A 57,671-nucleotide genomic window follows, 5' to 3' on the forward strand; every position below is an offset into this window, starting at 1 on the left:
TTTTGCCATTTTATATTGAAACTTTCCATTTACTTTAAGATCATTTTTTACATCTTGAGTATACCAATCGTCTATTGCAATATTCCATTTTTTGATATGCTCTGGTATTGTCCAAAAACCCCAAACTTTATCTATCGATGCGCATATCTTATTTTGGACTGTTATCATTGCGTTTTTATTAAAATTGTACTTTGTTCTATATAAAATTACAAATTATTTAAAGCAAATGTAGATTTTTACAATAAGCTTTAAGATACATTAAAAGTCATTTTTAGGGGCATTTAAGACAAATTCCTTATTTTTGTATTGAATCATTTTCTCAAAAAACAAAAATATCATGAGTAAGAAAGTAGGTTTAATTGTGCCCCACGACTATAAGTTATTAAGTATAGCCGCTATTTTAGAAGTCTTTGAAACGGCTAATAAAATCTCTAAAGAAGATGACAAACCTTTTCTAATTATGGTTTTTCAATCTGCCGAACAAATCAATGAGAATCGTTTATTTGGATATGAGGTGAACTTTATCGAAGATTCTACAGAAATTCTTGATCTCATTTTAATTCCTGCTTTTACAACTGATAATATGAGTGAGATGATTGTAAAGAATAAAAACTTTATTCCGTGGCTAAAAATGCAACATCAATCCGGTGCCGAATTGGCAAGTTTTTGTACTGGTGCTTTTTTGTTTGCGGCTTCGGGATTATTAAACGAAAAATTGGCAACAACACACGTCGATGCTTGCAGTGCTTTTACAAAAGCTTTTCCGATGGTGAAATTAAAACCTGAAGAAACTTTAACCGCCGACGGAAGTTTATATACGAGCGGAGGTTCTACTTCAACTTTTCATTTGTTGATTCTTTTGGTTCAGAAATATTGCGGAAATGAAATTGCCGTTCAAATTGCGAAAATTTTCTCGATTGATTTAAACCGATACAAGCAGAGTTATTTTAGCACTTTTAGACCTAATCATCTGCACAACGACACTTTGGTTGCGATGTTACAGCAAAAAATTGAAAATCAATACAGCACTATCGAAAAACTAGAAGAAATTACGAAAGATATTCCAACTAGTGCACGAAACATGACACGCAGGTTTAAACAGGTTACGGGAATTCCGCCAATCGAATATTTACAGAATATTAGAGTAGAAAGTTCTAAAAAATATCTGGAACAAACTCAACTTTCGATTTCTGAAATTATCGAAAAAACAGGTTATAACGATCCAAAAGCTTTTAGAAAAGTATTTTATAAAATGGTTGGAATGAAGCCTATTGAATATCGCGAGAAGTTTAGGGTACAGTAGTTTTTTTGAGCAGTAAATTATGTTTTAATAATCCACATCAGAACTTTTTTGTTTTGTTTTAATATTTCATCAATTTCTTTCATGCTTTCGTTTGAAACGGCTGGACATCCCCAACCTTCTGGTGTTCCATTTGGATATACTTCATTATCTGAAATTGCATCCCAGGAATGTAGAACTATAGCACGACTTCGGGCATTGGAGTTCGATTTATCTTTTCCCTGCAAAATATAATTGACTTTAATTCCCCATTGGCTCACACCTCGATCTAACACAACAAATTTTCCAATAGAGGAACAATGCGAATCAAATTCGTTACTTATTGGCGCTTTATCTTTTGACATTGTTGCGCCCCATCTATTATCGCCACAACCATGACTTACTATATATGATTTTGAAATTTTATTCTGTTTAAAGTCATAAATAAAAAATCTTTTTAAACCTGAGTGAACACCTAAATCTATTAGAATAAATTTATTTTGATTGAGATTATTTCTTTGGCTATATTGCTTGGCTTCTTTATAATAATTGCTGTAATTAATTTCGGCACGAGATTTTTCTTCTAAAATTATTTCGCTTTTTTGTTTAGTTACGGGAATAGCTTTCTTATTTTCTTTCGTACAAGAAAATCCAAAAACAAAGAATAAAGACACACAGCGCAAATAGTTCTTAATTACCATGTCCGTCTCGATGAATAAATTGATTATTAAAAAAAGCATTAAACATTTTAAATTCGCCTAAATATGAATCTTGAAAACTAATATCTTCAAATTTATGATTCAATATTTCTTTTGGAAATTTGGAATATAATAGTTTCTTTTCGACCATATCTTCTATCTCTAAAACCAAATCTTTAATTTTTCTCGGATCAACATTTTCTTTTTCCAATTCTTCAATTTTAGATCTAGGAATAATCATTTGCTCTTTATGAATTATAATATCAATTACATAATAAGGCACCAAGACACTCAAATATAATGTAACAGAACACAATTCTCCTCCTTCAACAATACTCAAAAGAAATGTATAACATCGATCTTGCCAATCTAATCTCGAAAAATCTTGAAAATCCCTGAAGACTAAATCTTTATCAAACTCTGCCTTTATAGCATTTCGTAATTTCTGATTTTCATCAGAACTAAAAAGATCTATTACTTGCTCTAATCTTTTATACTCGACAGTTTCTAAATATTGCTCCTTTTGATTCCAAGGACATATATTTTTAGGATAGTATAGGTATGCTAAATTTTTTAAAACTTCTGTTATCATTTGTTATCGTAAAATTAAAACTCTGAATATTCCCAGTCTACTTCGTATTTTATTAGTTCATTATTATTTATTTTTTCTAATACATAAACCTTAAAATAAGACTGGCAACCTGCTGGAGGGTAAACCAACGTAACCTTTTTTTGCTTTTCTATTTCGCCTTTTTTCTTTTTAAAAAATTCACAAGCCTTATTTTGCAAGTTTTCTGCGTTTTCGAGTTTAAGCTTTTTTAAAATAGCAGTAGAACAAGTATCTTTTTTGTATTTTTTTATATCAAAAATGAACCTTTGTCTTTTTATGTAAAAGTAAATTTTACTTTCATCTTCTTTTTTTTCAGCCTCATTATCTTTATCTATTTCAAATAATATATATTTTATAGGTTTTAAATATTTTTCTCCTCCTTTATAAAGAGAAAAATAATCGTTGGATTTTGTCTGCGCACTTATAAAATTCACCATTAGACAAACCAAAAAACAAATACGCTTTTTCATAATTAATTAGAAATCTAAAATCTTTGTTTTATTAAATCTGTAATTCATTTTCATAGCAGATAAATTATCTCTAATAGTAGATCTTAAATATATAAGAAAAAAAGCATAAAAAAAACCTACTTAAAATTAAGTAGGTTTTATAAAAAATCGTTCTAGTAAAAACAATTAAGAAGCAATTTCCATTCGCTTCAATAAGTTTTTACTTAAAGTATGTTCTGCATAATCTTTATCGATTGTCAAAACTTTATCGTCTGAACTTGGTAATTCGTACATCGCGTCTGTCAAGATAGCTTCACATAACGAACGTAATCCACGAGCTCCTAATTTATATTCTAAAGCTTTATCAACAATAAAATCTAATGCCTCATCTGTGATATTAAATTCAACATCATCCATTAAAAATAATTTTTGATATTGTTTGATTAACGCATTTTTAGGTTGTGTCAAGATAGCACGTAGTGTTTCTCTATCAAGAGGATCCATATGCGTTAAAACTGGCAAACGACCAATAATCTCAGGAATTAATCCAAAATCTTTAATATCTTTTGGAATAATATATTGCAATAAATTGTCTTTGTCGATGTTGTCAACATTTTTAGATGTCGAATATCCAACTGCCTGACGGTTTAAACGTTTAGAAATAATACGCTCTACTCCATCAAAAGCTCCACCTGCAATAAACAAGATGTTTTGTGTATTTACTTCAACAAATTTCTGGTCCGGATGTTTACGCCCTCCTTTTGGCGGCACATTTACAACTGTTCCTTCTAATAATTTTAATAATGCTTGTTGTACTCCTTCACCAGAAACATCACGTGTTATTGATGGATTATCGCTCTTACGGGCAATTTTATCTATTTCATCAATAAAAACGATTCCTCTTTCGGCTTTGGTTACGTCATAATCAGCAGCTTGTAGTAAACGTGTCAAAATACTTTCAACATCTTCTCCCACATAACCTGCTTCTGTAAGTACAGTTGCATCAACAATAGCCAAAGGAACGTCTAACATTTTAGCAATAGTTTTTGCTACCAATGTTTTTCCTGTTCCGGTTTGACCAACCATGATAATGTTACTTTTTTCAATCTCTACTTCGTCGTCTAATTGCTGTTGCATTAAACGTTTGTAGTGATTATATACTGCAACCGACATTACTTTTTTAGTCTGATCCTGACCAATAACATACTGATCTAAGAAAGCTCTAATTTCTTTTGGTTTCTTTAAAATTAAGTCACCAACAAGTTTAGCACTTCCACTTGATTTTAACTCTTCTAATACAATTCCGTGTGCTTGTTCAATACACTTATCACAGATATGTGCATTAATACCTGCAATCAATAAATTAGTTTCTGGCTTTTTTCTTCCACAAAACGAACATTCTAATACTACTTTTGCCATTCTTTATTTAAGTTACTAAGCTGCAAAGATACTAAGTTTCTAAGCTTTTTAATTAAAACTTTAAAACTTAACTCCTTACAGCTTAATATTTTTATTTAAAATTTAAAATTTAAATCGCAAAGAACACTTAGCGTCTTAGCAACTTAGAAGCTTAAAATATTAGCTTCTTCTCAAAACTTCATCAATCATTCCGTATTCTTTAGCTTCGTCAGCAATCATCCAATAATCGCGCTCGCTATCTTTGTGTACTTTATCAAAAGTTTGTCCTGAATGTTGAGAGATGATGTTATATAATTCATCTTTCAATTTCAACATTTCACGTAAATTGATTTCCATATCTGTTGCAACACCTTGTGCTCCTCCTGATGGTTGGTGAATCATTACTCTTGAATGTGGCAAAGCCGAACGTTTTCCTGCTGCTCCTGCACACAATAAAACTGCTCCCATTGAAGCTGCCATACCTGTACAAATTGTAGCTACATCTGGTTTGATGTATTGCATTGTATCATAAATTCCTAATCCTGCGTAAACGCTTCCTCCAGGAGAATTTAAATAGATTTGAATATCTTTTGATGCATCTGCACTTTCTAAAAACAATAATTGTGCTTGAACGATATTAGCGATTTGGTCATCGATACCTGTTCCTAAAAAGATAATTCTGTCCATCATTAATCTTGAAAACACATCTAATTGAGAAATATTCAACTGACGCTCTTCGATAATGTATGGAGTCATATTGGTTGGATTCATTGCAGCTACGATTTTGTCATAGTACATTGCGTTTACTCCTTGGTGCTTAGTAGCAAATTTTTTAAATTCTTTACCGTAGTTCATATTTTTAGTTTAAAGTTTGAAAATCTAAAGTCGGAAAGTGACTTAAACGAATAAAACAAAGTTCATACCTTTTTACAAAGGATGCCAATTTGTCTTCTTTTTTATTTTTAAAGTTTCGTATTTGAAATTTAAGAAATAATTATTTAAAATTAAAAGCTTACAAAATAAAAAAGAGCGTCAAAAATCTCTTTTTGACGCTCAAATATAACTTTTTTTATCTTTCAGTTTTTGTAATAAAATCTTAAATTTTAAAATATAACTATTGAAGTATACTCTTTAACTTTTGACTTTACAACTTTTGACTTTTAGACTTAATTTACTCTCCGTAAGAAGCAGCAATAAATTCGTCGTAAGTTACTTCTTTAGTTGTTGGATTTGCTTTTTCTTTAAACACTTCTAACAATTTTTCAGCAACTACTTGCTCAGAAAGTCTTTTCACTTCTTCTTGGTTAGATAAAACTCTAGCCACGATTCCTTGAACTTCTTCGTCTGTTGGATTAGTTTGTCCAAATTGAGCCATTTGTTGTTTGATTGCTTTTGTTGTAAAAGCTTTCAAGTCTTCAAATGTAATTTGGATATTACTTTGTGCCATTGCTTTTCCTTCGATTAATTGAAAACGTAAACCTTTTTCAGATCTTGCGTATTCAACTTCAGCTTCTTCTGCAGAAAGTTTTTTCTCTCCAACAGTTTGCAACCATTTTTTAAGGAATTCAGCAGGTAAATCAAATTTTGTGCTTTCGATCAAGAAATCCTGAACGTCTAACAATAATTTTTGATCTGCTTGCTGTGCGAATTGAGCTTCAGCATCTTCTTTAATTTTAGCTTTTAAATCTTCTAATGAAGCTACTTTTCCTTCACCAAAAAGTTTATCAAATAAATCTTGGTTCAATTCAGCTAATTCAGCTCCGTTGATTGCCTCGATTGTAAAGTTAACTTCTACGTCTAAACCGTGAACATCATCATGACCTACTTTTAAGTAATCCATTAATTGGTGATCATCTTCGAATAAACCTTTTGTACTTACTGTAACAACATCTCCAACTTTTTTACCGATGAATTTATCCGCAGCCGCTTTGTTGAATGTAGATACAGAAATTGTAGTTATATTGTTGATTCCTTTTTCTTCGTTAGAGAAAGTTCCAGTTAAATCTGAATCTGCAGACACAACATCTTGTGGAATTGCTTTTCCGAATTGTTTTTGGATGCGTTCTACTTGTCCGTCGATTAATTTATCATCGGCAGTAACGATATATTTTACGATATTATTTTTTGCTTCTAAATCAATTTCGAAGTTTGGAACTAAACCAATTTCGTATTCGAAAGTTAGTTCTTCAGCATCCCAATCAAAGTTTTCGTTTTCTTTAGCAAGAGGAGTTCCTAAAAGATTTAATCTTTCAGATTGAACAAAACGCTCTAATGCCAAATCAACTACTTTTTTAACTTCTTCTTGCTTAATTGATTTTCCGTATTGTTTTTCAACAAGGTCTTTAGGAACTTGTCCTTTTCTAAAACCTTTTACGGTAGCCAATGGCATTTTTTCGTTTATTCTTTTTGCTACTTGACCTTTATAATCCATGTGAACAACGTTTAAAACAATCGTTTCGTTCACAGCATCTGTTGCTACTCTTTTAATATCCATCTTCTTCTTTAATTTACATAATAAAATTGGGTTGCAAAATTATAAAATTTTTGCAACCCAACCAAGTTTTTAATCTATTGTATTTGAAGACATTTAAAACATCTTTTTTATTTCTATTTATTTATCGTCTCCCACAATTTTATATGTAATAGACTGAAGTATAGACAATATAACACTAAATAATAATGCTGTCCAAAATGAATCGACTGCAAAGCCACCAACAATGTTAGTACACAATAAAATAATGATGGCATTAATAACCAACAAAAACAAGCCTAAAGTGATAACTGTTACCGGTAATGTTAAGATTACTAATATTGGTTTTATAAAAAGATTTAGCAATCCTAAAACAATTGCAACAATTATAGCTGTCGTAAAACTAGCCACATGTACACCTGTTAGGAAATTAGCAATTAACAAAACCAGCGCTGCTGTAACAAGAAGTCTAAGTAATAATTTCATATCTTTTTTGATTTATAAAGTTATAATAAAAGTAATGAATTTTATATTCATCAGCTATTGCAGTTATATTTTTTTACCACAGACTAGAAGGACTTCAAAGATTCTTTATTACTAATTTTTAAATCTGTAGAATTCTTTTAATCTATGCCTATAAAATTTAATTACTCTTTTAAAAACTCTGTTGTTAATTCGAAAAACATTTTAGGGTTTTCGGCATGAAGCCAATGCCCGGCATTTGGTATTGTTTCAAATTTAGCTTTTGGAAAATGTTGACGAATTGCATCAAAATCAGAATCTAAAATATATCCTGATGCTCCACCTCTAATAAACAGGGTTTCTTTTTCAAAAACTAAACCATCAGGCAAAGCTTTCCCAATAGCATCGAGATTATTATTAAAAACTTCAAGGTTGAACCTAAAAGCTAATTGCCCTGGTTCTTGCCAATATAAATTTTTCAACAAAAACTGTCTTGTTCCAAAATCAGAAACATATTGCGATACAATTGCCTCAACATCATTTCGGCTTGGTTTTACAGAAAAATCAACTGCATTTAAACCTGCCAAAATATCCTGGTGATGTTGTTTGTAAAATTTAGGACCAATATCTGCCACTATTAATTTATCTACAATTTCCGGGTGAGTTGTTGCAAAAAGCATCGCGACCTTTCCTCCCATCGAATGTCCAAGAATATCAATTTTATTTAACTGATTTGCCTGACAGTATTCGAACACATCTTGCACCATAGCTTCGTAAGACCATTCATCTGAATGAAAACTGCGCCCATGATTACGTAAATCTAAAATATGAACTTGAAATCCGGCTTCTACGTACTGTCCTGCCAAGGTTTTCCAGTTATCAGACATTCCTAGAAATCCATGCATGATGATAAATGGCTTTCCTTCGCCTTCGATTTTTGAATAAAGCATATTATTTAAGTTTATTTAAATACATATTTACGACATTATCTAAACCAAGATAAAGTGCTTCTGCGATCAAAGCATGACCAATAGAAACTTCTAACAAACCTGGAATATTTTGCTTAAAAAACTGAATATTTTCTAAACTCAAATCGTGTCCTGCATTAATTCCTAAATCTAATTTGTTTGCTAATTTTGCTGCTTCAACATATGGATCAATACCGTTTTTGTTTCCCAAACCATATTGATGCGCAAAAGCTTCTGTATACAATTCAATTCTATCCGTTCCCGTTTTTTTAGCCCCTTCAATGATTTCTAAAACCGGATCAACAAAAATAGAAGTTCTAATTCCGTTGCGTTGAAATTCCTGTATAACTTCTGTCAGATAAGATTGATTCGCGATCGTATCCCAACCTGCTGACGATGTAATAGCTCCAATTGCATCTGGAACTAAAGTAACCTGAGTTGGCTTACATTCTAAAACCAAATCAATGAAATTATGTTGCGGATTTCCTTCAATATTATATTCGGTGTGAACAATTGCTTTTAAATCGCGTGCATCCTGATAACGGATATGACGCTCATCTGGACGTGGATGTATTGTGATTCCCTGACCTCCAAAATCCTGAATATCTGCAGCCACTTTTAGCAAATCCGGAACATTTCCGCCACGTGCATTTCGAAGGGTTGCAATTTTATTGATATTTACACTTAACTTTGTCATATAAATAGATAATTAATTCTAGTAACACTATATTTGTTACGACAAAAATACAAAGTAAAACGTAGCAGTTTTTGCTATTTTTTGATTATTTTGCAATGAAATATCTTCAATTGATTTATGACAGAAATTACAAACTATATCACCAATGATTTCAGACCGATTGATAGTCAGGAAACGATAGCATCGGTTCAGGACTTTTTTGCTGATTTGAATTTTTCACATTTTCCGGTTGTGGAAAACGAAATCTTCATTGGAAGTATTGCTTCTGACGATGTTGAAACTTTTGACGCCGATAAAAAAGCAATTGACTACAAATATACTTTAGAACGCTTTTTTGCCAGAAAATCTATGTTGTGGCTAGATGTTTTAGAAGTTTTTGCAAAAAGCCATACTAATGTAATTCCGGTTCTTGACGAAAACAATATCTATATTGGATATTATGAGATGGAAGACATCATGAAGTTTTTTCAGGAAACTCCTTTTTTAAAAGAGCAAGGGGGAATTATTATCGTTCAAAAAGGACTTTTAGACTATTCTATGGGTCAGGTAACGCAAATTGTTGAGAGCAATAATGGTAAAATTCTAGGTTGCTTTATATCTGAAGCCGATTTGGAAAACGTTCAAATTACAATTAAAATTGGCGTGGGACCAATGAATGAAATTATTCAGACTTTTAGACGCTACAATTACGAAATCATATCTGAACATCAAGAAGACGCTTACATTAATAGCCTAAAAGAACGTTCAGATTATTTAGACAAGTACCTTAATATATAATACGTTTGTTAAACCGGTTAATTGTTTAATCGTTTTGACGAAAAAAATTAACGATTAAACAGTTAAACAAAAAATCGATTAAACACCAGATGAAAGTAGCCATTTACGGACAGTATTATCAAAACAGTACAGAGCCCATTATCAAAGACATTTTTATTTTTTTCAATACTAACAATGTCGAAATGGTAATTGAAGAGAACTTTCTGAAAATGCTTCACGAAAAGCAACTTGTCAAAAAGGAATACAAAACCTTTTCTTCAAGCACTTCTCTAGATGATAGTTTTGACATGCTAATTAGTATTGGTGGCGACGGAACGATTTTAAGAGCTGCGACCTTAGTTCGTAATTCCGGCGTACCCATATTAGGTATAAATGCAGGAAGATTAGGTTTCTTGGCAACTGTTCCAAAAGAAAGTATTGATAATTTTTTACAATTTACTATTGATAAAAATTACACAATATCCGAAAGAACTCTACTAAGCTTGACTTGCGAACCAAAAAATGATGCAATTGAAGACAGTTTAAATTTCGCCATGAATGAAGTTACAGTAAGCAGAAAAGATACTACTTCGATGATTACTGTAGAAACTTATCTAAACAATGAATATTTAAATTCATACTGGGCAGATGGTTTAATAATTTCTACACCTACAGGTTCTACAGGATATTCGCTAAGTTGCGGTGGACCAATTTTAACTCCAAATGTCGAAAGTTTAGTTATTACACCTATTGCTCCGCACAATTTAAATGCAAGACCGCTTGTAATACCTGACAATACCGAAATTAAACTTCGAGTTACAGGAAGAGAAGATCAATATTTAGTTTCCTTAGATTCCAGAATTACTTCAATCAAAAATGAATCAATTCTAAAGATCAAAAAAACTGATTTCAAAATAAGAATGGTCGAAATTCCAGGCGAAACTTTCTTAAAAACACTGAGAAACAAATTACTTTGGGGTGAAGACAAGAGAAATTAAGCTATTTTCTGACTCATCACTATACGATAATACTATATTTTCCCGTTCTGCATGTAGCGAATCGCCATTAAATATGCCTAAATCATACTGTAAATTGAAAAAAAAGCACATTTAACTAAAGGAACGTTGATTCGTATCGATAATTATTATATTTGCACGCAATTTTGAATTAAATGAAGAAAATTTTTAATTTATTGTTATGTTTTTTCCCCTTTATCACACTAAATGCTCAAATCAATGAGCTTGGTGTTTTTCTTGGTGGAAGTAACTTTGTTGGTGATGTAGGAAGCACTACTTATATTGCACCGGAAAAACTAGCTTTTGGCGTTTTGTATAAGTGGAATAAAAGCCCGCGTCACGCTTATCGTTTTTCGTACACACAGTCAACAGTTGTTGGAAACGATCTAGACTCAGACGAATCAGGAAGAAACAAAAGAGGTTACCGTTTTGAAAACAATATAAAAGAATTCTCAGCAGGATTAGAATTCAATTTTTTTGATTTTAATTTGCATGATTATCATCGAAAAATAACTCCTTATATATTTTCAGGCGTAAATTTTATCCTTTATGATCAATTGTACCGTTTTAAAACAACGCCAAACGTAGTAAATTCACAAAATTCAAATTCGTTTGCTATACCTATTATATTAGGAATAAAATCAAATATAGCACCGCATCTCGTTCTTGGTGTCGAAGTTGGAGCACGATACACCTTTACAGATGATATCGACTCAAGCAACCCAAATACAAAAAACACAAACATTTTCCAGTTTGGAAATTTAAATAATAATGACTGGTATGTCTTCTCGGGTGTTACTTTAACGTATACCTTTGGACAAAAACCTTGCTATTGCGCATATTAACAACAATGAATTTAATAGACTCTATAGATCACACAAACTTACCCAAACATCTGGCCATTATTATGGACGGGAATGGTCGTTGGGCAAAACAACAAGGTTTTTTGAGAGCATTTGGCCATGAAAACGGAACAAAATCTGTAAAAAAAACAATTACAACTTGTGCCAAACTTGGCATTGAGTATTTAACATTATATGCTTTTTCTACTGAAAACTGGAACCGTCCTAAACTAGAGGTTGAAGCATTAATGAGAATTTTAATCAATTCCTTAAAAAAAGAACTTGGTACTTTACAAGAAAACAATATCAGACTTAATGCTATTGGTAACCTTGAAAAATTACCAAAATCAGCTCAAAAAGAGCTATTGGATGTGATTGATAAAACAAAAAATAATACACGTCTTACTCTAACCCTGGCTTTAAGTTACGGATCAAGAGAAGAATTGGTAAATGCCGTGAGAATCATCAGTGATAAAGTTAAAAATAATATAATTTCAATAGACGCTATTGACGATTCAATTATAAATGAGCATCTTTACACGCAAAATTTACCTGACGTAGATTTATTAATAAGAACAAGTGGAGAACATAGAATAAGTAATTTTTTGCTATGGCAGATCGCCTATGCAGAATTATATTTTACTAATGTCTTATGGCCAGACTTTAAAGACCAAGATTTATATGAGGCTATTATTAGTTATCAAAAAAGAGAACGTAGATTTGGAAAAACCAGTGAACAAATTAAATAATTTTTTAGTGTTACAAAAAAGAATACAAATAGTCTTTACCCTAATCCTTTTGGGTAGTTTTTCACAAATAAAAGCACAAGAAAGAGTTCCTTTTGATCAAGGAAAAAAATATATTCTTGCTAAAGTTTCTGTTGTTGGTAAAATAAGCTTCAATGAACAAACTGTTGTTACTTTCTCTGGCCTTCAAAAAGGGCAAGAAATAACAGTTCCCGGTGAAGAAATTAGTAGTGCAATTAAAAAATTAGGAAAGCTTGGTCTTTTTGATGAGATTTCTTTTTACGTAAATAAAGTCGAAAACGACAGTATCTTTTTGGACCTAAACATTGTTGAACTTCCTAAGTTAAACGAAGTAAAGTTTGTTGGTATTAAGAAAAGTAAAGTCGAAGGATTAATTAAGGACAACAATTTGACCAAAAATAAAATTGTCAACGAAAACTTAATTACCACGACTAAAAACTACATCGAAAACAAATACAAAAAAGATGGTTTTTATAACACCAAAGTTACTATTACAAACACTCCTGACACCATAAATGGTCATCAGGTAAATATGCTTGTTCGGGTAGATAAAGGAGACAAAGTAAAAATTAGCAGCATTGACTTCATTGGTAACAAACAACTTACTTCAAGTCAACTTAGAGGCGCAATGAAAGACACTAAACAAAAAAATGTCCTTCGTGTTTTAAAATCTTCAAAATTTATACCTGAAAAATATAAGACTGACTTAGAAAAAGTTGTTGCTGCTTATAAAGAAAAAGGATATCGTGATGCTCGTATTATTTATGACTCTGTTACTTACAACAAGGACAAAAATATGCTTGCTATTAAAATCAAAATGGAAGAAGGAAACAAATATTATTTTGGTAATATTAAGTTCTTAGGAAATACTGTTTACTCTGATCAATTATTAAATCGTTATTTAGGAATTAAAAAAGGCGAAACTTATAACGGAGTTTTACTTGAAAAACGAATTGCAGACAAATCAAAACCAGATGCTGAAGACATTACCAACTTATACCAAAACAATGGTTATTTGTTTTCTAATGTTAATGCTGTAGAGGTAAAAACAGTTAACGATACTATCGATTTTGAAATTAGAGTTACGGAAGGTCCAATTGCTTATTTCAACAAAATATCTGTTGTAGGAAACGATAAAACAAACGATCACGTTATTTATCGCGAACTTAGAACTAAGCCGGGTGAAAAATATAGTAAAGAACAATTAGTTAGAACTATTCGTGAAATTGGACAATTAGGATTCTTTGATCCTGAGGCTATTGATCCAAAATTCAAAAATGTTGACGCTGGTGCAGGAACAGTTGATATTGAGTATCATGTTGTAGAAAAAGGATCTAGCCAGGTTGAGCTTCAAGGAGGTTATGGTGGTGGTGGTTTCATTGGAACTTTAGGACTATCTTTTAATAATTTCTCTGCAAGAAAATTATTTGATAAAGAAGCATACAAGCCTTTACCAATGGGAGACGGTCAAAAAGTAGCACTTCGTTTACAAGGAAGTACATATTTCCAGACTTATAGTTTATCATTCTCAGAGCCATGGTTTGGAGGAAAAAAACCTGTACAATTTAGTTCATCTATCTCATACAGTAAGCAATTCTTAAACAATTACGCTACTAATACTGTAGACAAAAGTAAAAGCTTTAACATCTTAACATTACAAGTTGGTTTAGCAAAAAGACTTACCGTGCCGGATGATTATTTTGTATTATCACAATCTATTAGTTACCAACATTATGATTTAAATAACTACAACACTGGTTTATTTACTTTTGGTAACGGTGCATCAAGAAACTTAGCATACACTATTGGATTATCAAGAAGTAATAAAGGGGTTAACCCAATATTCCCAACATACGGTTCAGAGTTTAGTATTTCTGCAAAAGTAACTCCTCCTTACTCTTTATTTAATGGAGTTGATTACGGAGATTTACAGAATCAAAAAGAATACAAATCTCGATATACAGGAGTAGCAACTTCTGGTGTAGACGGACAACCGCTTAATCCTGGTGATTATGTAAAAACTGCAACAATAAACGGTCAAACAGGAACAGTAAGTGTTGGATCTGATTTTGCAAATGCAGATACTGACCAAGGAAAAGTGGATCAAAAGAAATACAACTGGTTAGAATACTATAAAGTAAAATTCAAAGCAGATTGGTATACTAAAATTTATGGTAAACTAGTATTAAGAACATTAACAGAGTTTGGTTTCTTAGGAGCTTACGATCAGTCTAGAGGTGTTGTGCCATTTGAGCGTTTCTATTTAGGAGGAGACGGTATGGCAAATTACTCGATGGATGGTAGAGAAACGATCCAATTAAGAGGTTATAAAAATAACGCCTTAACTCCTGTAAACGCAAATGGAGACCCAATTGGAGCAACTATTTATAATAAATTCTCTATGGAACTACGTTATCCAATTACATTAAAATCTTCTGCATCGATTTATGCATTAGCATTTTTAGAGGCTGGATCATCTTACCCTACGTTTAAAGATTATAACCCATTTGATTTGAGCCGTTCTGCAGGTGTTGGTTTACGTGTATTCATGCCAGCATTTGGATTATTAGGTATTGATTGGGGTTACGGTTTCGATCCACAGCCTGGAGAAACTAAAGCACACGGTAAAGAAATTCACTTTATTATTGGACAACAGTTTTAGTAGAAATTTTAGTACATTTGCTTGAAATTTTGAAATTAACTAATGTTATGAGAAAACAAATTTTATTTATATTTTTAGCCCTGATCGTAGCAAGTACCATTGATGCTCAAACGAGAACAACAAGGATTGGCTACATTGACATGGAATATATTTTGGAAAATGTTTCTGATTACAAAGAAGCGAAAGCTCAATTAGAGTTAAAAGCTCAAAAGTGGAAACAAGATATAGAAGCAAAAAAACTTGACATTAATAAACTTAAGGAAGGGCTTAAAGCCGAAAGAGCTTTACTTACTAAAGAACTTATTGATGAAAGAGAAACTGAAATTAAATTTCTAGAAGACGAAATGCTGGATTATCAGCAAAAACAATTTGGAGCTGATGGAAATTTAATTCATCAAAAAGCAGCATTGGCCAAGCCTATCCAAGACCAGGTTTTTACTGCGGTTCAAGATATTGCCGAAGCAAAAAATTATGATTTTGTTTTTGACAAATCATCAGATTTAACAATGCTTTTTAGTAATAAAAAATTTGATATTAGCGATCAAGTTATTCGTATTCTAAACAGAACTGATAAACGTGAGCAATTAACTAAAAAACAGTTAAAAGATCAGGAGATTAAAGAAAGTAAAGAAAACGCGATTGATGAAAATCCGGCATTACAAGACCGTCAAAAAGTACTAGACGAGAAAAAGGCTGCCAGAGAAAAATTAATTGAAGACAGACGATTAGAGCAAGAAGCTAAGAAAAAAGAATACGACGACAGAAGAAAAGCAATTGCAGCCGAAAGAGAAGCTAAAAAAAATGGCACGGTTTCTGAACCTGCTAAAACAGACGCAACAGCAAAACCTGCTACAACAGGAACAGATGCAACTGCCAAGCCTGCTGCTGCCACAGGAACAGAAACAACAACTGAACCAGCTGTTGATAAAGCTGCAGAAAGACAAAAACTTTACGAGCAGCGCAAAAAAGAGTTAGAAGATAGAAGAAAGAAAATTTTAGAAGAAAGAGAAGCGGCTAAAAAAGCGAAAGAGGCCGAAACACAAAAAACAAATACGACCAATAATTAATTAATATTTTTAAAAATGATGAAACAAATCAAAACTTTACTAATTGCTGCAATACTAATTTTAGGAGCAAGTAACACAATGAACGCACAAGCTAAGGTAGCTCATGTTGATGTTAGCGAGATTATGTCGAAAATGCCTGCAATGCTAGATGCACAAAATCAACTACAAAAATTAAGTGGTACATATGATGCAGAATACAAAAAAATGGTTGACGAATATCAAGTAAAAATCAAAAAGTACGAAGCTGAAGCTACAACTGTATCTGAAGCAATCAACACTGATCGTTCTAAAGAAGTACAAGACATGCAAAAGAGAATTGTTGACTACAGAGACAATGCTCAAAAAGAATTGCAACAAAAAGAAACTGACATCGTTAAACCATTAATGGAAAAAGTAAGAGCTTCTATCCAAAAAGTTGGAAAAGCTAAAGGTTTCCAATATGTGTTAGATGGTTCTACTCTTTTATTAGCTGATGGTCCAAACATTACTGCTGATGTAAAAAAAGATTTAGGATTCTAAAAACGAATTTCTTTCAATCAAAACTGTCCAAACTTTTAGAAAGTTTGGACAGTTTTTTTTTACAATAAAATAAGATTAAAAATCCTTAATATTTGTAGATTTCCTTTAAATTGGAATATAAATTTATTTCAAAAAACACTAAATTTGTATTATGACGAACAACAATCCTATAGGCGTTTTTGATTCCGGTATTGGAGGAACTTCCATCTGGAGCGCCATTCACGATCTACTTCCTAACGAAAAAACTATTTATTTGGCAGATAGTAAAAACGCTCCTTACGGTCAAAGAACAAAAGAAGAGATTGTTGTTTTAAGTAAAAAAAATGTAGATTTTTTACTCGAACAAAACTGCAAACTTATTGTTGTCGCTTGTAATACAGCAACAACAAATGCTATTCGAGAACTTCGTGCAGATTATGACATTCCTTTTATTGGAATTGAACCGGCTATTAAACCAGCAGCAAACAATTCGAAGACGCAAGTTATTGGCATCTTAGCAACAAAAGGAACCTTAAATAGTGAGCTGTTTAATAAAACAGCAGAGATGTTTCAGAACACCAAAATAATTGAACAAGTAGGTTATGGACTTGTTCAATTAATTGAAGATGGGAATTTAAATTCGCCTGAGATGACTCAATTACTTGAGTCTTATTTACAGCCAATGATTGAAGCCAATATTGACTATCTTGTTTTAGGTTGCAGTCATTACCCTTATTTGATTCCGCAGATTAAAAAAATCCTTCCGGAACACATTCAGATTATTGATTCTGGTGAGGCAGTTGCCAGACAAACTCAAAACATCTTACGCGAAAAAGTGGGTTTTACAGACCATTCAAAAAGTGATCCTGTATTTTATGTCAATTCAAATCCAGAAGTCTTAAAATCAATTTTAGATTACAAATACCCTGTGATCGAAAAGGACTTTTAAAGTCTTATTCTATTTTTCGTTTAACAAACCAAATTCCGTCCAAAGATAAATTGAGTGATATTTTATGATAATTTTCTTTAATTAAATTATCCGAAATCCTTCCTTTTTGTCCGTACGAATAGGAAATATTTAAAGACGAATATGTGTTTTCAATTGGTAAAGAAAGTCCAAAAGAAATTGCGGCATTATTAACTCTTTTACCATCAACTTCCAGGTAACCAGTATCAAAGTTCACACCGGTCGCATATTGAACTCTATCCCAGTATTTACGAATATTCTTTTTGGGACTATAAGTAAATCCTAGGGCAAATCGATCTTGATTTACAAAATCACCATACAATTCAGATTGTTTAGTATTACTCCACAGACTTCTTTCATAATCCAAAGTCATATTTAAGTTATTCTTGAAACGTTTACTTATACCTATACCCATTTCTAATGGCATGTAATAATCGTCTGTATCTGATGCTACATTAGACTCTACAGTTGTCACAACCTCATCTGCGACTGTTTGAACTGTCTGAACTTTTGAAGCTTTAATTTGCGTTGGCACTTTAAATGTTGTTGCAACAGTTAGTGTAGAATCAATTTTGTATTGCGCCCCCAAAGTTGCACGTACGCCACTATAATTTGTTTTTTTCTGAATACTCGTAATCGAATTCAAAATTAAAAAACTTCTATTATCATTCGTATTTCCAAACAACACAGATGCTGTTGCTCCTAGAGACAATTTCTTTCCGAATCGATATCCATACGATAAATCAAAATTATTCAAACCACCAGAACCTGTTGCGGTTATATAGTAGTAATCCAGACTGTTTTCGATAGGTAATTTTAGGTTAGAAATTTTAAAGGTCGAACTCGAGTACGGTCGCAATGAAGCACTAAATCCAGAGTTTTTACTAACCGGAAATGCAAAAGCAATATGTGAGAATTGAAAATTGTTACGGCTTTCGCTTCTGGAACCACTTTGATAGGTTGTCATTATGGCTTTTCCACCAATATCGAACATAAAGTGATTTTGAGGCAGAAAACCAAGCGAAGCCGGATTCAAATTATTGATAAATGTATTGGACGGCAAAGCCATTCCAGAAGAACCAATTGATGGAATTTCACCAAAATCAGAATCATATAAACTCCCTACTCCATACAATGAATATGGCGAACTTGAAATACTTTGAGAGAATGAAGTTATCGACATTAATATGAAGCAACTTAAGTAGACTATTTTACTTTTCATTTAGTAAGAGATGTAATAAATTTTAAGCAGAATTTTATTGTTCAAATGTTTTTGATCTCCCAAAACAATTCGATTTACAGTTTTAGAAATTCCGGGTAAGGTGAGAATAAGTGATGATCTTGTATCAGATTGTTTCAGCATTTCTTTTTGCAGAAAATTACCTATTGGAATTAAGTATCCGATATTCTCATTGAATTCATCACTTTTTTTATTCAGTATACCAAAGACTGATGTTCCGGCAGAATTTACTAACGAAGCGCTAATTCTATTTAAATTATCACCAACATAAATCTTTAAGGAATCGGCCAAAGGATATTGTTCTGAATAAGAATTATTAACTGGTCTTAAAACTAATTGAGCATCTACAATGGCACCTTTTTCTGAGAGGTACTTAAGCTGTTTAATGTTTGGGAAATCGATTCTACACGCAACTCCAGTTCCTGATTGTATAAATCCCTGATGATTGGTCAGCGAACTTGATAACTTACTTGTTGAAATAGGCAGATTTTGTATTATAGTGCCCGTTTTATCCAATGAGATCGAATTGAATTGCTTGGTCGCATCAGAAATCATAAAATCAACAATATATGGCGTCTCTTCTGTATTTGCCTGATACTTGGAATAATACATTCGTACCTTACTCGTTGAGACATTAAAACCGGTAACGCTTGCAGAATTTGCAGTTGCAGGAACAAGAACCAGCCCTTTTAAGTATTCGTTGAAACTATCAAAATCCGTAATTTCTCTCTTCTTCAACTTCTGAAAGAGCGCCGCACCAAATGCACTACTCATTTTAATATTGATAGAATCTTTTTCTATTGGTCTGGGTTTATAAGAAATCGTACCAAGACTTTCATCGCTATAGCTTAAAGCCGAATTGTTGTAAAAATTATTATCCTCTGTATTAGGCTTTACTTTTTGAAGTAATCGATGAATATTAAAGGTTTGCACTTTTGTAGTATCTCCATAATAGTAGTTGTCGTACTTTAAAATCATCGAAATGGAATCAAAAACATAATTGGTTGTTTCTGTATCAGAACCGCCACTCATTAAAGCATAAGAACTTGACGCCAATTGAAAATAACTATTCGATTTTACTTTTCCGTAAATTGGATCGTCATAGTTTCCAACCAAAATTCGGCTTTGATTTGAAGTAACCAAAGAATCAAAATTTATGGTCGACATCTCTACTGAAACCGTATCAATCAAAACAACCTTATTACTTAAAGCTAAATAATCAGATCCAACAACAAACTCACCGGCATCAGAATCTGTTCCGCATGAAAATACGGTCATGGCAAAAAGCAATATCAATATAAACTTGTGCATAATCAATTTTTTGAGCAAATATAATTTGCACTCCCCTGCACTACACTATAACATATACAGTCGCGTGTTTTTATACTATAAACAGCAAATAATGATCTATAATAGATTAATACTAGCAAATACTTCATTCGACATTAAAAAAGGGTATTTAGTCTATCAAAAACTCCCATACATATATCTTCTTTTTTTTAAAACCATTAGCCGACTACTTTTGAACCAATAAATAAGTAATGAAAATAAGGTTTTTAATTAGTACGCTTTTTTTGATTTCATTTTTTGCTATGAATGCTCAAGAAAATTTTTCAGTAAATATGAATTTAAAAATAGAACCTACTGACAAAATTGATTTTACAAAAAGTGACATTGGCATATCGTATAATAAAAAACTAAACGCTAAAAATAGGATAACAAACACGCTAGAATATTCGAACTTGAAGGTAGATTATGATTTAGGAATTAATGACGCCGTTGGCAATCTGGATCAATTCAATCAGATTCAAAACAAATTTGAAATTTCACATGAACTTTCAAACTCAACCAATCTGATTTTTTCGATTACTCCTACCGTAAATTTTCAAAGAAATCTAGATGTTAATGATTTGGCTCTTTTGGGAAGTTTTGAAATTAACCAAAAATTAAATTCAAAAGTAACTCTTAGCATAGGAGCAGCGAGAGCAACAGTTTTTGGAACTCCAAAGTTCATTCCTACTCTATCATTAAATTATAAAGTAAGTAATGAAAGTAGCGTTTTGATTGGTTTTCCAGATTCGAAAATTTCGTATTCAAATAATATTCGAAACCAGTTTAGTCTGACAAATCGCTTTAATGGCAATTATTATTATCTAGATGCGCATAATCTTGATAATAACGCCACAAAAGTTACTCTATCGCAAATGTCCTCAGCATTTGTGTATGAAAGAAATGTTGACAAAAACTGGTTTTTGAATTTTAAAGCCGGATATGATTTTGACAAAAAATACAATTTAATAGACAGTGACGATCATAAAGTCCATGGTTTTAATATCAGTAATGGATATGTTTTAGGAATTGGCATCAAATACAAACAATAAATAAATTTAATACACTATGAATAATTTAAAAAAAGGAATATTATTCGCAACACTGTTTTCGGCTCTCTTTTTTGTAAGCTGTAGTAATGATGACGATGATGATGATTTGATAGGAAACTGGATTAAGAAATCAGCATTTGATGGACCTGCGAGATCTAGTGCAACGAGCTTTGTTATTGGCGATTATGCTTATGTAGCAACAGGTTATACTGGAGATGTTTATTTAAAAGATTTATGGGCTTACAATTCTAATGGCGATTATTGGGAACAAAAAGCTGATTTTACAGGAGTTGGAAGAAGCTCTGCTTCAAGCTTTGCTCTTAACGAAAAAGGTTACATTGGTCTTGGTTATGATGGTACTAATAAACTAAAAGACTTTTACCAATACAACCCTACCTCTAATACTTGGACTCAAAAAACGGACTTTGCCGGAACTGGACGTTATGGTGCTGTGGGTTTTCAGGCGGCTGGAAAAGCATATTTCGGAACAGGCTACGACGGGAATTACCTAAAGGACTTTTATCAATATGATGACCAAGCTAATACTTGGACGCTTGTAAACGGATTTAGTGGAAATAAAAGACGTAATGCTACCGTTTTTGTAATTGGCGATAAAGCTTATTTGGGAACGGGAATTAACAATGGTGTTTATCAGGAAGATTTTTGGGAATTTAATCCATCTACTGATGTTTGGACAAGAAAGCGCGATATCGACAAGGATACGGATGACGATTATACTTATAACGACGAATATGCAATTGTTCGTTCAAATGCTTCTAGTTTTTCTATGAATGGATTAGGATATGTAGTAGGTGGAGAAAGCATCAAAACAATCTGGGAATACAATCCAAGTACTGATTTATGGGTAGAAAGAACTCCTATGGAAGGCGCAAGCAGAACTGATGCTGTTGGGTTTGCGATCAATAATCGTGGATTTTATATGTTAGGAAGAGTGGGTTCTACTTACTTTGATGATGCCTGGGAATTTAAACCTTTAGATGCGCAAAGCGACGATGATAATTAATACAAAAAGACAATTCTTCTGGAGTCAAATCCAGAAGAATATATTGCTTGCGATACTTATTTTACAATTTATAGCCTGTGCGAAAAATGAAACTTTTAAAATCGAAGCCTTCAAAACTACGTCAGGTTGGGGTTATTCGATTGCTACAAAGAACAAGATCATTATCAAGCAGGCTATTATTCCAGTCATAAACGATAACAAAAGCTTTTCGACAGAAGCTGACGCATTAAAAGTCGCTGATTTAGTCGTAAAAAAACTCAATCAAAACATATCACCAACGGTAACCAAAAATGATTTAATTTTATTAAAAATAAAATTATAAATGAAACTAGACGCCATCAAAAATACAAGTTCAAATAAAATTTTATTCCATTGCATCATATGGGTTTTCTTTATCCTGACTTCGTTGATTCAGTTTTACGAAAGTCCGTTTAGGATTAACAATGATTTTTATGTGCAATGGGCTACAGGAATTATTTTGTTTTATCTGAACTATTTTTATTTGGTTCCTGTCCTACTTTTAGAAAAAAAATACTGGCTCTATTTTGCCTTTGTTTTTGCCCTTATTTTACTCTTTATGATTATAAGGATTAATTATTTTATTCCTGAATTTAGACATATAAGGCCAAGATTCTTACCTCCAGAAGATCTACATTCAATTTATAAAGGAGCTAGAGCAAGACCAATAATGGCAACAAGACAACCTCTTTTTTTTAAAATTGGTCCATCATTTTTCTATATCCTAATTATTACCATTAGTGCTATTATAAGAACACTAACAGAATATTATAACAACCAACAAAACAAATTAATTGCCGAAACACATAGAACAAATACTGAATTGATTTATTTGCGAAAACAAACCAATCCGCATTTTCTATTCAATTCCTTAAATAGTATTTACTCTCTGGCACACAAAAAATCTGATTTGGTCCCTGACGCCATCGTAACATTATCAGAGTTAATGCGGTATATGCTGTATGAAACAGATAATAAAACGGTGGCTTTAGAAAAAGAAATCAATTACATTCAGAATTATATTGAGTTGCAAAAACTCCGATTAAATAATATCGAAGACATTGTTATCAACGTTCACGGCGATACAAAGAACAAGTTTATAGAGCCGTTATTATTAATTTCGTTTGTCGAAAATGCTTTTAAATACGGAACAGATTATAAAGGTGCCGCTCACGTAAAAATCAAAATTTTTATTCACGAAAACAGCCTAGATTTTTGGATAGAAAATACGATTGAAAACTACGTAACAGATCCTGACAACTCTGGAATTGGATTAGTAAATATTCAAAACCGTTTAGATTTACTCTATCCAAATGCACACAAACTTACCATAACGCAGGACAATCAATATTTCCGCGTTCATTTAAATTTAGAATTAGATAAAATTCAGACTGCAATTAAATAAACATGACTTATTATGGACAGAAAAAAATTTATCCGCAATGGTATTTTAGGCATTGCTTCGCTAGCAACAGCTACTAAAATTTTAGAATCTTGCTCTAAAAATGATAATGATGACAATGGCACAAATGCTTCCGGAGATGGAAGCTGTACGGTTTCTCCATCTGAAACTAAAGGACCATTCCCCATTAAAACTCCAAGTCAATTGGTTTTAGAAAACATAAAATCAGACCGAATTGGTGTTGCTTTACTAATAAATTTAGTGATCGAGAATACAAACAATAACTGCGAACCTTTATCAAATGTATTAGTTGATGTTTGGCATTGTGATAAAGATGGTAATTATTCTGAATATGGTGGAACTCAAATGCAACAAGCAGATTATACTTCGGTTCATTTTTTAAGAGGAAGACAAACCACCAATTCAAAAGGAGAAGTATCGTTTATTTCTGTTTATCCGGGTTGGTATCAAGGCAGAGCGCCACATGTTCACGTCGAAGTATTAACCACTGGCGGGTCATCTTTATTGGTCACACAAATTGCTTTTCCTGAGAATATTTCAAGTACCGTATATTCAAGCGCAAATTATAGCGCGCACGGTCAAGCCGATACATCAAACACAAAAGACAATGTTTTCTCTGATAGTTTATCTGATGAATTGGCCACACTAACCGGCAATTTAACAGATGGTTACACCTTAAGCAAAACCATTACAGTAAAAGGATAATTTTGCCCCCAACCAGTATTTTATGATAATTTTAAAACTTAATTTACTGGTTTAAAACTACTTTTGACGCAAAACAAAATTTAAAAATTTAAACCTCAACAGATGAAATGTGTAATTATAGACGATGAACCATTAGCGGTTGAATTATTAGAGGATTTTGTTGGAAAGGTAGATTCGCTCGAATTAGTTCATACTTTTAATAATGCTATTGATGCCGTGTCGTATATCAATCAAAACAATGTTGATTTGATTTTTCTAGACATTCAGATGCCACATTTCTCTGGAATTGATTTTTTAAATACAATCGAAAAAAAGCCATTGGTTATTTTTACAACCGCATTTTCAGATTATGCCGTAGAAGGATTTAATCTTGGAGCAGTAGATTATTTGGTTAAACCAATTCCGTTTCACCGTTTTTTAAAATCAGTTGTCAGAGCACAGCAAGTCTTAAATCCTACAGCAGCTGTTCAGGCAATTTCTGAAAACACAACTGCACCAGAATTAGAGCAGGATTTTATGTTTGTAAGAGCCGAATATGAAAACGTAAAAATGAATTTCTCTGATATTTTATTCATTGAAGGTTTAAAAGATTATGTAAAAATTTACACCACCGACAATAAATTCACACTAACTTTAATTAGCTTAATAAAGCTCGAAAATTTACTTTCGACTAAAGGTTTTTCAAGAATTCACAGGTCTTATATCATCAATATAAAACACGTAAAATCAATCCAGAAAAATAAAGTTTTGATTAGTGATAAGAGAATTCCAATTAGCGAAAGTTATAAAAACGCATTCTTCGAGAGAATCAATTTATAAGTTTATTAAATTCCAAAAAGATAAAATTCCAAATTCCAAAGTTTGATACTTATTGGAATTTGGAATTTTATCTTTTTGGAATTTATTTTTTATTTATTCTTCGTTTTTAAACCAGCCCGAATACATTACATAATTGTTTGAAATACGCTCGATTTCTCCCGCAAAGTCAGATTGATCAATATCCTTTACTTTCTTTGCCGGAACACCTGCGTAAATACTTCCTGAGGCTACAATTGTATTTTGGGTCACAACAGCTCCGGCAGCTATAATCGAATTACTTTCGACTACGCAATTATCCATTACAATAGCTCCCATACCAATTAAAACATTATCGCGAATGGTACAACCATGTACAATTGCATTATGTCCTATCGAAACATTATTTCCAATAATAGTAGGATGTTTTTGATATGTACAATGAATAATAGCTCCGTCTTGAATATTAACTTTATTACCTATCGAAATGAAGTTTACATCGCCACGAATAACGGCATTAAACCAAACACTACAAGAATCTCCAAAAGATACATCGCCAACAATTGTAGCATTTTCGGCAACATAACAATCCTTTGGAATCAAAGGTGTTTTTCCGTTTACAGATTTAATAAGCATAATGAAATATTAATTAATCGCAGGACAATTACAATCGTAACGCTCCTTTTTACAAAATAAATTGATTCCTAAAGTAATTTGATGGTATCCGCCAGTATCAAATTTTACGTCGCCAGTAACTTGCGAATACGTGTAAGCAAACATAAAATTCTTATAGTTAATTCCAATTATAGGGGTAAAATATTGTAGTTTTTGAGTAGCAACTCCGCTTGTTGTACCATATTGTGCTCCGTCAAAACTTCTTCTATACGACAATGCAGCCCAAATGCTACCAAAATCCATGTTTTTATAGGCTTTTAAGTTTAAATCGATTGATTTCTCTTTTGTTTTATCAAACAATTGAAACAAAAATGAAGGTTCCCAAGTAATATTATCTTTTTTTCCAAAAACATACCCGGCACTTAGAAGAAACTTTCTTAAATTATTACTCTCGTATTCTGTGTATAATTCTCTTCTGGTTTCCAACAATCCCTGAACAGTTGCATGAGCATAAAAATCAAGATAATTGTATGATGCACCAACATCCATATTAAAATAGGAATCTTTTTGAATTGACCCAAAAACAATAGGATCAAAAGTAGTTCCAAATTTAGTTTCGTCTAACTGACTCTGAATTACGCCTCCACTAATACCAAATGAAAGCTGATTTAAATCGATTTCATCTCTGGAAAACATAATATGATGCGCATAAGTAAGCTTTACACCTTTTTGAGAATGATATCCGTTTTTATCATTAAAAATAATAATTCCTGCACCAGAGCGTTCTCCCACTCTTCCGTTAAAAGTCACGGTTTGTAGTGCTGGCGCATCTTCCTGACCAAACCACTGTTTTCTAGCCGTTAATCTAATCTTGGCACAATTGGCCGCACCCGCCATCGACGGATGAATCAAGTAATAATTATCTGATAAATAATCCGAATAAACAGGAATTCCTTCTTGCGAATACGAATACATCGACAGGATTAGAAAAACAAATAAAACCTTGATTTTAAATCTCATAAAGGCAATTTTATTTAAATTTTTTTAAAACTCTCATAATTTAATACGATTAATTTGAAAAGAGTCTTAATTATTTTATTAAAAAACCAAATATAGGTATTAGTAGAAAATAACTTTACTAAATTTGTGAAAAATTACAAATCATGACAAAAATCACTATAAGGGAGACTCAAAACCCTACTATCCTAAAGTTCGAATTTGAAGATTTCATTACTCAGAACCAAAATTTTGAGTTCAAAAATATTGATGAAGCACAATCTTCGCCTTTAGCACAACAATTATTTTATCTTCCTTTTGTAAAAACAGTATATATTTCAGGAAACTTTATCGCTATCGAAAGATACAGTATTGTAGAATGGGATGATGTAAAAGATGCCGTTGCTGAACAAATTAGTTCATTTGTAGACAAAGGTGGCGTTATTATAAAAATCGATGAGAATCAAGCCAAAAAACAGCCTATTACGGTTTATGGAGAAACAACTCCAAATCCTGCTGCTTTAAAGTTTGTTGTAAGCAGAATGTTAACCAGAAATGCAGTTGAATATAAAAATATAGACCAAACTGCATCTTCGCCATTGGCAAAAGAGTTATTCAAATTTCCTTATGTAAAAGAAGTTTTTATTGATGAAAATTATATTTCGGTAACTAAATATGATATCAACGACTGGAATGAAATCACATTAGAAGTTAGAACATTCATCAAACAATTTATCGAAAATGGTGGAACTGTTTTAGATGAGAGTTTAATTGAGGTTGCAACCAAAAATGATATTACTAAAGACGAAGCATTTGACAAATTAGATGTTACATCTCAACAAATCATTAATATCCTGGAAGAATATGTAAAACCAGCAGTTGCGGCTGATGGTGGAAATATTGCTTTTGATTCTTATAATGAAGATGACAAAACTGTGAAAGTAATTTTGCAAGGTGCTTGTAGCGGATGTCCATCTTCTACTTTTACTTTAAAAAGCGGAATCGAAAATATGTTAAAAAGCATGTTGAATGATGAGGCAATTAAGGTAGAAGCAGTAAACGCATAAGGAAATTATCAAAATAGAAAAAAAGCGCCTCAGAAATGGGGCGCTTTTTTCATTAACACATATATCACTAACAATCAGTAAAATATTTAACAAATAACACAATAATTCTGTAAAAAAGTTTAATATTGTATTCTAAACTAATCAATAATAAAACTATGGGATTATCTTCGTTTTTTAAGAATTTATTTGGCACAGCCAAAGATTCTGCTACTGATTTGGCCAATCAAGCCGAAAGTACTTTTGAACACGCTAAAGAAGCTGCTGCTCCTTATATAGACAAAGCAGAAACTTTTGCAGAAGAAACGATTGCTAAAGCTAAAGAAGCTTCGGAGCCAATAATTGATAGCGCAACTCAATATGCTCATCAGGCAAAAGAAATTGTTAGTGAATATGTTGAAAAGGCCTCAGATTCTATAAGCGAGGTTATCGATTCTGTAAAAGAAAAAACTACCGAAGTGGTAAGTGAAACCAAAACAGCGGTTTCTGAAACTGTAACTGATGTTAGCGAAAAAACCGAAACTAAAACAGACGAAATTATCGATGAAGTTTCTGATAAGGAATCATAAACTCATTTTTCGTATACAAAGAAATATCTTTATATTTGCATACTTAATACACCTTCTCTTTGAGAAGGTTTTTTTATTCTAAAAAATATGAATCTTAATCCAGACCAAGTTAGCGGTTACGTTACTAAATTTATTGACGTTTTAGTTGATTATTCCCCAAAATTAATCTCTGCATTTATAATTTTATTTGTTGGTATTTATGCTATCAGATTAATTAATAGAATTATTACCAAAGTAATGGTTCAAAGAAATTTAGACCCTACATTAACAAAATTCCTATCGGATATTTTAATCTGGGCACTGCGAATTTTATTGTTTGTAACCTTTATTTCAAAATTAGGAATCGAAACCTCGTCGTTTGTTGCCATTTTAGGAGCAATGGGTCTTGCGGTAGGTTTGTCATTACAAGGCTCACTTTCTAACTTTGCAGGAGGAATGCTAATTATCGTTTTTAAGCCTTTTAAAGTTGGCGATACGATAGAAGCACAAGGTGTTATTGCAACTGTAGTAGAAATTCAGATTTTTGTTACCAAGATGCTTACCGGTAATAATCAAACGGTATTTATTCCTAACGGAGCTTTGTCTAACGGAACAATTATTAATTATTCCATGCAGGGAGAAAGAAGAGCTGATTTGACTTTTTCAATTTCTTATGACTCTGATATTAAAAAGGCAAAAGATATCTTATTAGATGTTTTAAACAAAAACCCAAAAGTACTTAAAAAACCTGCACCTGAGGTTTTTGTAAAAAACTTATCGGCTAGTTCTATAGACTTTGCTGTTCGCCCTTGGGCAAAAAATGTTAACTATGGAGCTGTTTTTGCAGAAACTTTAGAAAACTGTAAAACGGCATTAGATGAGGCTGGAATTTCCATCCAGCCGTATACAATTCAAAAATAATAAGGTTTTATTATTTTTTTGATGGAGGAGCCATCATAAAATCTTTTAAATAATAAGGTTCAAAATAAGCGACATCTACGGTGTCGCTTTTTTGATATTTATCGTAACTAATTTTGCTCATTGCAGAAGCCGTAGGATATTTGACATCTTCTAAAAACACAAAATTAGATTTTGTTAAAACTGGCTTGCATTTATCAGCACAATCTCCTACAAAGTAAATTGGCTCTGTATAAGCTGCAAATGAATCTTCTGTTATAACTTCGGCCTGAATGGCTCTTTCTACTTCTAAATCAGCATTAAACACTTCACTGTATACTTCCATTCTTCTTGCGTCCAGCATCGGAATGATTTTTCCATCAGTTACATTGGCTTGCGAAGCTAAAGTCTGCAAAGTGTCTATTGCAATTAATGGAATATTTAATGCAAAACACAATCCTTTTGCTGACGAAACCCCTATTCTTAAACCTGTATAAGAACCTGGCCCTTGACTAACGGCTACAGCCGCCAAATCCTGAACCGTAATTCCAGCTTCGGCAATTACTTCTTCAATAAAGACATGTAATTTTTCGGCGTGCGAATAACCTTCTTCGGCAATTTCTTTACATATAATAGTTTCGCCATTTTTAGCAATGGATACTGAACAATTTTTTGTGGCTGTTTCTATATTTAGAATAAATGACAAAGTATTTTTAATTTTAAAATTGATATTAATGCAAATTATTTCTTAGGAGCATCGGCTTTTTTAAGCTTTACTTTATCGCCAGAATTTAAATCTTTAGAAACTGTTGTATAAGGTCCGGTAATTACAACATCGCCAGGTTTTAATCCTGTTAATACTTCAATATTAGTATCGTCCTGAATTCCGGTTTTAATAATTCTGATTTTGGCTTTATCACCAACTTTTACAAAAACACATTCAAACTTTTTATCGCTTTTTGGCGCTACTTTTTTGTCTTCGCTTGGATCTTCAACTTTAAAATCTTTTACTGCGGTTGTATCTGATTTTACTACAACAGAACTAATTGGCACTGCCAAAACATTGCTTTTAGTTTTTGTAATAATATCTACTGTTGCCGTCATTCCGGGTCTAAAAGGCGAATACGTACTTGGCTGACCTTCTAATAAATCTTGATATGATTCTTTTAGAATACGAACTTTAACTTTAAAATTGGTTACCTGATCTGATGTTAATGTTGAGCTCGCCGAATTAGAAATACTGGTTACAACACCTTTAAATTTCTTTTTTAAATAAGCATCAACTTCTACATTTGCTTCGTCTCCAATTTTTACTTTAACAATGTCGTTTTCATTTACGTCAACTTCAACTTCCATATTGTTTAAGTTCGCTACTCTCAAAAGCTCTGTTCCTGCCATTTGTTGCGTTCCTAAAACACGTTCTCCTAATTCGACATTTAGAACAGAAATTGTTCCATCTGCAGGAGCATAAATTAAGGTACGTCCTAAATTATCTCTGGCTTCTGTAACAGATGCAGTTGCGCTTTGAACGTTGTAATAAGAATTTTGTTTTGTCGCTTTTGCCACTTCATAAGACGAAACTGCTTTATCCCAGTCTGATTTTGAAATTACACCTTTATCGTAAAGTGTTTTGTTACGCTCATAATTTGCTTTCGCTTCTTTATAACTAGCTTCAGATTGTGTTAAACCTGCTTTAGTTCCAGATAAATTGGCCATAGACCTATCTAATCCTGAAGTATATAAATCGGGGTTTATTTTTACTAATAAATCTCCTTTTTTAACAACCTGACCTTCTTTTACATTTAAAGCGATTATTTCACCCGAAACCATTGACGAAAGTTTCACTTCGATTTCCGGTTGAATTTTTCCGGTTGCCGAAACGGTTTCAACAATTGTTGATGCTACTACTTTTGATATCTCTACTTCTTTTCCTTCATCCTTATTTCCTATTACTCCTGCTTTCGAAAGACCAATTAAAGTGGCAATAATAACTATCGCACCACCTAATAAGAAATAAACTGTTTTTTTTGACATAATAAATTATTTTGTAATAATTGGGACAATTGGAATTCCAAAATAGAATTCAAGTATTTTTATTTTAAACATATAATCGTACTTTGTTCTGATAACATCAGACTGTGCATTGGTTAACAATGTCTGTGCTTGTGTAAAATCAAATGAATTCATCAAACCAACATCGTACTTTTCTTTAGCATAATTATAAGCTTGCTGTCTTGCCTCTAAAGTTACTGTCGACGATTCGTGAGCATTTAACGCCCCTTTTGCATCTGTAAAAGCAGTATAAACGTTACGTTGCAAATCTAAACTTTTTTGTTCTAAATCTATTTTAGATTTCTCTAAACTTACTTTATTACGCTCTACATTATTTCTTGCAGAAAATCCGTTGAAAATTGGCACATTTAATTGCAAACCAAAATTATGTCCTTTGTTATCACTAAACTGATCTAAAACCGAATGTGGCGCTGCATAAATTGGATTTCCGGCACCATCTGTCCCAACAAGTCTATCGCTATAACTGGCACTTGTACTAAAAGCATAAAAACCTCTAAGTGTTGGCTGATAAGCTCCTTTTGCAATAGAAACATTTTTCTCTGCAATTTCAAGATTTGTTTGTGCTAATTTTAATTCAGTTCTAATATCTTTAGCTTTATTATAAATATCTGTTGGAGTTTGTGCCAGGATATTATTTTCGTCTTTTGCATTGGTATCATCTACAACATCAAAATCTGTAAATTCTTTTAATTGTAAAAGCTGAGCCAAACTTAATTTAGAAATCAATAAACTATTTTCTGCAACAATAATTGCTTGTTGATCTGTTGCAGCTGTAGCTTTTAGATCGTACAAATCTCCACGCGGAATTGTTCCGGCACTTACCATTTCTTCAGAACGAGCCAAACGTTTTTGATCGATAGCCAATTGTTCTTTTTTTACTTTTAAATTTTCTTTGTTAAAAAGAATTTCCAAAAACGCATTCGCAACATTAAGCGAAATATCTTCCTGCATTTTTAAAAGTTGATAATGTGATGCAATAATAGAAAGTTTTGCTCTTCTATAAGCATTTTGATTTTGCAAACCTTTGTAAATATCAACTCCTGCATTAACTCCTAATGATGAGTATTGTGTCGTTTGAGTTGTAGCAATATTGGTAACGGGGTTAACGTTCAAACCAATATTCCACGAGTGTGAAGCATTTCCGTTTACCGTTGGAAGATAACTACCCAATGCGCCTTTTTTATCAATATCAGCACTTCTTACGTCTAATTCTGAAAGTTTTACTTTAATATTATTTTCTAATGCATATCGAACACATTCCTCTAATGTCCATTGTTTTGATTGTGCCTGAGTTGATAAACCAAAACCAAACAACATGGCAAAAACAAGACTATTATATCTATTTATTTTCATATATTTTGAATGAAAGCATAGCAAAAAAACTACGCAAATTTAACTTTTTTTAAAACCCAAAAACTCCCTTATACGTTCAAATTATTTCTTTACTTCTTCGGTAATTAACCCCTGATTCCAGATTTTAATTTTGTCCGTAGCTTTAATTCCGCTTTTAACCTGAACATAAATTCCGTCACTAACACCTAAAACTAAATCTCTTTTTTCAAATTTTTGAGGAGTAGTTTCGATCTCAACATATGGTTTTTGTGTTTTTTTATCAAATTGCACTAACGATTCTTTGATAGCTAAAACTTTATCTGCTTTTTCTAAAATAATGGAAGCATTTGCACTTAAACCAGCTCTAATAAAAGTTTCGTCTCTATTTTGTAAAGCAGCTTTAATTTCAAATTGAATTGCACCATTTTCTACTACACCTTTTGGTGCAATATCTGTTAGAACAGCTTCAAATTTTTTGTTTTCGATAGCTCCAATTGTAATTTCGATTGGCATCTGAACTTTAATTTTCCCTACTTCAGATTCATCAATTTTTCCAATAAAAATCATTCTTCCAACATCGGCAACGCTGGCAATTGTAGTTCCTTCATTAAAGTTATTACTTTCGATAACCTGATTTCCAACTTTTACAGGAACTGCCAAAACCATTCCATTTACTGTAGAACGAATTAAAGTGTTTGCATAACTACCTAATGATGTTGTTGTTCCGGTTTTTACAATGTCTAAACTTTGTTTAGCAGCTACATAATTTTGTTTCGCTTGTTTGTAAGCCAATTGTGCTGCGTCAAAATCATTAGCAGAAATTACATCTTTATCAAACAATGTTTTTTGTCTTTGATAAATTTTTTCCTGATTGTCTAAAGCAATTTTAGCAGTCTGAACTTGATTTTGAGTACTACTTACATTTGATACGTTTGCTACAACTCTAATTTTAGCAATCATATCTCCGGCTTTAATTTTTTGTCCTGCTTTGATATACACTTCTTCAATAATACCCGAAATATTTGGTTTGATTAGAACCTCTTCATCAGGCTGAATGTTACCGGTTGCAATTGTGTTTTTTACGATCGTTTTAATCTCTGCTTTTTCCGTTTTGAATATTATTGGAGATTCTTGATTCTTCGCGTACAAATAGTAAAGTGCGCCAAAGAAAACTATAGCAATAAAGATTAAAATGGTTACGGTTACTCCTTTTTTCATTGTGTTTTTGGTTTAATCGATTATATTTTGATTGATAATTTATTCACTTCGTAAAGCATCTACGGGCTTTACATTAATTGCGGTTTGAGCGGGAATGAATCCTGCCAATAAACCTGATCCTACTAATATTAATAAAGCAACAAATACTACTCCTAAATCTACGCTTGGATTTGCAAACATGGTGTTGCTATCTGCCGGCATCGATGCTAGTATCATATTTAAAATGGCAATAATTCCTGTGGCGACTGCAATACCAAACATTCCTGAAATAATGGTCAAGAATATTGACTCTGATAATATTTGTCCGCGTATTGCTGCCGGAGTTGCTCCTAATGCTCTACGAATTCCTATTTCTTTGGTACGTTCTTTCACTACAATAAGCATGATATTCGAAATACCAATTACTCCCGAAATTAAAACTAAACTTCCCACAAAATAAGCAATAACTTGTAAGATATTAAACAAACTTTGTACTTTATTGAATTGTTCATACAAATCAAAATTCCCAACTGCTCTGTCATCGGCAGGATTTACAGAATGTAAAGCTTTTATTAACTCTAATATTTTGGGTTTTAGGTCCGTAATAGAAACTTCGTCTCTCGCCGTAAGTGCCATCCAACCTACTTTATCTCCATAATTAAATGCTTGCTGAAAAGTAGTAAAAGGCACAAAAATATTTTTTTGTTCTTGTTCTGCATTTCCACCTTGTTGTTTCGATTTGTAGACGCCAACAACCATAAAGTTAATACCATTAATTTTTACATATGTCCCAACCGCATCCTCTTCTTTACCATACAGCTCCGTAATAACTCCTTTTCCAATCACTGCCACTTTTCGTCTCTCAAGAATATCTTGTTGATTTACAAAACGTCCTTTTATAATATCCATTGGCTGTTGTTTTATCAACTCCGGATAATCTCCATAAATCGTAAAAGCAGCTGTTTTTGTACCACGAACTACGTTATTTGATCCGTTAAAATCTCCTAATTGATTCCTTGGTGATACATATAATAAATCTGGCAATGCAGCTTTTAAAGCAGCAACATCACTATTTCTAAAATCGTAACGACGGGTTTTAGGTAATCCTTTGTAGGCTTTAGAAGTAGTTTGACTCCACATAAACATGGTGTTTGTAGCAATTCCGTCAAACCCCTTTTTTACACCGTTCTCCAACCCTTTTCCTGCTGCTAGTAATATTACAAGAATAAATATACCCCAAAATACTCCAAATGCAGTTAGCACGGTTCTAAAAACGTTAGCTGTTAAAGCCTGTAAAATTTCATCCCAATTATCTTTCTTAAACATAATTATTCGTCTCTAAGTGCTACAATAGGTCTAATTTTGGCGGCTCTATATGCTGGGAAAAAGCCTGCCAAAGCTCCAGCAAAAACAAGTAAAACAAGCGTAGTTAAAGCCACACTAAAATCGACCTGAGGATTTCTAAAATATTCACTTTGCACCATTGGCCCAACTAATTCCAGTAATAACAAACTGGCCAATAACCCAACAAAACCTGCAATTGTGGTAATAAAAATAGATTCGTGAAGTATCATCGAAATAATTGAAAATGGAGAGGCTCCAAGCGCTTTTCTAATTCCTATTTCTTTCGTTCTCTCTTTTACAATAATAAGCATGATATTACTTACCCCAACAACTCCGGCAATAATGGTACAAATTCCAACCCACCAGAAAAACAATCTGATATACAGGTTTAAATCATAAAATTGTTTTGCATCCTTAACAGAATTATAGGCATCTATACCGCTAGCATCATCGGGAGCAACAACATTTTTACTTCTCAATAAAGCCTTTAAATCAGTTGTAAATTTTTCAGATAGTGCCAAAGCTTCATCATAATCCTTTGTTTTCTTAACTGTAAAAGACATATAACTAATTTTATCTCCTCCACCAAAAGCTCTTTGCACTGTCGTTCTAGGCAAATACGCTCGTGCTTCTTCTCTTTCTCCTCCAGGATCTGTAAAAACACCTACAACTTTAAAATTAACATTATTGATTGAAATCTCCTTACCTAAAGCATCTTTATCTTTAAATAAATCTGTTTTAATTTTCACTCCAATCGCAGCCACTTTTTCATTGTTAGCCAAATCCTTACTGTTGATAAATCGGCCTTGAATAATTGTAACGTTTTCCACTGCTCCATAATCAGGATCTATTCCTCTGAATTGATAACTTCCAGATTCTTTACCATAAGTAATTGTAGCGCCCCAAAAATTATATGAGGCAGATCGCAGATCTAATTTATCTTCAAATTTCTGAACAGATTGCGAATAATCGCTATTTCTAAACTGAATCTGTCTTCCAGGATTTAATCCTTTATACTCTTTTGCAGTTGTTCCTGACCAAACCTCAATAATTCCGGCAGCATCTCGTTCAAATTGTTTTTCAATTCCGTTCTGAAGCCCTTTACCTGCTCCCAACAAAATAACCAAAATAAAAATCCCAGAAGCTACAGAAACTCCCGTAAGAAATGTTCTTAGTCGGTTTTTAGAGATTGCCTCAAAAATTTCCTGCCAACGTTCAATGTTAAACATAAGATGAAGCTCTAACTTGTTCTACTCTTTTATCGTCAATAATTAATCCGTCTTTCAGGACCACATTTCTTTTGCACATAGCGGCAATATCAGGTTCGTGTGTAACGATCAAAATGGTTTTTCCTTCGTCGTTAATTCCTTGAATAAGTTCCATTACTTCATATGACGTTTTGGTATCCAATGCTCCTGTAGGCTCATCTGCCAATAAAACTTTTGGATTTGAAGCTAGTGCACGAGCAATTGCGACACGTTGTTTTTGACCTCCCGAAAGTTCATTTGGTAAATGGTGAGAATGCGAGCCTAAACCTACTTTTTCTAAATATCGCATTGCAATTTCGTAACGTTCTTTTCTCTTAACTCCTTGATAATATAACGGCATCGCAACATTATCAAGTGCAGACTTGTAATTGATAAGATTAAAAGATTGAAATACGAATCCTAAAAACTTATTTCTATATTTTGAAGCTATAGTTTCGTTTAAGTTTTTAATTGGAGTTTTATCTAAAATATAACTACCAGAATCTGCTTCATCAAGGATTCCTAAAATATTTAAAAGTGTCGATTTTCCAGAACCAGACGATCCCATAATCGCAACTAATTCACCTTCTTCGATATTAAAATTAATGCCTTTTAACACATGTAACTGTGAACTTCCCATTTTATAGGACTTGTGTAAATCTTTGATTTCGATCATGGTATTGTTAAATTTTAAAACAATAATAACATTTTTATTAAGTAATTTATGATAAGAAAACGTTAATAATTACGTTTTGTTCTTTGAATAAGACTCAATTTATTGCTAATTGTTACACATTTTTAAGATAATATAATTGTTTTCTTAATTTTGTCTCACGTAAAAAAAAAATAATGATGAAATTTTTTTCCTCGATCTCTTTGTTTATAGTACTTGCGACACTTATTGGTTGTTCTACATCTCAAAAATTAGAAACGTTAAAACCAGAACCAGATGATGCAAGTCCGTTAGTTTATGACGCAAACCCTTCATTTATCAACTTACCCATTACAGTAAAACTTACTGATATTGAAAATCAAACAAATACCCTTCTTAATGGATTAATTTATGAAGACAATACTATTGAAGATGACGATATCGAAATGAAAATTTGGAAACTCGCTCCAATAAAAATTCAAAATGATCCAGCAAATCCAAATAAAAAGATAAAAACAATTCTGCCCTTAAAGGCAACTATTAAATACAGAATTGGTACTAAAAAATTAGGAGTTGAACTTTATGACACACGCGAGTTTAACTTAAATGGTGTAATAACTTTATCAAGCGAAGTTGCTCTGACCAATTGGAAATTAAATACTAAAACTGAATTCAAATCTTTAGACTGGAATGAAACACCAACTATGCAGGTTTTTGGAAAAAGTATGCCAATTACCTACTTGGTAAATCCTGCGATTTCTATCTTTAAATCTAAGATTGAAAAGAAAATCGATGAAGCAATCGAAAAATCAATGGATTTTAAGCCCAACGTTTTATCTGCTTTAGAAAAAATCTGTACTCCCTTCCAGATGAGCGATACGTACGAAAGTTGGCTAAGAATTGTCCCTGTCGAGATTTACTCTACAAATGCAAAACTTAAAAACGATTTATTTTTATTGGACATGGGAATGAAATGCAACATGGAAACTATTGTTGGTAAACAACCTGAATCTAAATTTAATGTCAATAAAATTGTTTTGAAACCTGTAGCAAAAATTCCAAATCAAATATCAGCAAACATTGCCGCCATTTCGACTTATCTTGATGCATCAAAAATTATGACCAAGAATTTTGCAGGACAAGAGTTTGGCTCAGGAAGTAAAAAAGTTACGGTAAAAAATGTTTCTATTTGGCATAAAGACGGCAAGATGGTAATTGCATTAGATGTTTTAGGATCAATAAACGGAACTATTTATTTGAACGGATTTCCGCAATACAATCCTCAAACAAAAGAAATTTATTTTGACAAACTTGATTACGTTTTAGATACTAAAAGCAAACTTATGAGAACTGCCAGTTGGTTGGGACAAGGTTATATTTTAAGAAAAATGGAGCAAAGCTGCCGTTACTCCATTCAACCCAATTTAGAAGAAGGAAAAAAAAGCATGGCAACATATTTAAAAAACTATTCGCCAATGCCCGGAGTTTTTGTTAATGGAAAAATGGAAGACATTCAGTTTGATAAAATTCAGCTCACCAATCAAGCTATTATAGCTTTTATCAAAATAAACGGAACGGTAAATGTTTCGGTTGATGGATTAAAATAAAAATTAATTGTTTAGCTATTTGAGAAGTTCACAAATAGCTAAACAATTATTTAAAATAAATTAATAGCCAAATTAAAGTGCAAATATTTTTTTTAATACTTTTTTGTGCTTCTCAGTGTAAAAATACCCATCTTCTTCCAACATTTCAACCCCTTTAAAACCAAATTTAAGCTTTGGTTCAATCTCTTTAGCATTATTAAATGTCTGATTAAAAAGAACCTTTTCTTTTAATAGATATTGAACCGTAAACAACCCTATTAACTGATCTATTTCAGATTTTGAAGCTACAGCATCAGTAAAATATTTTAAAGCATTTTGCAACTGATCATCTTCTAAATAACAATATCCTATATTAGACAATGTTTCAGAAGCTACCACTCTTTGTTCAGGTGTATACAAGTTTAAAATCTCCAAATAATCATACAAAGCATTTTTATAGTCCCCTAAAATCTGTCTACTTGTCGCCCTCATTCTTAGCGTTTCAATTGTAGCAAAGCTTTTCTTATTCAATCTTAATGCCTGAGTTGCAAAAACAACTGCATTTTGATAATCTTCTTTCTCAAAATACAAAGAAGCTAATAGTGACATAGTTCCATCATCTGTGGGATCAATTAGCAATGCTTCTTTTACATAAATTATAGCCTGGTCCGCATTTTTTTGTCGAGAATAAAGTATTGCCATGTTTTTATAAGCAGCACTCAAATCTGGGCTAAATTCCAACGCTTTTTTATACATTTCAATTGCTTTATCATCATTGGAAATATCTTTGTAGTAATTTGCGAAATTGAAATAATAAGCACCATTCGTCGGAAGTATTTCAATTGCTTTTTTGTAATAAAATTCAGCACTATCAACAGTTAAAGGATTGTCACTGTATATATTTGCTAAATTAACATATGCGCCTGTTGCCATTTTATTTATTGCAATACATTGTTTATAACAATTAATTGCTTCATCCATTTGATTATCCGCCGAATATAATGTCCCCATATCCAATAAAATATCAGCATCTTTTTGATTTAAAGAATAAGCTTTTTTTAGATCCTCAAAAGCTTTATCTTTTTCTTTAAGATCTCTATAAATTTGATATCGCTTATGATATAAGGTTTCTTTGCCAGGATTATTTTTGATTCCTTCATTAATTACGAGCAGTGCTTCTTCATTTCTACGAAGTCTATTTAAAGACTCTGCCTTATTATAGTAATAACTATAAAACGTTGAATTAGCCAAGGCTAAATCAAAATAATCAATCGCAGTTTCGAGATCATCAAAATGCATATAACAAGTTCCTACATAAAAGAGAGCACTATTATAGTTACTATCATCTTTGGAACCTTTTTCAAGAAATTTTTTAAAATACAGCCGCGAATCATCAAATCTTCCAAGTTTCAAATAAGTATAACCGAGATTATAATAAATGTTTTGAATATCATTAGAGTTTTCATCTAAATCTTTAAAAAATAAGATTAAAGCTTCATCATATTTCCCTAAGTCTGATAAACAATTTGCCTTAAGTCTGTAAAAACTTCCCAAATCATCATTGCACTTGAGCAAAGCTTCATCTATAACATTAAAAGCCTTATCAAATTGTTTAGTTTTAGCATAAATAAGTCCTAAATTATAGTAAGCATTGTGATTTGACTTATCAATTTTTAAAGCTTTCTTATATTGTTGAACAGCTTGGTCTGTCTGATTTAATTTTAAGAAATTAAATCCATTACGAAGATATTCATCTAGTTTTTTATCTTTTTTAGATATTTGCGCACTAAGGGCTAGTGAAAATAACAAAATAAATAAAAACTGGAAAATGTAAAATAGATTCTTATTTCTCATAGTAAAAAGTGTTAAAAAACATAAAATTAATTAACAAATATAAACCTACAAAAAATGAATTACAATTATTATTTAAAATAAAAAAAATAACAAATGAATAAACACGTAAAAATACTAGAGAACAATATAAAATCTATTCTGCCTTTTTCTTTTTAGATTGGTACATCCTATAAATAAGATATCCAATTATAGCAACAAGTAAGTACGGAACGATCATTAAAAAAACGATTCCATTATTTACCGCTTCTGCTTTCTTTATATTTGATTCACCCGAAAGTGCTGCGCGACACATCGCACATTGAGCATTTGCAGTTAGAGAAAAGAAGATAGAGAAAAGAACATAGAAAGTTTTCGTTGAGAAAAAATTCACCATCCTACTTCTATCAACTATTCCATTTTCTTTATTCTTTATTCTTCGTTCTATTTTAAGCATAATATGGAGAAATCATTAAGTAAACTACAACACCCGTTATCGCAACGTATAACCAAAGCGGAAAGGTAATTTTAGCTATTTTTTTATGTCTATCAAATCGTTGTGCCAAAGCTCTAACATATGTAATTAAAACCAACGGAATAATTGCAATAGATAATAAAATGTGAGTTATTAAAATAATGAAATAAGCATATCTAATAACTCCTTCTCCACCAAATTTAGTAGAGTCAGCCGTCATATGATAAGCAACATACATTACCAAGAAAGCTACAGACAAAGCGATGGCAAAAGTCATTAGGCGTTCATGCAATTTACGTTTACCATTTTTAATAGCAATTACAGCCCAAACTAAAACTATAGCAGTAATACCATTTGTGGTAGCATAAATTGGAGGTAAAAATGAAAGCGGTTCTACATTGATTCCGAAGTCTTTTAGTTTAACCCCAAACAAAATCGCAACAACAACCGGAATTATAATCGAAACAGCAACAATAAGCTTACTGTATTTTTTTTCTAAAGTATTGTCCTCCATTTTTATTCTTCTAATAATATTTTAATATCTTCCTGAATCTCTCTAACTCCTTTTTTATCCAATCCATCATAATAGATATTTGGATTTCCAAATTCATCTTTTCTACAACGAATATTTCCATCTTTGTCTATTAATGCAAATAAACCAGAATGCTCGAAACCGCCACTTACTTTAGAGTTTTCGCCGGCATATAAATTGAATCCTTTGTTTGATAAATCCATAATCGTAGCTTTATCACCAGTTAAGAAATTCCAAGTAGATGATTTTACTCCTAACAATTTAGCATGATCCTTTAAAACCTGAGGCGTATCATGAGCAGGGTCAATTGTAATAGATACAATTCCGAAGTTAGGATTACCAAAAAATGTTTTTTCGATCTCTAACATACTTAAATTCATTTTTGGACATATTGAAGGACAAGTTGTAAAAAAGAACTCTAATACATAGACTTTTCCTTTATAAGTTTCATTTGAAACTTTTTTACCATCCTGATTTGTCAATTCAAATTTAGGAGCTGGTCCAATTGTAATTAATTTTCCATCAGATTTTGAAGATTTCAATCCAACATTATCTAAACGATTTCCTTTTACAACTTCACCGTTTTTTATTCTATCTACAATTTTAGGCACAGCATAAATTCCGAAGATTAGAATAATAAACGAAATTCCGATATATGATTTATTTTTAAACATAATATAAAGATTAAAGTTCTTTTGTTGCGTTGTGATTCTTTTTTAGAGCTGCACGATATTCATACAAAATGATCTTAAAATCATCTAACATTTCATTACTCAACTCTGAAGGATGAAAAGTATTATATCCTTCTTTATACTCTTCTTTATCTTTTCGCCCTCTTAGATTTCTTTCTTTATCTACAATATAAACATTCGAAGTTCCAAGGTGCTCATCTAACTTACCTTTTAAATGCAACTGATCGTAAAATACTTTAATTTCTTCCGGCGCAGCAAAAACAAAATGCCAACCCGAAACATCAGTAAAAGCACCTAAAGATTCAACAATTTTTTGCGCATCATTCTCAGTTCCTAAAGGACACACAACGACAAATTGTAAATCTTTAAAACCATTATATCGCTGATAAATTTTTTCGTTTAGATTAAAAAAGTTTCCTCTGTTTTTTAAAATTTCAGAACCAGAAAAACCAAGGATTGTAATTTTATCATTTAAAGTTACCTTTTCTCCTTTTAGGGATTTCCAATTGCCTAAGTCGGCAATTTTAGGAGTTATTGTTGGAAGTTTAGTAAAACTGTTTACGCCCGAAGCAAAAAACAAATACGCTACAATTGGCAAAACAAAAAGTACAAAAAGAACTATATTTTTTTTCATTGTATGAATGGAAATTATTGAGGTACAAAAATAAAAAAAGCTCCGTTAAACGGAGCCTCTTTTCGAATTAATATCATGTTAAAAATTCCATTTAATAGTAGAATCTTTAAAAACCCCATAAATATAATGTCCTTCTGTAAGTAGAATAAACAATAAATATAAAACTAGGAAAATAACTGGTGAAACAACAGACCATCTAAGGCTGCTTTTTTCACCTTCCATGTGCATAAATGCCCATACTATATAATATGCTTTGACAATTGTAAGGATATAAAATATCCAGTTCAATAAATTCAAACCTACAAAGTGATTAAATTCTAAAACTCCAGGCTTAATAATACCCAAAATAACTTCTACTGTTGTTATCAAAGATAGTAATCCAAAAACAAACCAGATTCTTTTTGCGTTTGATACGTGTTCGTGTGACATAATAATTAAAATCTAAAATTAAACTAAGTAGAAAACTGTAAATACAAATACCCATACTAAATCGACAAAGTGCCAGTATAAACCAACTTTCTCTACCATTTCGTAGCTTCTTCTTTTTTCATAAGTACCAACTAAAACATTAAAGAAAATAATAATGTTAATGATGATTCCAGAAAATACGTGGAATCCGTGGAAACCTGTGATAAAGAAAAAGAAATCAGCAAACAACTTACTTCCGTATTCGTTTCTTGTTAAGTTTGCTCCTTCTACTACATATTTCGCTTGACTTAAACGAGCCTCAGACTCTTCTCTTGTCAAAACTGTTTTCTTCTTTTCTGCTGTAAGATGCTCAGTTCTTACCAATAATTCAGGATGTGCTTTAAAACCAGCCTGAATTTCAGCAACTGAATATGTAGGCACTGTCTCAGCGCTTTCCATAAACCATTTTGCTTTTGCTCTTGTAAGTTGTTCTGGCTGATTTGGTAATTTTACAGCAAACTCTTCAAGAGCTACTCTTTTACCATCTTTATCAACGAACTGCAATAAGCTTCCGCCTACTGTTTCAACAGCACCATATTCACCTTTAATGAAGTTTTTCCATTCCCAAGCTTGAGAACCAACGAAAATAATACCTCCAATGATTGTTAAAAACATGTAGATTGCAACTTTTGTTTTTTTCAATTGGTGACCTGCATCAACAGCCAAAACCATTGTTACAGATGAAAAGATTAAAATAAAAGTCATTAAGGCTACATAATACATTGGAGCCGAAACGCCATGCATAAATGGGAAGTGAGTAAACACTTCATCAGCCAAAGGCCAAGTTTCAATAAATTTAAATCTAGAAAAACCATAAGCAGCAAGGAATCCAGAGAATGTCAAGGCATCCGATACGATAAAAAACCACATCATCATTTTACCATAACTTGCTCCTAATGGCTGGATCTCATGCCCGCCTCCCCAAGTTTTTTCGTTGTTTGCAGTAGTAACTGTCGCTTCCATAAAAGATATTCGTTAAAAAGTTCCCAAATTTACGTTTTTTTCTTATTTAAAGAAATATAAAAATAAAAATAATAAAACCCACAATAAGTCTAGAAAGTGCCAATACATTGCACCTAGTTCTATACCAAGAGTTTGAGTCGAATTGTATTTTTGTTTAAAATGATTATAAATTACAATTAAAAGCGAAATTAACCCGCCTGCCAAGTGTAATAAGTGTACAAAAGCAATTATATAAAGAAAAGTTGCAGTAATTGAACTCCCCTGACCTGTCATATAATAACCACTTTCCATGATTTGTCCAAAGCCTACAAATTGTAAAACAACAAACAAAACACCTAATATTAATGTCGCCAAAAGAAAAGCTGTAGTTGCTCCTCTATTGTCTTTTTGAATTGCTTTTTTAGCTAAATAAAAAGTAACACTGCATCCTATAATTACAGCTGTACTGAAAAAAAATGCAGTTGGTAATTCGAAATTCTTCAACCAGTCGGCCCTTGATTTACTTACCACAAATGCGCTCGTAAGTCCAGCAAACATCATGGTCATACTTACCATTGCGAACAACAAAATCAGTTTTGCAGATTTTGCTTTCCTTAATTGATCTTCCTCTGTTGTCATTGTCATTGTCATTGTCATTTCCATAACTATCTTAAAAATTTATCTACTATAAATACTATTTGCAGTAACGATATATACGAAACACTTACTAACATCAATGTTCTTGCTGCTTTTGCAGTTCTCAATTGATACAAACGTACTGCATAAAACAACATCCACAATCCTAATAAAAATACTAAAATCGCTGCTATTGGCGTAATAAACAATTGCCCAGTAAATCCTAGTAAAGGTAATAATGACGCTATTATAAGCCAAACTGTATATAAAATAATCTGCAATGCAGTCTTTCTGTCTTTTTTTCCGGTTGGCAACATAAATATCCCGGCTTTTTCATAATCTTCATACAAAAACCATCCAATTGCCCAAAAATGAGGAAATTGCCAAAAAAACTGAATCAAAAACAATGTACCGGCTTCAATACCAAATTCTCCAGTTGCAGCAACCCATCCTAACATAAACGGAATTGCACCTGGAAAAGCCCCAACAAAAACTGATAACGAAGTTACTGTTTTTAAAGGTGTATAAATACTTGTATATAAAAATATTGAGATTGCAGCAAACATTGCCGACTTTGCATTTATTGTATACAAAAGTGCAATACCAACAATGGTAAGCAAACTTGCAACAAACAAAGCCATTTTTGAAGACATACGTCCAGAAGGAACAGGGCGATTTTTTGTTCGATCCATTAAAGAATCGATATCTTTTTCGATGACCTGATTAAAAGCATTTGATGCTCCAACCATACAATATCCACCAATTGCCAAAACTGCCAATGTACTCCACTTAAAAGGATTCGAATCATTAACTCCTAATAAATATCCCGCAACTGAAGAAAACAATACACTGATCGCCAAACCAGCCTTTGTTATCTCTTTGAAATCGGTAAATATTGATTTTAATGAAAATGTATTTTTAGTAGCGTTCAATACGGTGATTATTTGTATGTTTTTTTTGAGTGGTGCAAATGTACAAATTAGATTGTAGAATACTGACCTATAAAATTAGATTTTTTTCAATAAAACCTGTACAAAATAAGGACTTGTAAATCTTTAACACAATTATTTCGAAAAATCTTATTAAAAATCCTAGTAATCAAAATACCAGTTGAAGATATCAGAACGTAATCCAATGGTAAACCAAGTTGTACTTTGCTTAAAAGTTGTAGCTGTTTCTTTAGTTGGATCAAAATTTCGATAAATAAAACTACCAAAAAATTTCAAATTGGTCATTGGATTTATTAAATATCCACCTTGCACATCCGCTATAAAAATACTGGTCTTATTTCCCTGCCCCACTTTTACCCCTTTATCATAAGGACGTTTTTCTTCATAATTTTTAAAAATATTACCTCCGTAATTAAAACTATCCTCGGCAGTATCAAAATCCAAACCTCTTGTTCCAATTGTAAACTTGGCATCGGCAAAATAGCGACCTTTATGATAGCGACCTATAGCAACAAGTTCTTCAAAGTTACCTCCCCATTGATGCCCAATACTTTGATTATTATGTCCGTAATTTGTAATTACAGCGCTATGTGAGTATACATATGGGCGTACATGATTGTATTCTAATTGTACTAACAAGTCTTTAACCTCAAAAGCATTATAATATTTAGCTCCTAATTGGTATCCAAATTTGTTCTTCCAGCTATTATCGCCGCTTTTCATATCTCCCATAGAAAATTCATCTAGCAAAAACTGAGCATACAAATTAATATTGTTATTCCATTTGTATTTGGATGTTATTCCTAAAAGCGCATTTCCACTTTTGGATGACGAAGAAAATTCTACTGAACGATAAAAAATAATTGGATTAACAAAATTAATATCAAATCCTCTATTATTAGTATCTGTCCAAACTACTGATTCAAAAAAACCTAAATTCAGTTTATTCGAAACATTCCAACTTAAGTAATGGTTTGCCATAAACTTTGTTGCGTAGGTTTTCTCTAAAGTAACTTCAGGACGCACATCTTTTAACCACATATACGTATTGGTATATTTAATTTTCCAAAATGTTGTATTGATCTTGAAATATGGATACGGACTTGCTCCATCACTCTCAAGTAACGAACGATATCCATCACCTATAAAATTTCTTCCGTAACCTAATTGCAAATCAAAAAATTTACTTGGCGCATATGTAATATTAGCTTCGGCTAAAGGAAAATCATAAGCATCTGTTTTAAATCGTTTTGCAATTCCCATTCCTGGAATAATAGCCGGATTTCCTCCAGATGGCTTTAAAGTTTCAGCATAATCATTGTAATAACCGGCAAAACGACCTTGACTTTCAAAAATTGTTGTTGTAAAGTTAATTTGCTTTCCTAATCCTCCTCTAAAATTTAAAGCACGTGTATTTACGTATGAATAAGAAGCATCCAAATCTGAAGCTTTACCCATTTGCAAATCAAGAATAGGATTTAATGACAACCAATAATCCTCACCTTGAATCTGAACCAGATTCTCGTTCCAAAATTTTCTTCCCAACCAAGTTGACACATTTTTTTGAAGGGATTCATTTACAGCTTTTAAATTATAATATTTTGAAACTTCGACATAAGTATAAGGTTTAGAAGCAGTATGATTATTACTCCCTACTTGATTCATCGCTCCGTCAAATTGAGCATAATAACTATGAGAAAATGGAATATTCAGATGACTTTCAAACTCAGGATTATTGTATTTTTTATACACAATACTATCCAATTCTGTCATTGGTTTTTCAATAGGCTTTAAAATCTGGGCCGCTACTAATCCTTCTGCAGCAATTTGATCTGAATTCTTTAAAGGAATATCAATTGAAATCGTATATTTTGAATACGTTGGTTTTCCGTTATAAGTTGAGGGTTTTATTTTCTGAAATTTACCAAAAACACGTTTAGCTTCTTCAGATAATGCTTCATCTACTGCATTTACATAAATTACTTTAAACTCTCCATTTGCATCAACTTCAAAAAGCACCTTAACCTCTCCTTTGTAGTTTGCTTGCTTTAAATTCTCAGGCACTACATAATTTTGAAATACAAAATCCTGGACTTCTTTATAAAAGCAATTTTCTAACTTCTTAGATTGTAAATTTTCACAATTTAGAAAAACAGGAAATTGCTCTGATGTAAAACCAGTTTTAATTGATGAAGTATTATTTTCTTGAGAAAAGGCAAATAAAACAGATAATGTAAAAGTAAAAGATAGAAAAATCTTATTCACGTAAATTTTGGTTTTTATTTAATATTGATTTGGAGTATTACCTCCGCTAGCGATTGCTTTTGCGGCCGAGGTACCGATGCGCTTAACACCTAAACGAATCATTTCTATAGCATCTTCATAAGATCGAACTCCCCCGGCAGCTTTTACGGAAAGAGGCGATGCATTTTCTAACATCATTATTATAGTTGGAATAGTTGCTCCGTTTGGCAAATCGTTTTCAGTTTTATAAAAGCCTGTAGATGATTTTACAAAAACAGAAGAGTAATGTTCTTCTTTAAAATTAGAAATAACAACATTTTTGATCAAGGCCGAAAGCTGAATTATTTGCGTTTCGTTTAGAGCTGCAACTTCAATAATCCACTTTACTGTTTTGTTATTCGCCAAACCAATTTGTGTTCCTATCAATATTTCTTGTTTTACAAGAGCAAGATCACCATTTTTAAAAGCTTCATAATTGCAAACAAAATCCAGATCGTCTGCTCCGTCTTCAATTGCTTTATTTGCTTCCTTGATTTTTATTTCCAGATCTGATTTCCCTTCCGGAAAGTCGATAACGGTGCCAACAAGTAAAGTTGAATTGGATTTCAGAATCATTTCTTTGGCCAAAACAACATATTCCGGCCGAATCATAATCAATTTAAAACCTTCATGAATTGCCTCAATAATAGCTTTTTTTACTACAAGAGTATTTTCTGCTTCTGTAAGTCCGGCTTGAGAGGCAGTTTTTAAATAGGTCGAATCTAAATATTGCTTAACATTCATGATTTCTGAAAGTGCTAGAATTGGAACAAAAATACATTTTAAATTGAGAAAATAATATTCTTTTTATCCCTTGATTACTAGGCAATAAAAAACCCACCGAGGTGGGTAATTAAATTCTTATATTCTATCTATCTGTTTCTTTAAAACTATGGCTGCAAAAACTCCAAATAGAGCTCCAATTGCATTTGCTAAAATGTCGGCTACATCTGCTTGTCGCGTCGTAGTTAAAACGCTCTGTAAAATTTCGATTGTAATTCCAAAAAAAACCGAAAATATAAACGAAATAAAATAGGCTTTATAATCGTCTGGTGCTTTTCCTTTAAGCTCTTTTTTGAAAAACAAAATCCAGGAAAATGTGAATCCGAAGTGAAAACAAAAATGAACAATTTTGTCCATATTAGGGATATTCACAGCAGGAATATTACTCGAATCTGTCAAACAAAAATAAGTGATAATTCCTGAACAAATTATCGCCCAGAGTAAGAGCAATTGTTTAGGCACCGATAAGTTGTTTATAAGCTTCGTCAGATAATAATGAATCTATTTCTGATGCATCTGAAATTTTTATTTTAATCATCCAACCTGCTCCATAAGGATCAGAATTAACTGTTTCTGGCGCACTTTCCAAACTTTCATTAAAGGCAATAATTTCTCCTGTTAAAGGCAAAAACAAATCAGATACTGTTTTTACAGCTTCAACTGTTCCAAAAACTTCATCTTTATCAAGTGTTTGATCTAAAGTTTCTACTTCAACATACACGATATCCCCTAACTCTTTTTGTGCAAAATGAGTAATTCCTACAGTTGCCACATCTCCTTCGATGCTAACCCATTCGTGATCTTTTGTGTACTTTAAATTTGCTGGTATGCTCATAATACTATGTTTGAAAATTGATAATTTAATTTTTAAGCCACAAATGTAATAATCTTCTAATGAAATCTAGTTTAGAAACTAAAAATTAATTTCCGAAATTATATCGCAGCGTGAATCCTGATCTAATATTTGTTAAAGGGAATGATGTCGAAATCACGGCTTTCGAGAACGAATGATCGTAATAAAATATAGCAGTCAGGTTTTTACTAAAGGCATAATCTGCTGTTAGTTTTAATGACCATATATTTTGTCCTGCTGCCAATTGATTGTTATCGTAATCTAAATAACGTACTAATGTCTGATTGTTTCGATAAGAGAAATCAGCCTTTAGATTGATATCACTTTTAATGATTCCGGTAGGACTATCAGCAAGTCTTGATGAGAAAATAACGTCTTTAAAACGATATCCTAAACCAACAACATATTCCATTCCTTTTACTTCGGTCAACAAATTATTATCAAAACTCATCGACAAAGCTCTGTCTTTTTTAATTTCTGTAAGTACACGCAAAGAGCTTTTTAATTCAAAATCCATTCTAATAAGCGGACTAAACTGCTCTACTAAATTGACATTTGACATGATCGTTTTATTAAAGAAATTGGTATTTACATCTTGACCTCCCGGTTTTTCAGTAAAATCAAAATTTGATCTAAATTGATTTATTGTATACGACGCTCTATAGTTATTTTGCAATGAGAAACGTTTGAATTTATCTTTGAAAAACTTGTAACGCATTAAACCATTATATTTTATACTCCAGTTTGGAATTGGAAAACTCCTAAAAATATCTGTTGAACTACTTGATGCATTTCCTCCTGAATATGCTGCCAAAAATGCCGGCAATAAAACAGCCTGATTACTTTTTGTATAACCTATAGGATATCCTTGATTCGCAACATAAACTTTATAATTAGGATCTGTTTCGGCAGGAATTGGATTATTTGCATCCCCATATCTTGGAATCACAGCTCCTGCACCATAATGATCTGCCGCCAAACGATCAGCAATAATCAAACGATTATTTCTAAAATCATCAAATGCTGCTGACTGGGTTTCGTTACTTGTCGAGAATGCAGTTTTAATCAATATTGTCGAAATCGAGAACATCCCGTAAGTATACGGAGATAAAGCTACATAAGGGTTTTCTTTTGTAAAATCAACACTATATTGCTCTGATCTGTTTTCAGAATAAGCACGATCCATTGCTAAATCTATCTTTAAGTCAGGTAGCAAATCTATATTAGCTGTAACTTTTAAAAGCTTGTTTGTTACTTGGGTAAAATTCTGATTGAAATCCTGATAAGATGTTAACCAACCGTTTTTCGCCGCTTCGTAACGTATATCATCCTGACTTCCAAAAACAAATCCTAGAGTTGGTCTTGATGTACCAAAGAAACCAACTCCTGGTGTATAACCAGGTAAAACAGTTCCGCTATTTTTTGTATAGTTAACTTGAATATTTTTTACACTTGTCAAAATTCCTATCATACCATCATAAAACGGACTACTGCTTGTTACAGGCTTAGCTGTATTTACAATCTTTTCTCCTGGTTTTGGTGGCGCAGTTGGTTTAGGCTTCGATGTTGATTTTTTCCCTCCCGGAGTTAGCCCCAAATACTTATACAACATATTCATATTAAGAGTTGTTGTAAGTGTATTTGAATTAGCATTCTGAATAGTATTCCCTAAATCATACAAAGTTGTTGTTCCGTCCGGATTTTCTTTTTCGTATTGAGAAAATGCGGTTGAAGAACGTTGCCAATTATAATCTGCCGTATAAGAATATGTTGCTTTTACAAAACCAAAAACTGGAATTTTATTGATTGGAATATCATAATTCAACACCAATTGTTGTACATGTTGATTTGGAGTTCCAATATCAAAATAATCATCCCAGATATTAAAATCTTGTTTTGGTGTATTATCATCGTTTAAAAAGTTTCTAACGATATTATTTGATGCCGCTGTATAGTTTAATTTTAATGATTTTGTCAAATTAAAACCAAATCCATATTGATAATTAAACGCAAAGTTTCTTCTGTACAAAGGATCAAGCCCAATTCCCTGAACTTCAACTTGTCGATATTGCTGACGGTTACTTTGTCTTAAAATATTTGTATTAAAAGAGATATTGGATGGTAAATAATTAAAATTAAAATCACTTAGCAATTTCCAATAATCACTTTTTTTCATGAATTTGGTTTGCTTGAACGGAACTACTTCTTTTGGCTGAAAAGTATATGCATAATTTACTGCCGAGTTTGATTGTTCATCTACATAGGACTCTACTTCGTAGTCATGTCGTTCTACTTGATTATACGATTGTGAAAATGTAAAGTTTTCGACATCGTAAACATGCGGTTTTTGTTCTGGCGCTCTGTCTTTTCTTACTCCAATAAAGTTAATGCTTCGACGTTTTGTATAGTCAACCGCACGGGTTCTAATATTGTCTTTTTCTGCCGGATCTGTTGTTTCTCTAATTAACTGATCCAGTTTTATATCCTGATTAAAAGGATCATACTCCGGAGTTATTACTTCTTCTCCAATCGCATAATTAAATGGCAAATTAATTCCCCATTTACGTGGTAACAACTTACCTAAATTAAGATTTGTAACGATGTTATATTGCTGAAGATCTTCACGACTTCTTTCATTTGCACCTTGCTCTAAAGATCCGAAACCTATTGTACTTTTCTTACCGGTTGCAGAGACAGTTGCAAAATCGGCCATATTGGTATCAACATTTAATATTGCTGCCATTCCGCCTTTATTCTCCAAATCTGCCATACGAAGTTCGTTAAACCAAACCTCTCCTTTTATGTCTTTATGATCTGCTTTACTCTTAACACCGACCATTAAATTTCGAACTAAACCAAAGTTAGGATTTCCTTTTATACCCAATCTTAATTTACTATCACCATCGCCACCATTTATACTTAAATCATCGTCTGGATAATATACACCATTAATATCTCGCTTATCAGAATTGATATCGATACTCATTGCCTTAATTTTCATTTTGGTCAATAACTCCAACGCCAAATCAATGTTGTTTTCTTCAAGCCAAACCTGATCTGGACTAATTGTACAAGACCCTCCTGTTCTGGTTACCTTTAATGGAATTTCGATTTGATAAAAGTTTTGTGTGTAATCATTTCCAAAACGAATAAAACCAACCATTTCGTCATCTAATAAAGTGTTTTCATTTGGCAAAGATTCTGCGTGTAAAAACATTTTTAATCTTTTGTATTGACGCATATCAACACTTACACTTTTAAAAACTCCTCTTGAATCATTGTATTGTAATCCTGCTCCACCAATTCTTAAAGCTAATGCTTGTTCGTTTTGATTGATAATGGTATTGTTGTTATACAATTGTTCTCTTTGTACACCTGGAGGAACTACATAATTCACTGGGCATTTTGTACTGTTTTCCTGAATATTTACTGCCGAAACATCAAATTCTGTTCCGTCATCATTTGGAGTTGGATCGTTTGCATCAAGTGAACCTGTATATCTTCTCCATTCTCCTCTCACCAAATCTAAGGCTCCAAAACGAACCGTCATTTGACTATTAAATCCAGTCATAAACATACGCATGAATCTAATAGATCTAAAATCTGTAATGTTTCCAATTGTATTTTGTGGTTGAGAAACCGGAATCTTAAACTGAATCCATCTTGCAGTTGTTGTCGATCCGTTTGGCAATTCGACGTTGCTTACTTCACGAATATCTGTAATGTAGTTTTGTCCAACCTGCATTCCTGGTTTTACATCAATACTGTATTCATAATAAGCATTGATTGTACTCATGGTATTATCACGGTTAATATCTTCAACATCTGGCAATGTTGTTGACCCACGATTAGGATCGTCGACGCTTACAGCCGAGTTTCCTTCTGTACCGTTGTAATTTTTATAACGGTCTAGAACTCCTCCATCTGTATTTAAATAATACGTGTAATCATCTGCCGCTGGATCTTTTTCTCCTGCATAATTGGTATAAATCGCTCCTTCTGTAGAACTTGGCAAACCGTCTAAACCAACGTCTTGATTTCTACGATTATTAGCATTTGTATCAAAGGCATAGATTAATGATTGCGATGCAGGAACATCTCCCCAAAGTGGTCGCGGATTCACCATGATTTGATCTGGCCCTAATCCATTTTCATATTGTTTTCTTCCGTCTTTTAAAACATCCTCAGAAATCTCACCTAAGTTAAAATATATTTTTCCTGTATTAGTTGTTGGCGCTTCGCCTGTTCCAACATAAGGATCTAAAACCCAAAATTGAATATACTCAACATTACCTTGTTCGAAATTGGTTGAATTTAAAGCACGCATAATACCACCAAAATTAGAGTTTGCCGGATTTGCACTAAAGTTTGGATTATTATTATATGGTCCTCTATCGGATGGATAATAACTTAAATCTAACGTATTAACTACCTGTATTTGTCCCTGAGCAATATCTGTATTTGGATATAACTCACGACTGTAAATACGTCTGGTTGTATTTAACGATAAATCATCATTTGAAATTCCTGCTGGTTTTGATGCATAAAAAATAGGATCAATTGTGTACCAAGATAATTTTGCACGTTTGTATCCGTACTCTAATGTATTTGAATTGGCATTAAAAGTATTATCATTTATAGAATTAACAAATGGCGTTGAAGCTAAACTCCATGCATAGGCAGAACGCATATCGATTGTTGATTGCGAACCTTCAAAATCATCAATATATATAGTTGCTTCTCCTTCAAAATCACTAGCTTTTGGTGCGTCTGGTTTTAGGAAAGCTACTTCTCCACGTATCGAAAGGTTTGATGGAACATCTGTGTCAATGTTTGGTAATTTATTTACTAATCTGGTAAAGAAAGGAACTTCGGTTGAGTAGTTTCCATTAAATCCAAAAATGGCATTATTTACAGATTCCTGACCATAACTAGATTTTTGAGTAAAAGGCTTTTCGGTCATTCTTAAATAAGTTCCACCAACTACAAAATTATCTGAAATTTTATGCTCGACATTGAAACCTATAAATCTTCGTGTTTGTTGTCCAAAAATAGAGTTGTTCTCCAAGGAAACTTCAATTGGAGTATTAGACGCTTGAAGCGAAGGATCTAAAATTTGAACTCGACCCAATTGATAATCGACACTATAGTCAATACCTTCTACAAGTCTTCGTCCGGCAGCCATAACAACTACGGAACCTTGCGGAACATTAAACGCTCCAATTGGAATTCCGTTACTTCCAGATGATTTGTACTTTCCTCTTAACAAAAATTTGTTTTTATCACTGTCTTGCAAAGCTCCAGATTGTGTATTTCGATACATGTTTCTAAACACGTATTTCTGCTGATTTGCATTGTATGAGTTTGGATCATCATAATTTTCTGCTGATCCTGAATTTTGTAATTTATTAAATAAAAGCTCTCCAAACGGCTCTTTTGTGGTAAAGATAATTCGACCGTTTTGAACATCAACTGTTACTCCCGGAATGTAATCAAAGAAACCATCTCCACCTGTCTGGGGATCATTGTTGTAATTTAATCGATCTAAATTAAAGACGTTTAATAAAGGAGTTTGATCTACTTTATTGTCCGGACTAGGGTTCGCCGGGAAAGTTGTTCCTGGAACTGGCGAAATATAATTTATTGGCGAAGGATCTGTATAAAGTATATTTAATCTAAAATCGTCTTGTTTAATTTGATAAGCCTGAGGTATTTGATACACGTTTTTCATCATCAAATTCCAAACTGGATTTTGAACATTTGTCAAATTACTTTTCAGCATTTTTAAGACTAAACTTTGTGTAATAATTGCTTGATTGGCATTGTTATTTCCGGTAACTACGGTTCCGTCAACCCCATCACTTCCAAATTCCCCAACCTGATACACTTTTCCTCCAACTGTATATTCAAATGCTACGGCAAGAATTTCATCATTTGCCAACCGTTGTTGTAAAGAGATATATCCTAATTGTGCATTATAAGTATATTCGGCAGTTGTTAATTTTCTGGCATTCTCAAGAACAGAATAATCTGTTCCTTCGCTTGTATTGGCATTATTGAATCCAGATTTTGCTGTTACGATTTCTCTAATATTCGAATTTAAGTAAGCTCCTGCCTGACCAATTGTAGCTGGATCATATTTATTGTTATTATTATTTGTTGGCGAATCGATAGGATTATTAAAAAACCCTGCTGAGTTGCTAATAACGACTACTTGATTGTCAGGAACACCAGTAACTTGTCCTTCTCCCAAATCCTGAAGTGCAATAATATTACGAAGGTTATTATTATTTGTTGCAACTCTGTTTTGTTTATTTGTAACCCAAACCTCAATTCTAGTTACCTGAACACGGCTATCAATAAGTGGATATTTCTTTAAAGAAGCGTCATATTTGTTTCTAAAATATTGTGATAAGAAAAAGTGTCTGTCATTATCATAATCTAAAGCATACAAATCAAAATTTTGAACTGTTCCGCCACCTTCTGCGACTACACTCTTGGTTTGTGACTTCTGTTCAGAGAAAACTCCTGTTACGGTTGTCTTTCCAAATTGCAAAACTGTTTTAACTCCAAACAAACTCTGAGCACCACGAATAAGGGTACTATTTAATGGCATACTAACGTTACCAACTTCTACTTTTTGAACAATATCGTCTTCAGAAGGGGTGTATGCTAACTTAAAAAGGTTTTGAAAAGCAAATGTAGATTGGGTATCATAATTAGCATTTACATCTAATCGCGTTCCTACTTTCCCCATTAAACTCATACTAATTCGCTGATCAAAATCAAAAGTAAGACTTGATCTATTTCTTGGTGAAAAAGAGGGATTATCTTGTTTGGTGTATCGAACACCTAAATCCATCTCTACTGATCCTGTGGGCTTTACATCAATTGTATTACTACCAAAGATACTTTCAAAAAAACCTGAATTAATATAATATCGAGGTAATAGATTTTTTTTAGCTTCCTCACTACCTGCTTTTTTACCATCAATAGCATCAGATTTTTTTCTGAAATAATCTCTTCTGGATTCTTTCAAAACTAAATCTTCATACTCTTTAGGAGTTAATATAATAGGGTAATTAATATTAAAGCCGTCTACTGTATTGGTGTAAATATATCGATCTGTTACAGGATCATATCTATAAGCTGAAACAATACTTGGTGGATTTTGTATTTCTAATTTCCCAACAGAAAATTGGGTCTTAGTTGTATCTTTAACCGCTGGATTTACTTGCGCACGCAAAACATTACCGCAAAGTAAAAACAGCAAAAAAATACAAATTTTACGCATACAATTCGTTTATATAAATTGAGTTTATAAGCTCTTTAAGGCTTTCTTGATAATAGTTTCTACGGTAGCTTCCGGATCTTCTTTTACAATCTTTTCTACTACTTTTTCAGAAGTTTTACGAACAAACCCTAAAACTTCCAAAGCAGATAACGCTTCATCTCTATTTGTATTGTTTTGAACTACTGAAACTTCATCCAAATCATACAATTTTAACACTTTTTCTTTTAAATCAAGTATAACTCTTTGTGCTGTTTTGTTTCCTATACCTTTAATAGACTGTATAACGCCTACATCTCCTGACGCAATTGCGTTAATAATTTGTCTTGGTTCTATTGAAGATAACATTGTTCTTGCAATATTTGCTCCAATCCCGGAAACGGACAATAACATTCTGAATATTTCGCGTTCTGATTTTTCTGCAAAACCAAATAAAGTATGCGCATCTTCTTTAATTTGAAGATGCGTATACAATTTTATATTTTCAACATTTGGAATTAACGAGAAGGTATGCAATGATATATTTACCTGATAACCAACACCTCCACAATCAATTATA

General features: G+C 32.4%; 55 protein-coding genes (2 of these 55 running past the window's edge). 19 read left to right on the plus strand and 36 right to left on the minus strand.

Annotation, left to right across the window (positions count from 1 at the left end; all coding sequences use genetic code 11):
- Positions 1 to 168: the 5' end (the start) of an SRPBCC domain-containing protein gene (locus IW18_RS10940; RefSeq protein WP_041517612.1), read on the minus strand. 237 nt of this gene lie to the left of the window's left edge; the window shows 168 of its 405 coding nt (coding positions 1–168); its start codon is at positions 166 to 168; its stop codon lies beyond the left edge, outside the window.
- A 169-nt stretch (positions 169 to 337) separates the two neighbouring features.
- Here IW18_RS10940 and IW18_RS10945 point away from each other — a divergent pair, with 169 nt between their 5' ends.
- Complete coding sequence (locus IW18_RS10945) at positions 338 to 1,303, plus strand: GlxA family transcriptional regulator (RefSeq protein ID WP_041517613.1); 966 nt, start codon at positions 338 to 340, stop codon at positions 1,301 to 1,303.
- 17 nt (positions 1,304 to 1,320) lie between these two features.
- Here IW18_RS10945 and IW18_RS10950 read toward each other — a convergent pair whose 3' ends face one another.
- From IW18_RS10950 to IW18_RS10990, 9 genes are all read right to left on the minus strand, one after another.
- Positions 1,321 to 1,953, minus strand: a complete 633-nt coding sequence (locus IW18_RS10950) for a murein L,D-transpeptidase catalytic domain-containing protein (protein WP_240475552.1) — start codon at positions 1,951 to 1,953, stop codon at positions 1,321 to 1,323.
- Between the two features lie 16 nt (positions 1,954 to 1,969).
- On the minus strand, positions 1,970 to 2,569 hold the full coding sequence (locus IW18_RS10955; protein WP_041517616.1) for a hypothetical protein: 600 nt from the start codon (positions 2,567 to 2,569) through the stop codon (positions 1,970 to 1,972).
- A 14-nt stretch (positions 2,570 to 2,583) separates the two neighbouring features.
- A complete protein-coding gene (locus tag IW18_RS10960) occupies positions 2,584 to 3,057 on the minus strand; it encodes a hypothetical protein (protein WP_123902493.1) in 474 nt (157 codons plus the stop codon).
- A gap of 165 nt (positions 3,058 to 3,222) precedes the next feature.
- On the minus strand, positions 3,223 to 4,455 hold the full coding sequence (clpX, locus tag IW18_RS10965) for an ATP-dependent Clp protease ATP-binding subunit ClpX (RefSeq protein ID WP_041517619.1): 1,233 nt from the start codon (positions 4,453 to 4,455) through the stop codon (positions 3,223 to 3,225).
- Positions 4,456 to 4,614: 159 nt separating this feature from the next.
- Positions 4,615 to 5,289 carry an ATP-dependent Clp endopeptidase proteolytic subunit ClpP gene (clpP, locus tag IW18_RS10970; protein WP_041517620.1) on the minus strand — a complete coding sequence of 225 codons (675 nt, stop codon included), beginning with the start codon at positions 5,287 to 5,289 and terminating at the stop codon, positions 4,615 to 4,617.
- A gap of 316 nt (positions 5,290 to 5,605) precedes the next feature.
- A complete protein-coding gene (locus IW18_RS10975; protein ID WP_041517622.1) occupies positions 5,606 to 6,928 on the minus strand; it encodes a trigger factor in 1,323 nt (440 codons plus the stop codon).
- A 117-nt stretch (positions 6,929 to 7,045) separates the two neighbouring features.
- On the minus strand, positions 7,046 to 7,390 hold the full coding sequence (locus tag IW18_RS10980) for a phage holin family protein (RefSeq protein ID WP_041517624.1): 345 nt from the start codon (positions 7,388 to 7,390) through the stop codon (positions 7,046 to 7,048).
- Between the two features lie 161 nt (positions 7,391 to 7,551).
- A complete protein-coding gene (locus tag IW18_RS10985) occupies positions 7,552 to 8,316 on the minus strand; it encodes an alpha/beta fold hydrolase (protein WP_041517626.1) in 765 nt (254 codons plus the stop codon).
- Between the two features lies 1 nt (position 8,317).
- The gene (locus tag IW18_RS10990; RefSeq protein ID WP_041517628.1) at positions 8,318 to 9,031 is read right to left on the minus strand and encodes a pyridoxine 5'-phosphate synthase; all 714 of its coding nucleotides are present in this window, start codon (positions 9,029 to 9,031) and stop codon (positions 8,318 to 8,320) included.
- 117 nt (positions 9,032 to 9,148) lie between these two features.
- On the opposite strand from IW18_RS10990, the gene IW18_RS10995 reads away from it, so the two are divergent.
- The 8 genes from IW18_RS10995 to murI all read left to right on the plus strand — a co-directional run bounded on the left by IW18_RS10995 (position 9,149) and on the right by murI (position 17,588).
- Positions 9,149 to 9,808 carry a CBS domain-containing protein gene (locus IW18_RS10995; protein WP_041517629.1) on the plus strand — a complete coding sequence of 220 codons (660 nt, stop codon included), beginning with the start codon at positions 9,149 to 9,151 and terminating at the stop codon, positions 9,806 to 9,808.
- An 89-nt stretch (positions 9,809 to 9,897) separates the two neighbouring features.
- Complete coding sequence (locus IW18_RS11000) at positions 9,898 to 10,785, plus strand: NAD kinase (RefSeq protein ID WP_041517630.1); 888 nt, start codon at positions 9,898 to 9,900, stop codon at positions 10,783 to 10,785.
- Positions 10,786 to 10,958: 173 nt separating this feature from the next.
- Positions 10,959 to 11,648, plus strand: coding sequence for a type IX secretion system protein PorG (gene porG / locus IW18_RS11005; protein WP_041517632.1), 690 nt, complete (start codon positions 10,959 to 10,961; stop codon positions 11,646 to 11,648).
- Between the two features lie 5 nt (positions 11,649 to 11,653).
- Positions 11,654 to 12,394 (plus strand): isoprenyl transferase, encoded by a 741-nt coding sequence (locus tag IW18_RS11010; RefSeq protein ID WP_041517633.1) that lies wholly within the window; start codon positions 11,654 to 11,656, stop codon positions 12,392 to 12,394.
- Positions 12,327 to 15,074: a BamA/OMP85 family outer membrane protein gene (locus IW18_RS11015; RefSeq protein WP_041517635.1), complete on the plus strand. Its 2,748-nt coding sequence runs from the start codon at positions 12,327 to 12,329 to the stop codon at positions 15,072 to 15,074. Before IW18_RS11010 ends, IW18_RS11015 begins: the two co-directional genes overlap by 68 nt.
- Before the next feature lie 47 nt (positions 15,075 to 15,121).
- A complete protein-coding gene (locus IW18_RS11020; protein ID WP_041517637.1) occupies positions 15,122 to 16,141 on the plus strand; it encodes an OmpH family outer membrane protein in 1,020 nt (339 codons plus the stop codon).
- Between the two features lie 15 nt (positions 16,142 to 16,156).
- Positions 16,157 to 16,660: an OmpH family outer membrane protein gene (locus IW18_RS11025; protein ID WP_174232054.1), complete on the plus strand. Its 504-nt coding sequence runs from the start codon at positions 16,157 to 16,159 to the stop codon at positions 16,658 to 16,660.
- 151 nt (positions 16,661 to 16,811) lie between these two features.
- Entirely contained in the window at positions 16,812 to 17,588 is a 777-nt protein-coding gene (gene murI, locus IW18_RS11030; protein ID WP_041517638.1) for a glutamate racemase, read from the plus strand.
- Positions 17,589 to 17,592: 4 nt separating this feature from the next.
- On the opposite strand, the gene IW18_RS11035 is transcribed toward murI, so the two are convergent.
- The gene (locus IW18_RS11035; RefSeq protein WP_041517640.1) at positions 17,593 to 18,828 is read right to left on the minus strand and encodes a PorV/PorQ family protein; all 1,236 of its coding nucleotides are present in this window, start codon (positions 18,826 to 18,828) and stop codon (positions 17,593 to 17,595) included.
- Positions 18,829 to 20,157, minus strand: coding sequence for a DUF4270 family protein (locus tag IW18_RS11040; RefSeq protein WP_041517641.1), 1,329 nt, complete (start codon positions 20,155 to 20,157; stop codon positions 18,829 to 18,831).
- Between the two features lie 281 nt (positions 20,158 to 20,438).
- On the opposite strand from IW18_RS11040, the gene IW18_RS11045 reads away from it, so the two are divergent.
- The 6 genes from IW18_RS11045 to IW18_RS11070 all read left to right on the plus strand — a co-directional run bounded on the left by IW18_RS11045 (position 20,439) and on the right by IW18_RS11070 (position 25,216).
- Positions 20,439 to 21,227, plus strand: coding sequence for a DUF6268 family outer membrane beta-barrel protein (locus IW18_RS11045; protein ID WP_262488164.1), 789 nt, complete (start codon positions 20,439 to 20,441; stop codon positions 21,225 to 21,227).
- Positions 21,228 to 21,243: 16 nt separating this feature from the next.
- Positions 21,244 to 22,251, plus strand: a complete 1,008-nt coding sequence (locus IW18_RS11050) for a Kelch repeat-containing protein (protein WP_052480139.1) — start codon at positions 21,244 to 21,246, stop codon at positions 22,249 to 22,251.
- The gene (locus IW18_RS11055) at positions 22,241 to 22,573 is read left to right on the plus strand and encodes a DUF4907 domain-containing protein (protein WP_041517644.1); all 333 of its coding nucleotides are present in this window, start codon (positions 22,241 to 22,243) and stop codon (positions 22,571 to 22,573) included. The genes IW18_RS11050 and IW18_RS11055 overlap by 11 nt, the downstream gene beginning before the upstream one ends.
- Positions 22,574 to 23,674 carry a sensor histidine kinase gene (locus IW18_RS11060; RefSeq protein WP_041517646.1) on the plus strand — a complete coding sequence of 367 codons (1,101 nt, stop codon included), beginning with the start codon at positions 22,574 to 22,576 and terminating at the stop codon, positions 23,672 to 23,674.
- Positions 23,675 to 23,686: 12 nt separating this feature from the next.
- Positions 23,687 to 24,397 (plus strand): dioxygenase family protein, encoded by a 711-nt coding sequence (locus IW18_RS11065; RefSeq protein ID WP_041517648.1) that lies wholly within the window; start codon positions 23,687 to 23,689, stop codon positions 24,395 to 24,397.
- Between the two features lie 102 nt (positions 24,398 to 24,499).
- A complete protein-coding gene (locus IW18_RS11070; protein WP_041517650.1) occupies positions 24,500 to 25,216 on the plus strand; it encodes a LytR/AlgR family response regulator transcription factor in 717 nt (238 codons plus the stop codon).
- Positions 25,217 to 25,309: 93 nt separating this feature from the next.
- Here the strand turns inward: IW18_RS11070 and IW18_RS11075 are convergent, their stop codons facing one another.
- Positions 25,310 to 25,828, minus strand: coding sequence for a gamma carbonic anhydrase family protein (locus IW18_RS11075; protein ID WP_041517651.1), 519 nt, complete (start codon positions 25,826 to 25,828; stop codon positions 25,310 to 25,312).
- A gap of 9 nt (positions 25,829 to 25,837) precedes the next feature.
- The gene (locus tag IW18_RS11080) at positions 25,838 to 26,827 is read right to left on the minus strand and encodes a PorP/SprF family type IX secretion system membrane protein (RefSeq protein ID WP_041517653.1); all 990 of its coding nucleotides are present in this window, start codon (positions 26,825 to 26,827) and stop codon (positions 25,838 to 25,840) included.
- Between the two features lie 143 nt (positions 26,828 to 26,970).
- Between IW18_RS11080 and IW18_RS11085 the strand changes: the two genes are divergently transcribed.
- The 3 genes from IW18_RS11085 to IW18_RS11095 all read left to right on the plus strand — a co-directional run bounded on the left by IW18_RS11085 (position 26,971) and on the right by IW18_RS11095 (position 29,336).
- Positions 26,971 to 27,870: a NifU family protein gene (locus IW18_RS11085; protein WP_041517654.1), complete on the plus strand. Its 900-nt coding sequence runs from the start codon at positions 26,971 to 26,973 to the stop codon at positions 27,868 to 27,870.
- A 125-nt stretch (positions 27,871 to 27,995) separates the two neighbouring features.
- Positions 27,996 to 28,436, plus strand: coding sequence for a YtxH domain-containing protein (locus IW18_RS11090; protein ID WP_240475554.1), 441 nt, complete (start codon positions 27,996 to 27,998; stop codon positions 28,434 to 28,436).
- An 87-nt stretch (positions 28,437 to 28,523) separates the two neighbouring features.
- A complete protein-coding gene (locus IW18_RS11095) occupies positions 28,524 to 29,336 on the plus strand; it encodes a mechanosensitive ion channel family protein (RefSeq protein ID WP_041517657.1) in 813 nt (270 codons plus the stop codon).
- A gap of 10 nt (positions 29,337 to 29,346) precedes the next feature.
- Here the strand turns inward: IW18_RS11095 and tsaB are convergent, their stop codons facing one another.
- The 7 genes from tsaB to IW18_RS11130 form a co-directional block, all read right to left on the minus strand.
- A complete protein-coding gene (gene tsaB, locus IW18_RS11100; RefSeq protein WP_041517658.1) occupies positions 29,347 to 30,018 on the minus strand; it encodes a tRNA (adenosine(37)-N6)-threonylcarbamoyltransferase complex dimerization subunit type 1 TsaB in 672 nt (223 codons plus the stop codon).
- A gap of 35 nt (positions 30,019 to 30,053) precedes the next feature.
- Positions 30,054 to 31,346: an efflux RND transporter periplasmic adaptor subunit gene (locus IW18_RS11105; RefSeq protein ID WP_041517660.1), complete on the minus strand. Its 1,293-nt coding sequence runs from the start codon at positions 31,344 to 31,346 to the stop codon at positions 30,054 to 30,056.
- A 6-nt stretch (positions 31,347 to 31,352) separates the two neighbouring features.
- Positions 31,353 to 32,738, minus strand: a complete 1,386-nt coding sequence (locus IW18_RS11110) for a TolC family protein (protein ID WP_041517662.1) — start codon at positions 32,736 to 32,738, stop codon at positions 31,353 to 31,355.
- Positions 32,739 to 32,819: 81 nt separating this feature from the next.
- Positions 32,820 to 33,935 (minus strand): efflux RND transporter periplasmic adaptor subunit, encoded by a 1,116-nt coding sequence (locus IW18_RS11115; protein ID WP_041517664.1) that lies wholly within the window; start codon positions 33,933 to 33,935, stop codon positions 32,820 to 32,822.
- Between the two features lie 39 nt (positions 33,936 to 33,974).
- Complete coding sequence (locus tag IW18_RS11120; RefSeq protein WP_041517666.1) at positions 33,975 to 35,240, minus strand: ABC transporter permease; 1,266 nt, start codon at positions 35,238 to 35,240, stop codon at positions 33,975 to 33,977.
- 2 nt (positions 35,241 to 35,242) lie between these two features.
- Complete coding sequence (locus IW18_RS11125; protein WP_041517667.1) at positions 35,243 to 36,487, minus strand: ABC transporter permease; 1,245 nt, start codon at positions 36,485 to 36,487, stop codon at positions 35,243 to 35,245.
- Positions 36,480 to 37,181, minus strand: a complete 702-nt coding sequence (locus IW18_RS11130; protein ID WP_041517668.1) for an ABC transporter ATP-binding protein — start codon at positions 37,179 to 37,181, stop codon at positions 36,480 to 36,482. The genes IW18_RS11125 and IW18_RS11130 overlap by 8 nt, the downstream gene beginning before the upstream one ends.
- A 176-nt stretch (positions 37,182 to 37,357) precedes the next feature.
- On the opposite strand from IW18_RS11130, the gene IW18_RS11135 reads away from it, so the two are divergent.
- Complete coding sequence (locus tag IW18_RS11135) at positions 37,358 to 38,764, plus strand: DUF4403 family protein (RefSeq protein ID WP_041517671.1); 1,407 nt, start codon at positions 37,358 to 37,360, stop codon at positions 38,762 to 38,764.
- A 72-nt stretch (positions 38,765 to 38,836) separates the two neighbouring features.
- Here IW18_RS11135 and IW18_RS11140 read toward each other — a convergent pair whose 3' ends face one another.
- The 15 genes from IW18_RS11140 to ruvA all read right to left on the minus strand — a co-directional run.
- Positions 38,837 to 40,597 (minus strand): tetratricopeptide repeat protein, encoded by a 1,761-nt coding sequence (locus IW18_RS11140; protein WP_041517673.1) that lies wholly within the window; start codon positions 40,595 to 40,597, stop codon positions 38,837 to 38,839.
- A gap of 133 nt (positions 40,598 to 40,730) precedes the next feature.
- Entirely contained in the window at positions 40,731 to 41,030 is a 300-nt protein-coding gene (locus IW18_RS11145) for a hypothetical protein (protein WP_041517675.1), read from the minus strand.
- The gene (locus IW18_RS11150; RefSeq protein WP_041517678.1) at positions 41,023 to 41,562 is read right to left on the minus strand and encodes a DUF420 domain-containing protein; all 540 of its coding nucleotides are present in this window, start codon (positions 41,560 to 41,562) and stop codon (positions 41,023 to 41,025) included. The genes IW18_RS11145 and IW18_RS11150 overlap by 8 nt, the downstream gene beginning before the upstream one ends.
- Before the next feature lie 2 nt (positions 41,563 to 41,564).
- The gene (locus IW18_RS11155) at positions 41,565 to 42,254 is read right to left on the minus strand and encodes an SCO family protein (RefSeq protein WP_041517680.1); all 690 of its coding nucleotides are present in this window, start codon (positions 42,252 to 42,254) and stop codon (positions 41,565 to 41,567) included.
- 10 nt (positions 42,255 to 42,264) lie between these two features.
- On the minus strand, positions 42,265 to 42,906 hold the full coding sequence (locus tag IW18_RS11160) for a hypothetical protein (protein ID WP_041517682.1): 642 nt from the start codon (positions 42,904 to 42,906) through the stop codon (positions 42,265 to 42,267).
- A 78-nt stretch (positions 42,907 to 42,984) separates the two neighbouring features.
- Positions 42,985 to 43,335, minus strand: a complete 351-nt coding sequence (locus IW18_RS11165; RefSeq protein ID WP_041517684.1) for a cytochrome C oxidase subunit IV family protein — start codon at positions 43,333 to 43,335, stop codon at positions 42,985 to 42,987.
- Between the two features lie 18 nt (positions 43,336 to 43,353).
- Positions 43,354 to 44,337, minus strand: a complete 984-nt coding sequence (locus tag IW18_RS11170; protein WP_041517686.1) for a cytochrome c oxidase subunit 3 — start codon at positions 44,335 to 44,337, stop codon at positions 43,354 to 43,356.
- Between the two features lie 42 nt (positions 44,338 to 44,379).
- A complete protein-coding gene (locus tag IW18_RS11175; RefSeq protein ID WP_041517760.1) occupies positions 44,380 to 44,967 on the minus strand; it encodes a cytochrome c oxidase subunit 3 in 588 nt (195 codons plus the stop codon).
- 14 nt (positions 44,968 to 44,981) lie between these two features.
- Complete coding sequence (gene cyoE / locus IW18_RS11180) at positions 44,982 to 45,884, minus strand: heme o synthase (protein ID WP_174232053.1); 903 nt, start codon at positions 45,882 to 45,884, stop codon at positions 44,982 to 44,984.
- Between the two features lie 159 nt (positions 45,885 to 46,043).
- Entirely contained in the window at positions 46,044 to 48,167 is a 2,124-nt protein-coding gene (locus IW18_RS11185) for an energy transducer TonB (protein ID WP_041517690.1), read from the minus strand.
- Positions 48,168 to 48,185: 18 nt separating this feature from the next.
- Positions 48,186 to 48,929: a deoxyribose-phosphate aldolase gene (gene deoC, locus IW18_RS11190; RefSeq protein ID WP_041517692.1), complete on the minus strand. Its 744-nt coding sequence runs from the start codon at positions 48,927 to 48,929 to the stop codon at positions 48,186 to 48,188.
- 117 nt (positions 48,930 to 49,046) lie between these two features.
- The gene (locus IW18_RS11195) at positions 49,047 to 49,418 is read right to left on the minus strand and encodes a VanZ family protein (protein ID WP_240475555.1); all 372 of its coding nucleotides are present in this window, start codon (positions 49,416 to 49,418) and stop codon (positions 49,047 to 49,049) included.
- Between the two features lie 4 nt (positions 49,419 to 49,422).
- Positions 49,423 to 49,803: a glycine cleavage system protein GcvH gene (gene gcvH / locus IW18_RS11200; RefSeq protein WP_041517696.1), complete on the minus strand. Its 381-nt coding sequence runs from the start codon at positions 49,801 to 49,803 to the stop codon at positions 49,423 to 49,425.
- 85 nt (positions 49,804 to 49,888) lie between these two features.
- Entirely contained in the window at positions 49,889 to 57,115 is a 7,227-nt protein-coding gene (sov, locus tag IW18_RS11205) for a T9SS outer membrane translocon Sov/SprA (RefSeq protein ID WP_041517698.1), read from the minus strand.
- Between the two features lie 24 nt (positions 57,116 to 57,139).
- Positions 57,140 to 57,671: the 3' portion of a Holliday junction branch migration protein RuvA gene (gene ruvA / locus IW18_RS11210; protein WP_041517700.1), read on the minus strand. The gene runs 50 nt beyond the window's last position; 532 of the gene's 582 nt are visible here — the last part of the coding sequence; its start codon lies off the right edge, out of view; its stop codon occupies positions 57,140 to 57,142.

It is taken from the genome of Flavobacterium hibernum (assembly GCF_000832125.1).
Taxonomy (GTDB): domain Bacteria; phylum Bacteroidota; class Bacteroidia; order Flavobacteriales; family Flavobacteriaceae; genus Flavobacterium; species Flavobacterium hibernum.

What these genes read in the sequence shown, in the direction of transcription:
- IW18_RS10945 (WP_041517613.1), top strand. Translation starts at nt 338, where the DNA reads ATGAGTAAGAAAGTAGGTTTAATTGTGCCCCACGACTATAAGTTATTA.
- IW18_RS10955 (WP_041517616.1), bottom strand. Translation starts at nt 2,569, where the DNA reads ATGATAACAGAAGTTTTAAAAAATTTAGCATACCTATACTATCCTAAA.
- IW18_RS10960 (WP_123902493.1), bottom strand. Translation starts at nt 3,057, where the DNA reads ATGAAAAAGCGTATTTGTTTTTTGGTTTGTCTAATGGTGAATTTTATA.
- clpX (WP_041517619.1), bottom strand. Translation starts at nt 4,455, where the DNA reads ATGGCAAAAGTAGTATTAGAATGTTCGTTTTGTGGAAGAAAAAAGCCA.
- clpP (WP_041517620.1), bottom strand. Translation starts at nt 5,289, where the DNA reads ATGAACTACGGTAAAGAATTTAAAAAATTTGCTACTAAGCACCAAGGA.
- IW18_RS10975 (WP_041517622.1), bottom strand. Translation starts at nt 6,928, where the DNA reads ATGGATATTAAAAGAGTAGCAACAGATGCTGTGAACGAAACGATTGTT.
- IW18_RS10980 (WP_041517624.1), bottom strand. Translation starts at nt 7,390, where the DNA reads ATGAAATTATTACTTAGACTTCTTGTTACAGCAGCGCTGGTTTTGTTA.
- IW18_RS10985 (WP_041517626.1), bottom strand. Translation starts at nt 8,316, where the DNA reads ATGCTTTATTCAAAAATCGAAGGCGAAGGAAAGCCATTTATCATCATG.
- IW18_RS10990 (WP_041517628.1), bottom strand. Translation starts at nt 9,031, where the DNA reads ATGACAAAGTTAAGTGTAAATATCAATAAAATTGCAACCCTTCGAAAT.
- IW18_RS10995 (WP_041517629.1), top strand. Translation starts at nt 9,149, where the DNA reads ATGACAGAAATTACAAACTATATCACCAATGATTTCAGACCGATTGAT.
- IW18_RS11000 (WP_041517630.1), top strand. Translation starts at nt 9,898, where the DNA reads ATGAAAGTAGCCATTTACGGACAGTATTATCAAAACAGTACAGAGCCC.
- porG (WP_041517632.1), top strand. Translation starts at nt 10,959, where the DNA reads ATGAAGAAAATTTTTAATTTATTGTTATGTTTTTTCCCCTTTATCACA.
- IW18_RS11010 (WP_041517633.1), top strand. Translation starts at nt 11,654, where the DNA reads ATGAATTTAATAGACTCTATAGATCACACAAACTTACCCAAACATCTG.
- IW18_RS11015 (WP_041517635.1), top strand. Translation starts at nt 12,327, where the DNA reads ATGAGGCTATTATTAGTTATCAAAAAAGAGAACGTAGATTTGGAAAAA.
- IW18_RS11020 (WP_041517637.1), top strand. Translation starts at nt 15,122, where the DNA reads ATGAGAAAACAAATTTTATTTATATTTTTAGCCCTGATCGTAGCAAGT.
- IW18_RS11025 (WP_174232054.1), top strand. Translation starts at nt 16,157, where the DNA reads ATGATGAAACAAATCAAAACTTTACTAATTGCTGCAATACTAATTTTA.
- murI (WP_041517638.1), top strand. Translation starts at nt 16,812, where the DNA reads ATGACGAACAACAATCCTATAGGCGTTTTTGATTCCGGTATTGGAGGA.
- IW18_RS11035 (WP_041517640.1), bottom strand. Translation starts at nt 18,828, where the DNA reads ATGAAAAGTAAAATAGTCTACTTAAGTTGCTTCATATTAATGTCGATA.
- IW18_RS11040 (WP_041517641.1), bottom strand. Translation starts at nt 20,157, where the DNA reads ATGCACAAGTTTATATTGATATTGCTTTTTGCCATGACCGTATTTTCA.
- IW18_RS11045 (WP_262488164.1), top strand. Translation starts at nt 20,439, where the DNA reads ATGAATGCTCAAGAAAATTTTTCAGTAAATATGAATTTAAAAATAGAA.
- IW18_RS11050 (WP_052480139.1), top strand. Translation starts at nt 21,244, where the DNA reads ATGAATAATTTAAAAAAAGGAATATTATTCGCAACACTGTTTTCGGCT.
- IW18_RS11055 (WP_041517644.1), top strand. Translation starts at nt 22,241, where the DNA reads ATGATAATTAATACAAAAAGACAATTCTTCTGGAGTCAAATCCAGAAG.
- IW18_RS11060 (WP_041517646.1), top strand. Translation starts at nt 22,574, where the DNA reads ATGAAACTAGACGCCATCAAAAATACAAGTTCAAATAAAATTTTATTC.
- IW18_RS11065 (WP_041517648.1), top strand. Translation starts at nt 23,687, where the DNA reads ATGGACAGAAAAAAATTTATCCGCAATGGTATTTTAGGCATTGCTTCG.
- IW18_RS11070 (WP_041517650.1), top strand. Translation starts at nt 24,500, where the DNA reads ATGAAATGTGTAATTATAGACGATGAACCATTAGCGGTTGAATTATTA.
- IW18_RS11075 (WP_041517651.1), bottom strand. Translation starts at nt 25,828, where the DNA reads ATGCTTATTAAATCTGTAAACGGAAAAACACCTTTGATTCCAAAGGAT.
- IW18_RS11080 (WP_041517653.1), bottom strand. Translation starts at nt 26,827, where the DNA reads ATGAGATTTAAAATCAAGGTTTTATTTGTTTTTCTAATCCTGTCGATG.
- IW18_RS11085 (WP_041517654.1), top strand. Translation starts at nt 26,971, where the DNA reads ATGACAAAAATCACTATAAGGGAGACTCAAAACCCTACTATCCTAAAG.
- IW18_RS11095 (WP_041517657.1), top strand. Translation starts at nt 28,524, where the DNA reads ATGAATCTTAATCCAGACCAAGTTAGCGGTTACGTTACTAAATTTATT.
- IW18_RS11105 (WP_041517660.1), bottom strand. Translation starts at nt 31,346, where the DNA reads ATGTCAAAAAAAACAGTTTATTTCTTATTAGGTGGTGCGATAGTTATT.
- IW18_RS11110 (WP_041517662.1), bottom strand. Translation starts at nt 32,738, where the DNA reads ATGAAAATAAATAGATATAATAGTCTTGTTTTTGCCATGTTGTTTGGT.
- IW18_RS11115 (WP_041517664.1), bottom strand. Translation starts at nt 33,935, where the DNA reads ATGAAAAAAGGAGTAACCGTAACCATTTTAATCTTTATTGCTATAGTT.
- IW18_RS11120 (WP_041517666.1), bottom strand. Translation starts at nt 35,240, where the DNA reads ATGTTTAAGAAAGATAATTGGGATGAAATTTTACAGGCTTTAACAGCT.
- IW18_RS11125 (WP_041517667.1), bottom strand. Translation starts at nt 36,487, where the DNA reads ATGTTTAACATTGAACGTTGGCAGGAAATTTTTGAGGCAATCTCTAAA.
- IW18_RS11130 (WP_041517668.1), bottom strand. Translation starts at nt 37,181, where the DNA reads ATGATCGAAATCAAAGATTTACACAAGTCCTATAAAATGGGAAGTTCA.
- IW18_RS11135 (WP_041517671.1), top strand. Translation starts at nt 37,358, where the DNA reads ATGAAATTTTTTTCCTCGATCTCTTTGTTTATAGTACTTGCGACACTT.
- IW18_RS11140 (WP_041517673.1), bottom strand. Translation starts at nt 40,597, where the DNA reads ATGAGAAATAAGAATCTATTTTACATTTTCCAGTTTTTATTTATTTTG.
- IW18_RS11145 (WP_041517675.1), bottom strand. Translation starts at nt 41,030, where the DNA reads ATGCTTAAAATAGAACGAAGAATAAAGAATAAAGAAAATGGAATAGTT.
- IW18_RS11150 (WP_041517678.1), bottom strand. Translation starts at nt 41,562, where the DNA reads ATGGAGGACAATACTTTAGAAAAAAAATACAGTAAGCTTATTGTTGCT.
- IW18_RS11155 (WP_041517680.1), bottom strand. Translation starts at nt 42,254, where the DNA reads ATGTTTAAAAATAAATCATATATCGGAATTTCGTTTATTATTCTAATC.
- IW18_RS11160 (WP_041517682.1), bottom strand. Translation starts at nt 42,906, where the DNA reads ATGAAAAAAAATATAGTTCTTTTTGTACTTTTTGTTTTGCCAATTGTA.
- IW18_RS11165 (WP_041517684.1), bottom strand. Translation starts at nt 43,335, where the DNA reads ATGTCACACGAACACGTATCAAACGCAAAAAGAATCTGGTTTGTTTTT.
- IW18_RS11170 (WP_041517686.1), bottom strand. Translation starts at nt 44,337, where the DNA reads ATGGAAGCGACAGTTACTACTGCAAACAACGAAAAAACTTGGGGAGGC.
- IW18_RS11175 (WP_041517760.1), bottom strand. Translation starts at nt 44,967, where the DNA reads ATGACAATGACAATGACAACAGAGGAAGATCAATTAAGGAAAGCAAAA.
- deoC (WP_041517692.1), bottom strand. Translation starts at nt 48,929, where the DNA reads ATGAATGTTAAGCAATATTTAGATTCGACCTATTTAAAAACTGCCTCT.
- gcvH (WP_041517696.1), bottom strand. Translation starts at nt 49,803, where the DNA reads ATGAGCATACCAGCAAATTTAAAGTACACAAAAGATCACGAATGGGTT.
- sov (WP_041517698.1), bottom strand. Translation starts at nt 57,115, where the DNA reads ATGCGTAAAATTTGTATTTTTTTGCTGTTTTTACTTTGCGGTAATGTT.